The following is a 55207-nucleotide window of genomic DNA, read 5'->3' on the forward strand; positions in this document are numbered from 1 at the left end:
GGGCCGCAGCTCCGGGCGCAGCGTCAGGGCGTGCGCCGCGAACGCCACGAACCAGCAGATCGCCACGGTCGGCCGGATCACGTTGAGCAGCTCGACGGCGGCCACCCGCGGCGGCAGCAGGCGGCCGTCCGCCTCCCGGTGCCAGGCCATCGTGTCCACGGCCGTCGTGCCGCCCGGGTGCTCCCGCGCCCGCTCCACCAGCGCCGCGAACCGCCGCTCCAGCCGGCCCCGGGCCCGCCGGGCGCGCCAGTGCCGCGGCCCCGCCGTGGCGAAGCCGTCCACCAGCGACGTCAGGTCCCGCGCCAGGCCGGGGCCGTCCGGCACCCCCGTCCACGCGCACACCCCGCGGGTGACGACCCGCGCGGCCTCGTCGATCAGCACCGTCGGGCCGTCCCAGCCGGCGGCCGCGTCGTCCCATGCCGCGGTCACGTGCCGCACCAGGTCGCCGACGCCGTCGCCGGTCAGCAGCGACACGAACAGGTGCTTGCGCCGCCGGTGGTGCGCCCCGTCGAGGGAGTGCACCGAGTCCTTGCCGAACAGCGTCCCGCGGAGCGGCTCGGGCAGCGCGCCGGAGCGCCGCACGTGCGCCTCGTCGTAGAAGAAGCGCACCGCGTCCGGCCCGCACAGCGCCGTGGCGCGCAGGCCCGCCAGCCGCAGCGGCACCGGGCCGCCGCCGCGGGCGCGGCGCCGGTCCGGCAGGAACGCGTACCCGTTCAGGGCCAGGTCCAGGGCGTCGTCCATGGGCAGAGCGTTTCCCGCGCCCGGGCGCGCAAACCTGCTAGAGGATCGAGAGGTCGATCGCGTCCGCGATGGCCCGGTAGCCGGCGTCGCTCGGGTGCAGCCAGTCGCCCGTGTGCAGGCCGTCGCGCATCCGGCTCGGGTCGTCCGGGTCGCGCACGGCGGCGTCCGCGTCGACGAACCCGTCGAACAGCTCGCCCGCCCGGATCCGCTCGTTGACCTGCTCGCGCACCCGCTCCCGCTCCTCGGTCCACAGGTCGGTGCCGCCGATCGGCAGCAGCGTCGAGCCGATCACCCGCACGCCCTGGCCGTGCGCGGCGGCGACGATCCGCTCGTAGCCGGCCCACACGTCCGCGGCGTCCGGCTCGTCGGTGTGCCGGATGTCGTTGATGCCCAGCATCAGCACCACCGTGCGGGTCGCGGGCGGCTCGGCGATGTCGCGTTCGGCCCGGTCCACGCCCGGGCGGCCGCGCTTGTCGTCGCCCGCCGCGGCGCGGGCGCTCTCGGCGACGTCGCCGTCGCCGCTCTCGACGCGCTCCTCGCCGTCGCCCTCGCCCTCGCCGTCGCCCCAGTCGGCGTCGTCGGCGTCCGGCAGCAGCAGGTTGCCCGAGATGCCGCTGTTCACCACCGCCAGCCGCTGCGGCGCCGCCTCCAGCCGGTCCGCCAGCACGTCCGGCCAGCGCCGGTCCTTGCCGAACGTCGAGCCGTGCCCGTCGGTGATCGAGTCGCCGAACGCCACCACCGTGCCCGTCGCGCCCGAACCCGCCACGTCCACCCCGGTCAGGTACCACCACGACGTCGACGTGCGGTCGAACGCGTCCGACGACTCGTCCGCGGCGTGGTCGCCCTCCGCCGCGTACTGGGTGCGCAACGCCAGGATGTGCCGCGACGCCCGCGGCGGCGGGTCCGGCACGTGCACGCTGACGGCCAGCGTCGCCCCGTCCGCCACCTCGAACGGCACCGGGTCGCTCACCACCGAGCCGCCGTCCGGCACGTCCACCGTCAGGTTGCCGCCGAACGTCACCGGCGCCGCCGGTCCGCCCAGCCCGCCGGCGCCCTGCGGGTCGGCGAGCGCCACCGTCACCGGGCCGAACTCCGCCTCGTCGCCGCCGAACGCGTTCGACAGCCGCAGCCGCACCGCCGAACCGCCCACGCTGAGGCGCACCACGTTGCGCACCGTGTACGGGCCGTCGCCGAAGTCGCCGCGGTCGCCGTCCGACATCGGCGCAGCCCAGGCGCCCACCCACTGCGGCGGCGCGGGCACCGCCGCCGCCGACGGGGACGGCCCCGGCCGGTTGTACTGGGTCGCCACGGCGACCGCCCCGAGGAGCGCGGCGACCGTCATGACCACGACGCGCCGCAGACCCATCGCCTCCCCGGACCCATAGATTTCGCTTAAATCTTGCCGCGCCGCCACCGCCGGATCCAAGGCCGGATTCGCGCGGGCCCGACCCCCGCGCCGCGCCCGGCGGCGTGTCCGGGCAGCTCACGGCCGCCTCGTGGGCCGTCCGGCCGGGGTACGGGTTCACCCGGTCGGGCGGATGTTCCGGCCCGGGGCGGACTCTAGGGTGGGGTGGGTCTCGGGCGTCCGAGCCGGAGGGAGAGCGAGCGATGCCGACAGCCCTGCGGGGCCGGCTGGCGGTCCTGCTGCTCGCCGGGTCCTTCGTCGTGGCGGGCGCCGAGCTGCTCGTCGTCGTCGCCGTCGTGTTCGCCCTGCTCCAGTGGCTGCCCACCGGCCACGCCGTCGCCGTCGCGGTGCCGCTGTGCATCGCGCCCGTCGGCGCCCTCGCGTACGCGCTGCGCCGCGCCCTGCACGTCCGGCACGCCGCCGTCGCCGGGGTGCCCGTCACCCGCGCCGACGCCCCGCGGCTGTGGTCCGAGGTGGACGAACTGGCGGCCGGCGCGCAGGCCCGCACCCCCGACGCGCTCACCGTCGTCGCCGACGCCACCGTCACCGTCGTCGAACGCAGCCGCCTGCTCGGCCTGCTCGGCGGGCGCCGCGAACTCGTCGTCGGCCTGCCCGTCCTGCAGGCCCTGGACGTCGACCACCTGCGCGCCCTGCTCGCCCACGAGCTGGCCCACGACTCCCGCCTCGCCGGCCGCGCCCGCCCGGCCGTCTGGCGGGGCCGCCACGCCCTCGACCGCTCCGTCGCCCGCACCGGCCCGCGCAACGTGGCCGCCTGGCCCCTGCGCGGCTACGCCCGGCTCGTCCACACCGTCAGCGCCCCGGTCCTGCACGCCCACGAACTCGCCGCCGACCGCTACGCCGCCCGCGCCGCCGGCCCCCGCGCCGCCGCCGAGGCCCTACGCGACCTGCCCATGCTCGTCGCCGCCCAGCAGCTGTTCCACGCCGAATACCTGGGCCCCGGCTGGCAGGCGGGCCACGTCCCGGACGACGTGTTCGGCGGCCTCCTGCGCATGCTCGCGGCCCGCGCCGACGACCTCGCGGCGTGGCGCGCCACCATGCCCGACGACCCGGACACCACCCACCCACCCCTGACCGAACGCCTCGCCGCCCTCACCGCCACCCCACCGAACCCGGTCCCGCCGCAGCCCACCGCCCCGGCGGAGCAGCCGGTCCCGGCGCCGGCGCCCGCCTCCGCGCCCGCCGTTCCCGCGCCTGCCGGCTCCGCCGGCGCCTCCGCTCCCGCGGCCACCCCCGCCGCCGCGCCTGCTCCCGCCACCGCGCCCACTTCCGCGGCCGCCGCCGCGCCCGCTTCGGGCGGCTCCGCCGCCGCGCTCGGGCAGGAGGCAACGGCGCCCGCCTCGGCGCCCGCGCCAACCGGCCCCGCGGTCGCCGCCGGCACGGTCGCCGCTCAGGCCGCACACCCGACCGCCGGGGCCGCCCCCTCGACCGCCGGGGCCGCTCCCTCCACCCCATCCACCCCCGCCGCCGCGGGCGGCGGGAATCCCGACGGGCGGTGGCCGGCCGGGCAGCTCGTGCCCGACCTGCCCGGGCTCGGGCTCGCGGTGCAGGCCATCGCGTTCCCGCCGCACGGGCGGACCGCGCTGTCGTGGGACGAGTTCTTCGGCGCCGCCCGTACCGCCGAGATGGAGCGCGAGGCCGACGGCGCGTTGCAGGCGGTCGGGCGGGTGATCGGCGGGCCCGTCGCCGGGCTGGCCGGGGCGCTGGAGCTGGCCGAGGGTGACGCGCTCGTGCCGTCCGTCCGCAAGGTGTTCCCCGACCTCGACCCCGACGCGGCCACCGCGCGCGCCGCGGAGCTGGTCACCCTGCTGCTGGCGCTGGCCGCGCTGGGGTCCGGCGCGGCCCGGTGGCGGCACAGCTGGACCGGCGCGGCCGAGCTGGTCGCCGCGGACGGCGGGCCGCTGGACCTGGCCGAGCTGGCCGACCTGGCGGTGCGGCCGGACGGGGCGGACAAGCTGCGCCGGCGGCTCGCCGAGCTGGGCATCGACCCGGCGCCCGCGCCGGTCAGCCCGCCGGCGGGCGGCGCGGTCGTCGGCGGCCTGGTCAACCTGGCCGTGGACGGGGCGCGCGCCGACCTGCTGATCCTCGACACGGGCCTGGTGCTGGTGCCGGGGCTGCCGCGCACCCGGGCGGGCGAGGCGCGGCCGCGGCTGGCGCGGCTCGCGGCGGCGGGGGACGCGGCGCGGCTGGCCGAGGTCCCGGGCACCCGGTTCGTGCCGTGGGCGGAGCTGGCGGGCGGGCAGCGGACCCGGCGGACGCCGCGGGCGTACCGGCTGGACCTGCGGGCCGGCGGGGCGTTGCAGGTCAGGGCGGGCCTGGACGTGGCCGAGCTGGCCGCCGGGTGGGCCGCGCTGGAGGACGCGGTGGCGTTCGTGAATCGCCCGCGCTGAGCAGGTCACCGACAGGTGTCGATCCGGCCACGGCCGGCTGACCGCTGAACTGTTGGCGGCTCTCGTCCGTTCGTCTCTATTGAGGGTCTGATTCGTGACGAAGGGCAGAACGGGTCGTCACTTTCGGTCATGATGGGCGGGCGGAGCGTCGCTTACCTTCCTGTCTTCCGGGGTACGGGTAGGCCGACCGCAACGAGCGGGATCGACCACGTCGGGGGAGGTGGGGTCATGGAGCGAGGCCCCCTGGCGCTGTTCGCGGCCATCATCGCGGTGGGCCTGGGCCCGGCGCTGTGGGTCGGCGCCCAGCTCGGCACCATCCCGGCGAGCCCGCCGAGCCCGATCACCAGCGTCGTGGGCGACGAGGCGGCGCAGGCGCCCGGCGGCGGCGCGGCCGCGCCGGAGGAGGTGGTCCCGGCGGACCTGGGCCCGACCAGGCGCACCGCCGGCAACGGCGACGCGGAGATCCGGCCCCAGCGCAGCGCACCCCGGCCCACGACGCCCAGCGCGGTGAGCACGACCCCGCCGGTGGTCCCGACGCCGTCGTCGAAGCCGCCCACCACCCCGCCCGTCGAGGTGACGGACGACCCGGCGACCCCGGACCCCACGGGCAGCGCGGACGCCACGCCGGGCGCCCCGGCGACGGTGACGCCGGCCGTGGAGGGTTCGCCGCTGGTGCAGTCGAAGCCCACCCCGGGCGTCCTCGTCGAGGCGGCCCGCTAGCGGGTCAGCGCCACGACCGGGATGCGCCGGCCGGCCCTGGCCGCGTGGTCGGCGAAGAACGGGTGGCCGGCGACGATCCGCTCCCACGCCGCGTCGTGCTCGGCGCCCGTCAGCGGGGTGGCCGTCCCCGCCCACCGCTCGCCGTCCACCTCGACCGTCACGCGCGGGTCGGCGACCAGGTTGTGGTACCAGTCCGGGTGCCGCGGGGCGCCCGCGTTGGAGGCGATGACGAGCAGCCGGTCGCCGTCGCGCACGTACATCATCGGGGTGACCCGGTCCGCCCCGGTGCGGGCGCCGGTCGTCGTGAGCAGCAGCAGCGGCCGCTCGCCGAGGCGTCGCCCGGCGGCGCGGAACTCCTCGATCAACGCCGCGTTGTACGCGTGCTGGTCGGCGGGCAGGGTGCTCATGCGTCCTCCGTGGGGTAGAGCGCGGCCAGCTCGCGGGCCGTGCCGGCGAACATCGCGCGCAGCGACGCGGGCGCCAGGACCTCGACCTCGGCGCCCAGCTTGAGCAGTTCGATGTGGCCGTGCCGGTCCGACTCGATCGGCACCTCCGTCTCCAGCCAGCCGTCGGGCCCGGGCGGCCCGGCGGCGGCGCGCGCGCCGCGGCTCATCTCGGGCGGGAAGACGTAGCCCATCCGCTCCAGCGCCGCCGCGGTCATCCGCACCCGGGCGGTGCCGCGGTAGACGCTGCTCTCGTACCGGTCGGCCCACTCCCGCCAGAAGGCGGCCAGGTCGAACCCGGCGGGCCGGTCGGCGGGCGCGTCGAGCGGCTCGGCGTCGAGGACGGCGGCGACCCGGTACGCGGTGACGCGCTCGCGGGACACGGCCACCAGGTACCAGCGGCCCGCCTTGAGGACCACGCCGAGCGGGTGCAGGGTGCGGGTGACCTCGCGCGGGGTCTTCCACCGCCGGTAGCGCACCTGCAGCTGCCGCCCGGACCACACGGCGTCGGCCACGGTCGCCAGGTGCGGGGTGGGTTCGGCGGCCCGGAACCAGCCGGGGGCGTCCAGGTGGAACCGGTCGCGCAGCCGGCCGGCGCGGGCGCCCAGCTCGCCGGGCAGCGCCGCGCGCAGCTTCAGCTCGGCGGCGGCCAGCACGGACCCGAGGCCCAGCTCGGCGGCGGGGCCGGGCATGCCGGCCAGGAACAGGGTCTCGGCCTCGTCGGCGGTCAGGCCGGTCAGCCGGGTGCGGTAGCCGTCGAGCAGCTGGTAGCCGCCGGCCGGGCCGCGGTCCGCGTACACCGGGACGCCGGCGGCGCCGAGGGACTCGACGTCGCGGTAGACGGTGCGGACGGAGACCTCGAGCTCGTCGGCGAGCGCCTGCGCCGTCATACGCCCGCGGGTCTGCAACAGCAGCAGCAGCGAGACGAGCCGGGACGCGCGCACACCGGGCACGGTACCGGGAGATGCTGACAGCGACTGTCAGCATCTCCCGGCGGGGGTGTCACAGGGCGAGCAGGCGGTCCAGGAAGTCCCGGTAGCCGCGGATGCGCACCCGCAGCGCCTCGGTGTCGGAGGCCTCGGTGCCGCTCAGCTTCGACCGCTGCTCCTTCAGCGCCGCGGTCAGCGCGTCGACGGCCTCGTCGACCAGGGACGCGGCCTCGTCGGCGGCGGCCTTCGGGTCGTCGACGAAGCGCAGCTGCACATCGCGCCAGCGGTCCTTGAAGCTGCTCGGGTCGGCGAACAGCGGGCCGACCTCGGGGCCGCCGCCGGGCTTGGCGGCGTCGGTGGCGGCGAAGGTGCGCGCCTCACCGCCCGGCGCGACGACCACCGGGTCGGAGAACGTGCCGCCGTCCTCCAGGACGCCGTCGTCGGTGCCGGTGCCGGCGGGCCGGTCGGTGGTGGTGCCGCCGAAGGCGGCGGCGGTGGGGACCGGCTCGGCGAACGGCCGCCCGTCGGTGCGGTCGGCGTCGTCGGCGGTGTGGTCGTCGCCGCGGCGCTCGCCGAGGGCGGGCTCCTCGAAGCCGGACGGCCGGCCCTGGGCGGCGTCGCGGTCGGCCTCCCGGTCGGCTTCCCGGTCGGCTTCCCGGTCGCGGTCGGTGTCGATGCTCACCGGGCCGGGGGCGTCGGTGGCGTGGGCGCCCGCGACCGGCACGTCGAGCCGGTCGGTCTCCCGGTCGGTGTCCCGGTCGGGGTCCAGGGTGGGGTCGGTGGTGGTGTCGTGGTCGCGCAGGTCGCCGGGGTCGGCGGCGCCGGCGGTCGGCGGGGCGCCCGCCACCACCGGGTCGTCGAAGGTGCCGCGGTCGGTGAGGGCGTCACCGGGCTTCCGGTCGGAATCGTCCCGGTCGGCGGCGTCGCGGTCGGTGAGGGCGTCACGGTCGCGGTCGGTGTCGCGGTCGGCGTCCGGGCCCGGCGCGGCCGGGGTGCCGGTCAGGTCGCCGGCGCGGGCCTGCTCCTCGACGGCGTCCTCGCCGTGCCGGGGGCCCTGCGCCCACGGGGAGGCGGGCCGCTGCTGGGGGACGGGCACCGGGTCGGAGGCCACGTGCCCGGGGGCGTCCTCGGAGGTGCCGCGGTCGTCGCGGTCCCGGTCGTCGTCGCGGTCGGTGGTGTCGCGATCGTTCGTGAAGAAGCGCATCGGGGGGTCCTTCCTCACCGGCCGGCGGAGCCGGCGATGTCGGGGCGGGCGGGGTCGGGACGGGCGCCGTCGTCGGTCGACTGCTGGCGGGGAAGGTCCGTGGACTGCACCGGCTCCTCGCCGAGCAGGTCGGCGACCAGGGCGCGGTAGTGCACCAGGGCCTGGCGCAGGTCCTCGGTGGTGGCCTCACCGCGGTCGTTGCGCTCGCTGATCTCGTGCGCGTCACGGTAGTGGCCGAGCGTGCGGGCGTGCTCGACGGACAGTGTGGCGAGCTGGTCGTCGTACGAGCCGGTGGGGTAGCCGCGCTCGGCGATCAGGCGGGTGACGAGGGCGTCCGCGGTCCGGACGGCGTCGGCGGGCTCGTCGACGAAGCGGACCTGGACCTCCTCCCAGGCGGCGGAGTACCGCGCGCGGGACTCGGCGGACAGCGGCTTGAGCTCGAGCTCGGCGTGGCGGCTCTGCCGCTCGCGCAGCTCCTGCTCGGCGGCGCCGCGGTCTTCCTTCTCGGCGACCACCCGGTCGTATTCGGGGCCGAAGGTCTTCTGCAGCGATCGGCGCCGGGCGACGCGCGCCGCCACGGCCGCGATCAGCAGGACGGCGAGGATCACCACGATGAGGACGACGATCTGCGTGGATGTCATGGGTGCCTCCTTTCCCGTCTGTAATGCCACGCAACCGAGATCGTCAATCCGGACCCCCGGGCGAACTCGTTCCGGGCCGAAAGTCGACTGATTCCAGAAAACGCGGGGACGGGGCGTTTCGCCGACCGTGACCCGGGCCGCCGGCACGTCGTCGAGCGGCCGGCGGGTCCTCAGTGGACGAACCGCCGGGCCACCGTCCGGTTCGGACCGGGCATGTGATCGATCGGCTAGTGCCGATCGCCACGATTACGTATCCTGCTCCGAGCGCGCGCTCCCCGTGACGGACGAGGTCTGGATGCACACCCGAAACTGGTCGATCCGGTCGAAGATCCTCTCGCTGGTCGCGGCACCCCTGGCGGCCCTCGTCGCGCTCTGGGTCTTCGCCACCGTCCTGACCGTCGGGCCCGCGCTCAACCTGCTGTCCATCCAGACGCTGCTCGACACGGTCGGCCACCCCGGCGAGGTGCTCATCGCCGAGCTGCAGCGCGAGCGCCGGCTGTCGACCGTCTACCTGTCCGACGACGACCGCGACGGCGCCGACCTGGGCCGGCAGCGCGCGGGCACAGACCGGGCGGTCGCCGACTTCCGCCGCACCGCCGCCGGCGAGGACGCCCGCGACGCCGCCGAGCCGGTGCTGACCGGGCGCATCGACGCCGTGCTCACCGCGCTGGACGCGCTGCCCAGCGCCCGCGGCTACATCGACCGGCGCGAGGTCGACACCGCCGGTGCGCACAACCTCTACACCGCGTTCATCGAGTCGGCGTTCCGGATGTTCTACAGCGCGGCCACGTTCAACGAGCCGGCCATCGACCGCAACATCCGCGCCCTGACCACCATGGGCCGGGCCCGCGAGACGCTCAGCCAGGCCGACGCCGTGCTGGCCGGGGCGTTCACCACCGGGCGGCTGACCGCCGCCGACCACGCCCGGCTGGTGGAGATCCTCGGCGTCGCCGACTTCCTGTACGCCGAGGGCCAGGCCGACCTGCCCGACGTCGACCGCGCGACGTTCGACCGGCTCGCCGGGCAGGGCGCCTTCGCCCGCCTCGACCAGCTGCAGGCCACCATCGTCGCGGCCGGGTCCGGGCCGGTGCCCATCGGCCAGGCCGACTGGGACGCCGCGTACGGCACCGTCGTGCAGCAGGTTCGCGACTTCGAGCTGACCGCCACCGACTCCCTCGACAACCGGGCCATGCCGGTCGCCGTCGGCATCCTGCTGCGGCTGGCCGCCGCGGCGCTGCTCGGCCTGCTCGCCGTCGTCGTCTGCGCGCTGGTGTCGCTGCGGGTCGGCCGCTCGCTGATCGGCCGGCTCACCGGCCTGCGCGCCGCCGCCCTCGACCTGGCCGGCAACCGGCTGCCCGCCGTCGTCGGCCGGCTGCGCCGCGGCGAGACCGTCGACGTCGCCGCCGAGGCGCCGCCGCTGGAGTACGGCGCCGACGAGATCGGCCAGGTCGGCAGCGCGTTCACCGAGGTGCAGCGCACGGCGGTGCAGTCGGCGGTCGACGAGGCCGCCCTGCGCCGCGGCCTGAACGAGGTCTTCCTCAACATCGCCCGGCGCAGTCAGGCGCTGCTGCACCGGCAGCTCGCGGTGCTCGACACGATGGAGCGGCGCGCCACCGACCCGGCGGAGCTGGAGGACCTGTTCCGCATCGACCACCTCGCCACCCGCATGCGGCGGCACGCGGAGGACCTGGTCATCCTCGCCGGCGCCAAGCCGGGCCGCGGGTGGCGCAACCCCGTCCCGGTCGTGGACGTCGTCCGCGGCGCCATCAGCGAGGTCGAGGACTACAAGCGCATCGACATCACCGCCGTGCAGGACGCGGCGGTGGCCGGGCGCGCCGTCGGCGACGTCATCCACCTGCTGGCCGAGCTGCTGGAGAACGCCGCGTCGTTCTCGCCGCCGCACACCCGGGTGCACGTCGCCGGGCAGGCCGTGCCCAACGGGTACGCCATCGAGATCGAGGACCGCGGCCTGGGCATGCCCGCCGAGGCGCTGGAGGACGCGAACCGCGCGCTGCTGGAGCCGCCCGCCTTCGACCCGTCGGACAGCGCCCGGCTGGGCCTGTTCGTCGTGGCGCAGCTCGGCGCCCGGCACGGGGTGCGGGTGCAGCTGCGCTCGTCGCCGTACGGCGGGGTGACCGCGGTGGCCCTGCTGCCCCTGGCACTGGTCACCGTCGGCGGCGGCCGCACCGCCCTGACCGCCGCCCCGACGTCGGCGTCGCCCGCCTCACCGGCCTCGCCCGCGCCCGCGTCGGTGTCGCCGGCGTCGGCCCGGCCCGGCGACGTCATCGACCTGGCCGGGGTGCGGGTCCGCCCCGAGATCCCCGGCCCGCGCCCGCCCGCCGACGACGAACCCGCCGCGGACCTCCCGTCCCGGCGCCGCACCGCCCCCGCCGAACCCAACGCCGACGGGCTGCCGCAGCGCCGCCGCGTCGAGGCCGCCGCCGCGCCGGCCGAGCCGCCCGCCGCCGGCGCCGCGGCCCCGCGCACCCCGGACGAGGTCCGCTCGCTGATGAGCGGGTTGCAGGCCGGCACCCGCCGGGGCCGGCTCGACGCCACCGGCGACCTGGCCCCCGCGGCCGCCGCGCTGCGGCCGGCCGGGGCCGACGACGTGCCCGGCCACGAGCCGGGCGGGCCGGCGGACCCGCCACCGGCGGACCGGCAGGAGCAGGACACCCCCGGACCCGGCCCGCGGACAGGCGAGCCGGCCCCCGGGCCTTCACCCGGGGCCGCGCCCGGAGCCACATCCGGGGCCGAGCCCGGCGCCGCACCCGGGGCCGCAGCGGGGGAGCCGGACGGGCGGGACGCCGACTGGGCGGCCGCCTGGGCCGGGACGGGCTGGGCCGAGGCCGTCACGGCGCCGTACCCGGTCGCCGCCACCGCCGACCAGCCGGCCGCCGCGCACCCCGCGGCCCACCCGGCGGCCGCGCCCACCGTCCACATCGGCGAGATCCTGCCGGCCAGACCACACAGCAGCGACACGGAGAGGGACGGCTAGGTGCCCCAGACGACCAAGCAGACCGACAACCTGAACTGGCTTCTCGACGACCTGGTGGGGCGCGTCCCGGCGGTGCGGCAGGGCGTCGTCCTGTCGGCCGACGGGCTGCTCATGGGGCGCTCGGGCGGCCTCGACCGGGGCGACGCCGAGCACCTGTGCGCGATGGCGTCCGGCTTCCAGAGCCTCGCCAAGGGCGTCAGCCGGCACTTCCGCGCGGGCGACGTGCGGCAGACCGTGATCGAGATGGACGAGGCGTTCCTGCTCGTCACCGCCGCCGGCCAGGGCGCCTGCCTGGCGGTGCTCGCCGAGAGCGACGCCGACCTGGGGCTCGTCGCCTACGAGATGGCGATGCTCGTGGTGCGCGTCGGCCAGATCATGGACGCGCCGCCGCGCGCCCTGCCCGAGGCCGGCTGATGCGCTCCGACCGGCCGCCGGTGCGCGACCACGCCTGGCTGGACTCCGACGCCGGCCCCGTCGTCCGCCCGTACGCGGTGACACAGGGTCGGGTGTCGACGACGACCCGTATCGATGTGGTGGCGTACGTGGTGGCCACCGGCGGCAAGGCCTCCATGGCCCGGCTGCAGCCCGAGCACCACGCCATCGTCAAGGCGGCCCGCCGCCCCGTCCCCGTCGCCGAGCTCGCCGCCCGCATCGACCTGCCGCTCGGCGCGATCCGGGTACTCCTCGGTGATCTCACATCGGCGGGTCTGATATCCCTTTACGAACCTCCCGCGGCCACCCGGTCGCGCAACGACGTGCTGAAGGCGGTGGTCCATGGACTCCGGGGGCGCTGAGCGGGACCCTGGCGTGCGCGTGCCGCTCGCACTGAAGATCCTGATCGCCGGTGGGTTCGGGGCCGGCAAGACCACGTTCGTCGGCTCCGTGAGCGAGATCCGTCCCCTGCAGACGGAGGAGGTGCTCACCGCCACCGACGGCGCCGACGACACCTCCGGCGTGGAGGACAAGGCCACCACCACCGTCGTCATGGACTTCGGCCGCATCACGATCACCGAGGACCTGCTGGTCTACCTGTTCGGCACGCCCGGCCAGGAGCGGTTCCGGTTCCTGTGGGACGAGCTGGCCGACGGCGCCCTCGGCGCGGTGGTGCTGGCGGACACCCGGCGGCTCGCCGACTGCTTCCCGTCCGTGGACTACTTCGAGCGCCGCGGCACCCCGTTCGTCGTCGCGGTGAACTGCTTCGACGAGGAGATGCGCCACGGCGTCGACGCGGTGCGCCGCGCCCTCGACCTGGACCCGCACGTGCCCGTGGTGCTGTGCGACGCCCGCGACCGCCAGTCGGCCCGCGCCGTGCTCATCGAACTGGTCGAGTACGTGGCGGCGCGGCAGACCCCGGCCAACGCGTTCTGACCGGCCGCGTCTGCTTGGATCGCAGGTGTGGGCGTACACGGTGCTGAACTGATCTTTGTCGGCTGTTACACCGGCGATGCCGGCGACGGCGAGGGCGTCGTGCTGCTGCGGCGCGACCCGGCCACCGGCGCGCTGAGCCGCGCCGGGGTCGCGGCCCGCACCCCGTCGCCGTCGTTCCTGGCCCGGCACCCGCACCTGCCGGTGCTGTACGCGGTGAACGAGCTCACCGAGGGCACGGTCAGCGCGTGGACCGTCGACGCGGACGGCGGCCTCACGCCGCTCGCCGTGCAGCCCACCGGCGGCGCGCACCCGTGCCACCTGGCGGTCACCGCCGACGGCCGGCACCTCGTCGCCGCGAACTACGGCTCCGGCAGCGTGGCGGTCCTGCCCCTGGACGCCGCGGGCGCGCCCGGCGAGCGCACCGACCTGGTGCGCCACGAGGGCGCGGGCCCGGTGGCCGACCGTCAGGAGGGCCCGCACGCGCACATGGTGGCGCCGGACCCCGACGGCTCCGGCCTGCTCGCCGTCGACCTGGGGGCCGACCGTGTCTTCCGGTACGTGCTCGACCCGGTGTCCGGCCGGCTGACCGCGCCGCAGACCCCGCTCGCGGCCGAGCCCGGCAGCGGCCCGCGGCACCTGGCCCGGCACCCCGACGGCACCCTGTACGTCGTCGCCGAGCTGGCCGCCACGCTGACGGGCTGGCGCGTCGACCCGGCCACCGGCGCGCTCGCGGCCGGCGAGGCGCGCCCCACGAGCGACGGCCCCGGCCCGGTCTACCCGAGCGAGCTGGCCATCGGCCGGGACGGGCGGTTCACCTACGTCGCCAACCGCGGCCCGGACACGGTCGCCGTGTTCGACGACGAGCGCCGGGTGGCCGAGGTGCCGACCGGCGGGACGTGGCCCCGGCACCTCGCGCTCATGGGGGATCACCTCTACGTAGCGAACGAACGGTCACATTCCGTAGTCGCCTTCGCGCTGGGCGCCGAGGACGGCGTGCCCCGGGCCCTCGGTGAGCCGACGCCGCTGCCGAGCCCGACCTGCGTCCTGCCCTGGGTGCCGGCGGCCCGGTGAGGCTCCCCTCATATCGACGGTGAGAGATGGATCCATCACGGAACGTCGTGTGAGTGTGCCGGTTCGGGGATCTGAGTAACTTTCATCCGAACGTATATGGCGTCATCGACCATCGGTGCGCAGTATTGACGGGTGCCAGGCCGTCATCGCAGAAATCTCAACCTCCGGGGAGCCGGTGTTGTCGCAGCGGCGATGGCACTGGTCGTGGTCCTCGCGGGGTCATGGCTGGGCTACCAGCAGCTGAACAAGCCCGCGTGCACCGGCTCCGTGCGGCTCACCGTCGCCGCCGCCGCCGAGATCGTCCCGGCGATCCAGAGCACCGCGGCCTCCTGGGAGGCCGGCGGGGCCAACGTCGCCGGCACCTGCGTGAAGGTCGACGTCTCGTCGATCAACCCGGCCACCATGGCCGCGGCCATCGCCAGCCAGCACGGCGTCACCCTCACCGGCCTCGGCCAGGGCAGCGGCGCGATCCGGCCGCCCGACGTCTGGATCCCCGACTCGTCGACCTGGCTGCTGCGCCTGCGCCAGGAGGCGCCCGGCTTCGTGCCCACCGACGGCCGCTCCATCGCCAACAGCCCCGTCGTCGTCGCCATGCCCGAGCCCGTCGCCCAGCGCGTCGGCTGGCCCGACAAGAAGCTCGGCTGGACCGACCTGCTCCAGCAGATGAGCACCGGCACCGGCCTGCGCACCGGCATCGTCGACCCGACCCGCGACGCCGCCGGCCTCGCCGGCCTGCTCGCGCTCGGCCAGGCCACCGGCGGCTCCGCCGGCGGCGCCGCCGCGCAGAACGCCGCCACCGGCGCCCTGCGCACTCTCGCCCAGGCCAGCAGCGCCCTGCGCGACGACCTGCTGGAGAAGTTCCCCCGCTCCACCGACCCGGCCGACATCGCCTCGGCGCTCAACGCGGCGCCGCTGTCCGAAGAGGACGTCGTCGCGTACAACGCCGAGCAGCCGCCGATCAAGCTCGCGGCGCTCTACCTCGACCCGGCCCCGCCCGCGCTGAACTACCCGTTCGCCGTGCTGCCCGAGGCCGACGCGCCCCGCCAGGCCGCCGCCGACGGCCTGCACACCGCCCTGTCCTCCGCCGCGTTCCGCGACGCCCTCGCCGGCCGCGGCCTGCGCGCCGCCGACGGCTCCACCGGCGCCGGCTTCGCGGCTCCCGCCGGCGCCCCGGCCGCCAGCCCGTCCGTGGCCGCCTCCAGCGCCCCGCCGTCCGGCGGCGCCGCGGCCGGCGGCCCCGACGCGGGCGCCATCAGCCGTGCGCTGGGCAGCTGGGCGGCCATCACGCTGCCGGGCCGCGTCCTCGCCGTCTTCGACGTCTCCGGCTCGATGCTCACCACCGTCCCGAGCGCCCGCAACGCCACCCGCGCCCAGGTCACCCAGGCCGCGGCCCGCCAGGGCCTGTCCCTGTTCGACGACAAGTGGGCCGTCGGCGTGTGGCTGTTCTCCACCGAGCTCAGGGGCAAGCAGGACTGGCGCGAGATCGTCCCGATCAGCCCCCTGTCCGCCAAGCGCGCCGAACTGGAGGCGTCGGTCGCCCAGATCGTCCCCAAGCGGGGCGGTGCGACCGGCCTCTACGACACGCTGCTGGCGGCGTACAAGAACGTCCAGGAGACGTGGCAGGGCGGCCGCATCAACTCCGTCATCCTCTTCACCGACGGCAAGAACGAGGACGCCGACAGCATCTCCCGCGGCGCCCTCATCAGCGAACTGACGAAGATCAAGGACCCGAACCGCCCCGTCCGCGTCGTGATCATCGGCATCGGCGGCGAAGTCGACCGCAAGGAGCTCGAGGCCATCGCCGAGCCCACCGGCGGCGGCGTCTTCACCGTCGAGGACCCGGCCCGCATGGGCGAGATCTTCCTCGAGGCCATCTCGACCCGCAGCGGCGCCAGCCGCTAGCCCGCACCGGCACTGCCGGGGCCCGTCGCAACGTCCTGCGACGGGCCTCGCCATGTCCCGACCACTCCGCGTGCACGCCGTTCAGCGCCCTCCGCCGCGCCACCCACTGCCCGCGCCACCCACTGCCCGCGCCACCCACTGCCCGCGCCACCCACTGCCCGCGCCACCCACCGCCCGCGCCGTGCGCCGCGCTGCGCGCTGGCCGCGCCGCTGCGCCGTCGCCACATCCGCGCGTTCGCGCTTCGCTTGTGCGCTGCGGCCCCGAGCCGCGCCCTCGTGCGCCGGGCTGCCGCGCCCCTTGCCGCGCCTCGCGGCCCGGCGGCTGCGCGGACCCGCGGCCTCGCACTCCGCGCGTCGCAGCCCCCACGGCTGGCCCCTGGCCGCGGCCCCTTACGCACGTCCGCCGGCCGTGCACCCTGCCTTGCCCAGCGCCCGCCAGCCGTGCCGCGAAAGGGGTGGCCCGGCCTGGTCAGCGGCGGGAGAGCCAGGTGGCCGGGTCGTCGCGGATGGTGCGGATCACCGAGTCCCCGGCCCCCGTCACCGCCGCCGACGGCCCGAGGGTGGCGGCCTGGATGGTGACCGGGGTCCACGCCGCCGTCAAGACGCGACGGGCGATCTCCAGGTTGACGCCGTCGTGGAGCCAGGGGAGCAGCGGAGCGTAGCTGCCGCCCAGGATGACGGTGTCGACGTCGAGGAGGTTGACCACCGTGGACACCGCCGTGCCCAGGGCGGTGGCGGCGCCGGCGAGGGCGGTCAGGGTGGTGGCGTCGCCGGCCGCCGCCCAGGCGGCGAGGGTGGCGAGGGACTCGTCGGGGCGGCCGGTGAGGGGGACGCCGGCGGCGCGGAGGATGGCTTCCTGGCCCGCGTACTGCTCCAGGCAGCCGCGGGCGCCGCAGCGGCAGGCCGGGCCGTCGGGGTGGACGGGGATGTGGCCGATCTCGCCGCTGAAGCCGCGGACGCCGCGGAACAGGGCGCCGTCGACGACGATGCCGGCGCCGATGCCGATCTCGCCCGAAATGTAGACGAACGTCGGGGTGCCGGGGGTGGCGTGCAGTTCGCCGAGGGCGGCGAGGTTGGCCTCGTTGTCGACGGTGAGGGGGATGTCCTTGAAAGTGGTGGCGCGGCGCAGTAGGGCGATCGGGTCGACGTCGCGCCAGTCGAGGTTGGGGGCGACCTTGACGAGGTCGCCGGTGACGAGGCCGGGGACGGCCAGGGCGCCGCCGGCGATGGTGAGGCCGTCGGTCCCGGCGCGGGTGAGGGCTTCGCCGGCGAGGCGGCTGAGGTGTTGCAGGGTGCGGTCGGCGCCTGCCGGGCGCTGGTCGAGGTGGCGGACGACGCGGTGGCGGACGTGGCCGGTGAAGTCGACGACGGCGGCGGACAGGTAGTCGACGTTGACCTCGAGGCCGAGGCCGGCCGGGCCGTCGGGGGAGAGGGCGAGGCCGACGGCGGGGCGGCCGGCGCCGGCGCGGGGGGCCGGGGTGAGTTCGGTGAGCAGGGTGCCGGCGACCAGGTCGTCGACGAGGGCGGAGACGGTGGCGCGGGTGAGGCCGGTGGCGGCGGCGATGGCGGCGCGCGACGGCGGGGTGGCGGCGCCGGCGACGTGACGCAGGACCAGGGCGAGGTTGTGGGCCCGGACGCCGGCCTGGCGCACCGGCGCGCCGCGCGGGTTCAGGAGCCGGGCGTGCACCGGGTTGACAATGCCACACCACCTCCATTTAATTCAATCACTGAACAATTTCGTGGAGGTAACCCATGACGGTGCAGCCGACCCGCGCGGACAAGTTCTCCTTCGGGCTGTGGACGGTGGGCTGGACGGCGCGTGACCCGTTCGGCGACGCGACCCGCGCCCCGCTCGACCCGGCCGAGGCCGTGCACCGGCTCAGCGAGCTGGGCGCGTACGGCATCACGTTCCACGACGACGACGTCGTGCCGTTCGGCTCGGACGAGCACACCCGCGACGGCCACCTGGCGCGCTTCCGCAAGGCGCTCGACGAGACCGGGCTGGTGGTGCCGATGGTGACCACCAACCTGTTCACCCACCCGGTGTTCAAGGACGGCGGGTTCACCAGCAACGACCGCTCGGTGCGCCGGTTCGCGCTGCGCAAGGTGATGCGCAACCTCGACCTGGCCGCGGAGCTGGGCGCGCGGACGTTCGTCATGTGGGGCGGCCGGGAGGGCAGCGAGTACGACTCGGCCAAGGACGTGCAGGCCGCGCTGGACCGCTACCGCGAGGCCGTGGACACGCTCGCCCAGTACTCGGTCGACCGCGGGTACGGCATCCGGTTCGCCCTGGAGCCCAAGCCCAACGAGCCGCGCGGCGACATCCTGCTGCCGACCGTCGGGCACGCGCTGGCGTTCATCGCCCAGCTGCAGCACCACGAGCTGGTCGGCGTGAACCCGGAGGTCGGCCACGAGCAGATGTCGAACCTCAACTACACCCACGGCATCGCCCAGGCGCTGTGGCAGGGCAAGCTGTTCCACCTGGACCTCAACGGCCAGCACGGGCCGAAGTTCGACCAGGACCTGGTGTTCGGCCACGGCGACCTGCTCAACGCGTTCTCCCTGGTGGACCTGCTGGAGCACGGCGGGCCCGGCGGCGGGCCGGCCTACGACGGGCCGCGGCACTTCGACTACAAGCCGTCGCGCACCGAGGACTACGCCGGGGTGTGGGAATCGGCGAAGGCGAACATGCGGATGTACCTGCTGCTGAAGGAGCGGGCGCAGGCGTTCCGCGCCGACCCGGAGGTGCGGGAGGCGCTTGCCGCCAGCGGGGTGGCCGAGCTGGCCGAGCCGACGCTGGCCGAGGGCGAGACGATCACCGATTTCCTCGCCGACCGCGGTACGTTCGAGGAGTTCGACCCGGACGCCGCGGCGGAGCGCGGGTTCGGGTTCGTGCGGCTCAACCAGCTCGCGATCGACCACGTCCTGCGCGCACGCTGACGGAGGAACCATGACGCTCGTCGCCGGCATCGACTCCTCGACCCAGTCCTGCAAGGTCGTCGTCCGCGACGCGGAGTCGGGCGAGCTCGTCCGGCAGGGCCGCGCCGCGCACCCCGACGGCACCGAGGTCCACCCGGACGCCTGGTGGGCGGCGCTCGGCGAGGCGATCGACCAGGCGGGCGGCCTGGACGACGTGGCCGCCGCGTCCGTCGCCGGGCAGCAGCACGGCATGGTGACCCTGGACGAGGCCGGCGAGGTGGTCCGCCCGGCGCTGCTGTGGAACGACACGCGAAGCGCCGGCGCGGCCGCCGAGCTGATCGACGACCTCGGCGGCGGCGACGCGGGCCGGCAGGCGTGGGTGGACGCGGTCGGCATCGTGCCGGTCGCCAGCTTCACCCTGACCAAGCTGCGCTGGCTGGCCCGCACCGAGCCGGACAACGCGGCCCGGGCGGCGGCGGTGTGCCTGCCGCACGACTGGTTGACGTGGAAGCTGGCCGGCGCCCCCGGCATCGACGCGGTGAAGACCGACCGCAGCGACGCCAGCGGCACGCTGTACTGGTCGGCGGCGGCGGACGCGTACCGGCCGGACCTGCTGGAGCTGGGCTTCGGCCGCGCGTTGATCACGCCCGAGGTGCTCGGCCCGACGGGCCGGGCGGGCAGCCTGCCCAGCGGGGCGGCGCTCGGCCCGGGCGCGGGCGACAACGCGGCGGCCGGGCTCGGCGCGGGCGCGCTGCCCGGCGACGTCGTCATCTCGATCGGCACGTCCGGCACGGTGTTCGTGTCGGCCGACGTGGCGCCGAAGGACCCGAGCGGCACGGTCGCCGGGTTCGCCGACACCACCGGCCGGTTCCTGCCGATCGTCGTCACGCTGAACGCGGCCCGGGTCCTCGACGCGGCCGCGAAGCTGCTCGGCGTCGGCCACGACGAGCTGTCGGCGCTGGCGCTGTCCGCCCCGGCGGGCGCGGACGGCCTGGTGCTGGTGCCGTACCTGGAGGGCGAGCGCACTCCGAACCGCCCCGACGCCACGGGCGCGATCCACGGGCTCACCCTGCGCACGTCCGACCCGGCGCACCTGGCCCGGGCCGCCGTCGAGGGCATGCTGTGCGCGCTCGCCGACGGCCTCGACGCGCTCGTGCGGCACGGGGCGCAGGCCCGCCGGGTGGTGCTGGTCGGCGGCGGCGCCCGCAGCGAGGCGGTGCGCCGCATCGCCCCGGCGCTGTTCGGGCTGCCGGTGCTCGTCCCCCCGCCGGGGGAGTACGTCGCGGACGGGGCCGCCCGCCAGGCCGCCTGGGTCGCCCTGGGCTCGGACACGCCGCCCACGTGGGCCTCGGCCACCCCCGAGGTGTACGAGGACACGCCGGTGCCGCTGATCCGCGAGCAGTACGCCGCCGCCCGCGACGCGGTGATCGACCGGCGCCCCACCTGAGCCCGCGCACTCAGCCGGCTCCGGCCCGCGCGCGGCTAGAGTCCGTGACGTGAAGGGCGGCCGCGCGCACCGCGCGTACAGCGTGGTGGTGTTCGTGCTGCTGGCGTCGCTGGACAACGTGGCGATCGGGCTGGCGCCGCCGCTGTACGGCAGCATCGGCGCGGACTTCGGGGTGCCGGAGGCGGCCGTCGCCCTGGTCACCACGATCACGTTCCTGCTCAGCGCGGTGGCGGCCGTCGGCTGGGCGTACGCGGGCGACCGCGGCAACCGCAAGCCGGTGCTGGTCGCCGGCTCGGTGCTGTGGGCGGCAGGCACGGCCGCGTCGGGCTGGGCACCCGGCTACGGCTGGTTCCTGGCCGCGCAGGTGCTCGCCGCGATCGGCCTGGGCGCGGTCGGCTCGGTGGGCTTCGCGGTGGTCAGCGACCTCATCGCGCCGCGCCGCCGCGGGCTGGTGATGAGCTTCTGGGGGTTGTCGCAGGGCGTCGGCACGCTGGCCGGCACGCTGCTCGGCGGGGTGCTGGGCAGCGCCGACTGGCGGCGGCCGTTCGCGCTGGTGGCGATCGCCGGGCTGGTCGCGACGGTGGCGTACCTGTTCACGTTCGACATCCCGCGCGGCGACAGCGAGCCGGAGCTGGCCGGGGTCGACTACGACGTGCGGATCCGGCCCGACGACCTGCCGCGCATCCTGGGCCGCCGCACGAACGTGTGGCTGATCCTGCAGGGCCTGCCGGCGCAGGCCGCGTTCGGGTCGCTGGTGTGGCTGCCGGTGCTGTTCCGGGCGCGCGCCGAGGACCAGGGCTACTCGGGCGCGACCGCCATCGTGGTGGGCAGCGTGTTCGCCACCCTGTTCCAGCTGGGCGGGGCCCTGTCGATCCTGGGCGGGCTGGTCGGCGACCGGCTGCAGCGGCGTACCCCCCGGGGCCGGGCCCTGGTGGCGGCCGCCGGCGTGCTCGCGGCCGTGCCGCTGTACGTGGCCCTGTTCTTCGTGCCGATGCGCATCGACGTGCCGGACGGCGCCGGGTCGGGCGCCGTGATCGGCGGCGTGCTGCGCAGCGTGGTGACCGAGCCGACGGTCGGCCTGAGCCTGCTCACCGCGCTGCTGGCGCTGGCGCTGACCAGCGCGAACGCGCCGAACTGGTTCGCGCTGATCGGCGACGTGAACCCGCCCGAGCACCGCGGCGCCGTCTACAGCCTCGGCAACCTCGTCAACGGCGTCGGCCGGGCCGCCGGCAACTACCTGGTGGGCAGGGCGATCGGCACGCTGAACGCCGCGTTCCCGCCGCCGCTGAACTACGCCGTCGGGCTGGCCGCGTTCCAGCTGTTCTTCATCCCGACCGGGGTCATGTACTGGCTGGCGTCGCGGACCGCCCCGCGCGACATCGCCGCCGTGCACGAGCTGCTGCTGCGGCGGCGGTCGTCCAGCCGGACGGCCGAGGGCGCGCCCGAGGAGGATCTGGCACGGTGACCTGATGTCCGACGTGGAGTCCCCAGAGCGCGCCCCGTGGTGGGCCCGGGTGATCGGCTGGCTGGGGCTGGTGCTGCACCTGGCGCTGCTGTTCTGGTACGTGGCCAGTGGGCTCGTCGCCCCCGGCTGGGCGGTGCTGACGCTGCTGGTGATCTGGGCCGCGCTGCTGGTGGTGGCGGTGCGGCTGCGCCGGCGGCGACCGCTGCTCGTCCCCCTGGTGCCTGTGGTGGGCTTCCTGGTGTGGATCGGCGCGATCACCGCCGGCGAGACGTGGCTGGGCTGGACCCCCTAGATCCGCGCCCAGACCGTGACGTCCTGCGGCACGGCGCCGTCGGCGGTGAGCGGCTCGCTGGTCAGCAGCGGCTCGCAGCCGTCCGGCAGCGGCACCGGCTCGGCCCCGAAGTTGGTCAGCACCAGCACCCCGCCGTTGCGGAACTGCACGGTCTCCGCGGCCGGGCCGGCCCACTCCAGCCGGCCGCGGCCGAGGCCGTGCTCCGCGCGCAGCGCCAGGGCCGAGCGGTACAGCTCGTACGTCGACCCGGGCACCCCGCGCTGGCGGTCCAGGGCCAGCTCGGCGAACACCGGCGGCTGCGGCAGCCAGCTGGCGTCGGTCGGCCCGAACCCGTACGACGGCGCGTCGGCCTCCCACGGGATCGGCACCCGGCAGCCGTCCCGGCCGGCCGACTGGTGGTTCGAGCGGAACCAGGTGGGGTCCTGGCGCACCTCGCCCGGCAGCGTCGTGTGCTCCGGCAGGCCCAGCTCCTCGCCCTGGTAGAGGTACGCCGAGCCGGGCAGGGCCAGCATCAGCAGCGTGGCGGCGCGGGCGCGGCGCAGCCCCAGCACGGCGTCGGGCTGCGGGTCGTCCGGCCCGATGCCGTGCGGCCGGGGCGTGCCGACGGGCAGGCCCAGCCGGGACGCGTGGCGCACCACGTCGTGGTTCGACAGCACCCACGTCGTGGTGGCGCCGACGGCGTCGTTCGCGGCCGTCGACACGTCGATGACGTCGCGCTGGGCGCCCGCCGTCCACGGGGCCACCAGGTAGCTGAAGTTGAACGCCTGGTGCATCTCGTCGGGGCGCACGTACGCGGCCAGCCGCTCCAGCGGCTCCACCCACGCCTCGGCGACCAGCACCCGGCCGCCGGGGTACTCGTCGAGGACGGTGCGCCACTGCCGGTAGATCTCGTGCACGCCCTCCTGGTCCCACATCGGCGGGCGGGGGCCGTCCAGCGGGTTGCCGAGCAGCTGGCTGTGGCCCGTCCAGTCCGGCAGGTCGGCCTCCTTGATCAGGCCGTGCGCCACGTCGACCCGGAAGCCGTCGGCGCCGCGGTCGAGCCAGAACCGCAGGATGCCGACGAAGTCGGCTCGCACCTTCGGGTTGTCCCAGTTCAGGTCGGGCTGGGTGACGTCGAACAGGTGCAGGTACCACTGGCCGTCCGGCACCCGCTCCCACGCGGAGCCGCCGAAGACGCTCTGCCAGCTGTTCGGCGGCTCGGCGCCGTCGGGGCCGCGGCCGTCGCGGAACACGTACTGCTCGCGCTCGGGGCTGCCGGGGCCCGCCTCCAGCGCCGCCTGGAACCAGCGGTGCGCGCTGGACGTGTGGTTCGGCACCAGGTCGACGATGACCTTCAGGCCGCGCTCGTGTGCGCCGGCTATCAGGGCGTCCGCGTCGTCGAGCGTGCCGAACAGCGGGTCGACGGCCTCGTAGTCGGCCACGTCGTAGCCCGCGTCGGCCTGCGGCGACGGGTAGAACGGCGACAGCCACACGGCGTCGACGCCGAGCTCGACCAGGTGGTCGAGGCGGGCGGTGATGCCCGGCAGGTCGCCGACGCCGTCGCCGTCGGAGTCGGCGAACGAGCGCGGGTAGATCTGGTAGATCACGGCGTCGCGCCACCACCGCTGGTCGGCGTCGGTGGTCGCGGGGGACGCTGAGGTCTTCGGGTACGCGGTCACGCCGCCATTGTTGCCCGATATGGGCCGTCTCACCCGTCGAGGATCGCCGCGAACCGCCGTTCCGCGAGGTCCAGCTGGTCGTAGATGTGCTCCTTGGCGGTCTCCGACAGCGGCGTGTCCGCACGCCCGATGAGCTCGCGGAACGTGGGCACCAGCGGCCGGTACTTCGCGGCCGAGCTGCGCGCCTTGTCGCCGGTGGCGTGGATGACGCCGACGCCGTTGTCGGTGAAGTCGCTCACCTTGATGACCCGCGCCCACGGGTCCCGGTGGAGGCTCTCGGCGACGTGCTCGCGGTACTGCTCGTGCCGGTCGCGGCCCGGGTCGTACTCGGGGTTGGTGACCGACCGGACCAGCTCGCCGACGCGCGGGTTGAACCGGCGGGCCAGCTCGGCGACGGCCGCGTCGGTGGCCTCGGCGTGCGGGGTGCCCGCGGGCAGCCCGGCCAGCTCCTCCGGGTGGTCCTCGACGGCGTCGTGCAGCAGCGCGGCGACGATCACGTCGACGTCGCGCACCCCGTAGTAGCTGATGATCCGCACCGCGACCCGGAGCAGGTGGTTCAGGTACGGCTCGCGGGTGCGGCGGTCGGCGGCGTGCAGCTCGGCGGCCAGCTCGCGCGCGGACCGCAGCACGGGCTGCGCGTCGGCCGGGAAGGAGCGGATCTCCAGTTCCAGGCGGTCGCGCAGCCCGGGCTCGCCGTACGCCTCGGTGATCGCGTGCAGCGGCATGGTGAGCAGCGTCGTGGCGGCCATGCCGATCACATATACCCGATCGGCGTACCGGCCGGGTCACGGTCGGCTCAGTCCGCGGTCCGGCCCGCGGGGACGGCGTCCCGCGTGGCGGCGTCCTGCGGCGGGGCGACGGGCTCGGCGTGCTGGTCGGCGGCGCGGCCGGCCGGGCGGGGGGAGGGGCGTCCGCCGCGGCGGATGGCGCCCAGCGACGCGTGCCGCAGCGACCACGGCTCGGCGTGCGCCCCGCGGCGGGGGACGGCGGCGCCGTCGGTGAACTCCTCCTCCGTCATCGCCTGCAGCGCGCTGAACGCCACGCCGATGAGCACGGCGGCGGTGACGAGCGTGATGGGGACGATGAGCAGCAGCGGGCGGATGCCGTCCACGGCCATGTCGACCTCGTCGGCCATCTCGACGCTCATCGCGGCCATGCCGGTGTAGTGCATGCCGCACACCGCGACGCCCATCACGGCGGCCGCGCCGAGGATCGGCAGCCAGCCCTTCACGTAGACGGTGCACCACAGGGCGACGGTCGAGGCGACGACGGCGATCACGGCGGACGCGGCGACCAGCGCCGCGTCGTAGTGGATCTCCCCGCCGACGTGCATCGCGGCCATGCCGGTGTAGTGCATGGCGAGCACCCCGGTGCCGGTGAACGCGCCGCCGGCGAGCAGCTTCCAGGGGGTGCGGGGCCCGTGGCCGACGAAGACGAGTCCGATGCCGACGGTGACGACCGCCATGCCCATGCTGAACAGGGTGAGCGGCAGGTCGTAGCGGACGGGGCTGTCCGGGACGTCGAAGCCCAGCATGGCCGTGAAGTGCATGAGCCAGATGCCGGCGCCGCCGATGGCGAACGCGGCGATGATCAGCCAGCGGGTGCGGCGGTGCCGGGTCTGCGCGGCGCGGGCGCGCTGGGTGCACAGCAGGCCGAGCAGCGAGCCGAGGAACGCCAGCAGGTACGCGGCGACCGGGTTGAACGCACCGTACGTGAAATGGTGGACCTCGGCCACGTGGGGACACCTCGCGAACGTTGTTCTCTTCCGGCCCGATTGCTGCCGGTTCCGTCGCAAGCATCTAGCCACGTGCATGTCCGTCGGCATCGCACAACGTGTGCGTGCGGTCACGCATAAAGAAGCCGGGGTCGTCGTCGCGGATTCTTCCGTCGGGGAGGACGAAGAGATCGGCGAGGACGACCCCGGTGCCGGATCGGAGGCGGGCCGCTGGCCGCTCCGGGGGGACGGGTCTTGCGGGGGATTAGGGCGAGCCCTAGCTGAAGATGCTCACACCACCCGGGCCGACGAGCAGGCCCACGATGATGAGGACGACGCCCCACAGAATCTGACGACGGAACAGGGCGAGAACGCCGGCGACGACCAGGATGACTGCCAGGATCCAGAGAAGTGTGCTCATGACTGATCGAATACCCGCTCCCTCGAGAGTGGAAACCAGATCGACAGAGGCCCCTGTCCGCGCTGCGGACAGGGGCCTCGACGGTGCTCGATGCGGCCGGTCAGTGCCGGCCCACCAGCACCGACGCGTCCACCGGGTGGCTGTCGGCGGCCAGGTGGTAGACGTTGTACGCCTGCTTGATCACCGGGTGCGCGACGTTGCGCACGCGCACCCCGCCGGGCGTCATCCCGCGTTCCGTGCCGGCGTGCGCGTGCCCGTGCAGGGCCAGCGCCGTGGGCGCGGAGTCGATCGCCTGGCCGAGCTGGTAGCAGCCCAGGAACGGGTAGATCTCCAGCGGCTCGCCGACGAGCGTGTCCGGCACCGGCGCGTAGTGCGTCAGCGCGACCCGCACGTCGCAGTCCAGCGAGCGCAGTGCCGCACCGAGCCGCTCGGCGATGGCCTCGGTGTGCCCGACGAACGCCTTCATCTCCGGCTCGCCGAAGTTGCTGGCGCACCGGCCGGCGAACCCGCCGCCGAAACCCTTCACGCCCGCCACGCCCAGCCGGGTGCCGCCGATCGTCAGCACCGTCGACGTGCCCTCCAGCACCGTGATGCCGGCGCCCTCCAGCACCTCGACGACCTGTGGCGCCTGGTTGCACTGGTGGTCGTGGTTGCCGAGCACGGTCACCACGGGCACCCCGAGGTCACCGAACTCACTGGCCACGCACTTCGCCTCCTCGGCGGTGCCGTGCCGGGTCAGGTCCCCGGCCAGCAGCAGCACGTCGGCCACGTCGGGCAGCTGTTCGAGTGCGGGCCGGTACCGGCCCACCACGTCCTTGTCCACGTGGACGTCGCCCACGGCGGCGATCCTGATCACGACAGCTCCTCCACCTCGCTGGGCGCCTGGGCGCGGATGATCCCGATGTCGCAGGTGACCGGCACGCCGGGCACCAGTTCGCGGACCCGCCGCACGACCTCGTCGCGCCGGTGCTCGCTCTCCACCTCGCCGCACAGGATCAGCGCGTGCTCGCGCCGCACCACCGTGATGCCCTGCTCGGCGATGTCGACGTCCTCGGTCAGCACCCGTTGGATCTCGGCTTCGGTGTATTCGTCCACGGTCATGCGTCAACCACCTTCCGTTCGGCAGCGGCGACCCCCGTCAGGCCGCCACCTCGTGGTCCTTGTGGGTGCGGCCGTCGTCGGCGCCCTCGCCCTGCTGGTCCAGCGGGACCACGTCCAGCCGGTCGAGCAGGATCAGGAACGTCTCGGCGTACGGCGAGTGCGCGGTCTCCCGGCGCACCCGGGCCCAGTCGATCTGCTCCCGCAGGGAACGCGCCACCGGCAGCCCGCGGGCGAAGTCGCAGTAGTGCTGGGTGAAGCTGAGCAGCTTGTGCACCATCAGCTGGGTCGCGGACAGCACCGGCATGTGGATGGCCTCGACCGGCCGCATGACGGTGTCCTCGAACGTCTCGTCCGTCACGGGCGTCTCGACCGGGCGGTAGATCAGGTCCACCATCCGGCCGCTGTCGAACACCTTCACCAGCCAGTCCTCCGGCGGCTGCTCGGCCTCGAAGCCCACGGCTCCCAACTCCTCCAGGGCGCGTTCCTTGTCCTGCTCCCGGATGAGGAAGTCGACGTCGTGGTCGCTGGAGTGGCCACCGTGGGCGTACACGGCGAAGCTGCCGCCCAGCGCGAAGGGGATGTCGGCCTGCTTCAGCGTCGCGGCCACCCGCTTCAACGTGTTGACCAGGCCTTCGTCGACCCGATGCGGCATGTCAGAGCCTCCCGTGCGTCGGCGTGTCAGGCAGATGGGAGGCATACCCCCCGGCTCCCGGTCTCACACTCCGTCACAGCGGGCACATGCGCGCCCGCGCTACCGTCGACAGGTATGTCGTCCGTGCCGGTCGTCCAGCCGTCCCCCCGTCGCCTCCGCACCGTCGCCCTGATCGGGATCGACGGGTCCGGCAAGACCACCCAGGCCCGCCTGCTCGCCGCTGAGCTGAGCCGCTCGGGACTGCCCGCCACGTACCACCAGAACGCCGGCGGCCGCCGCTGGTTCGGCCGGCTCGCCGAGCGCTTCGGCCGCGACGACGCCCAGGACCTGCTGGGCCGCCGCCTGATGCTGCTGGTCGAGTCGGTGCTGCGCTGGCTGGCCATCGCCCGCGCCCTGCTGCGCCGGGTCCGCTCCGGCGACGTCGCCGTCATGGACCGCTACGCGGCGTGCCAATACGCCAGCCTGCGCGCCCGTGGCCGCGGCCGGGCGGGCGAGCGGCTGGCCCGGGTGGCGTACAGCGTCTTCCCCCGCCCCGACGTGACGTTCCTGCTGGCCGTCCGCCCCGAGGTGGCGTGGCAGCGGGTCGAGACGCGCGGCTACGACCACGAGGACCTCGGCGACCTGCGCGCCGCCGACGCCGCCTACCGCGACCTGCCCGAACACGCCCACGTGGTCGTGGTGGACGCGAACGGCACCCTGGACGAGGTCGCGGCCGCGATCCGCGGCCACCTGGCGGCGTACCTGCCCGCCGCCCAGCCGCTGCCCCGCCAGCGCCCCGCCGTGAGCGGCGTCCTGGCGGCCCCGGCCCTGGCCGACTACGCCTCGGCCGTCACCCCACTCGCCCAGGCGGCCGCCTGAGCGCGTTCCAGCACGCGGATGTGCCGCAGCGCCACCAGCAGCGGCACGACTCCCAGCACGCCGAACGAGATGTCGATGAGCTGCCACCCGAACGGGATGCCGCGCACCGGCCCGGCGACGAGCGCGAGCGGCACGACGGCGGCGCAGGCGATGACGCCGAACTGCACCACCCACACGTTGCGCACCGGGTCGCGCAGCGGGCCCCAGAAGGCGACGGCGATGACCAGGTGGGCGAACGCCAGCCAGTCGGTGCCGTAGGCGATGAACGGGTACGCCTCGCCGGTCGCGGCGAGCCCGGCGTGCACCCGGTCGACCCAGGCGACCAGCCCGCCCGGGGCGGGCAGGTCGTGCAGCACGGCGGCCAGCAGCCGGGTCTCGGCCACGAGCGGGAAGGCGGTGACGCCGCTGACCACCAGGCCGGCGACGACGATCAGCAGGCAGCCCCGGACGATGCGGAGCCGGCGGTCGGCGTTCATGATCAGCACGCTAGGCGCGCGCGGTGGGCGGCCGCTGCCCCGCACACCGCATCTGCACGGGATCTACACCGGGACGCGGGCGCCCGTCACGGAGGTGGCCGCGTCGCTCACCAGGAATGCGATGACGTCGGCGATGCGGGCCGGGTCGGTCCACCGGGACGGGTCGGCGCCGGGCTGGGCGGCCCGGTTGGCGGGGGTGTCGATGGTGCCGGGGACGACGGTGTTGCAGCGCACGCCCGAGGCGCGGTACTCGACGGCGACGGCGTCGGCGAACGCCAGCAGTGCCGCCTTGGCCGTCACGTACCCGGCGGCGCCGGCGAACGGGTGCAGCGCGGCCCGCGACGAGACGCACACCACGGCGCCACCGCCGGCCGCCGTCAGGTGCGGCAGGGCCGCGGCCGTGACCAGGTACGTCGGGCGCAGGTTGAGCCGCAGCATCGCCTCGAAGTCGGCGACCGGCGTCTCGTGGACCAGCCCGCCCATGGCGAACCCGCCGACGAGGTTGACGGCGGCGCGCAGCGGCGCGGCCGGGTCGGCGGCGGCCGTGGCGACCGCCGCTGTGACGGCCGTCTCGTCGGTGAGGTCGGTCTCCGACCGGGTGGGCGCGACCACCCGCCAGCCGCCGGCGGTGAGGGCGGCGGAGACGGCCGGGCCGAGGCCGCCGGAGCCGCCGGTGAGGAAGACCGTTCGCCCTGTCATGCGGATCACGCTAGCGGAGTGACCGTTCTCACCGTTGGGCGGAGGACTTCAGGGCAATAACAACCTGTCGATGCTGCGAGTGAACCCCGGACGCCACGGACCCGTAGTGGGTAGTGACGCGCATCGCAGGAATGGGACGGGGTCGCGTCGCCGTTGACGACGAGGGGTCGAGCGTTGGCATCGAATCGCCTGGAAGTGCAATCGCCGCATGGGACATCCGACCAGGGGTACGACTCCGAATCCCCGTACGAGGGAGCGGTTCAGGAAGTACCCACTCCGCTCTCAGCCGGCACTCAGGCAATCGTGACACTTTCGACCCACCAGCCGGAATCAGTGCGAGCCGCCATCTGTTGTGCAGATGTCGGCGGTGCGAGGCAGAGGCTGCGGACGGCACGGGGAGGGCTGATGAACTCAGGGACGGCCCGGAGCAAGGTGAAGAAGGGCAACAACGAGGGGATCGTGGGCAACGTGGAGACCAACATGGTGATGCGCACCGACGAGGTCGCCGAGGAGCGTGACCTGGTCGGCGTCTACCTGCACGAGATCTCCCGGACGCCGTTGCTGGACGCCGCCAAGGAGGTCGATCTCTCCAAGGCGATCGAGGCCGGGCTGTACGCGGAGCACCTCCTCGACACGGGTGAGGCGCGGCGCGGGGTGAGCCGGGAGGAGCTGGAGCGGCTGGTCGTCGAGGGCGAGCGGGCCAAGGACCTGTTCATCCGGGCGAACCTGCGGCTGGTGGTGTCGATCGCGCGGCGGTACGTGCGGTCCGGCATGCCGATGCTCGACCTGATCCAGGAGGGCAACACCGGCCTGGTGCGCGCCGTCGAGAAGTTCGACTACGAGCGTGGCTACAAGTTCTCGACGTACGCGACGTGGTGGATCCGCCAGGCGATCAGCCGGGCGATCGCGCAGCAGGAGCGCACCGTGCGCCTGCCCGTGCACCTCGTCGAGGACGTCAACCGGATGCGCAACGTCACCCGTCAGCTGGTGCGCGAGCTCGGCACGGACCCGGAGCCGGCGCAGATCGCCGCCGCGCTCGGCGTGACCGTGGAGCGCGTCACCGAGCTGGTGCGCTGGTCGCAGGACACCGTGTCGCTGGACACGCCGGTCGGCGACGACGGCGACACCAACCTGGGTGACCTGGTCGCCGACAGCGACGCCCCCTCGCCGGAGGAGATCGTCCTCACGGCGCTGGAGCGGCAGCGCATCGAGGGCCTGCTGAACCACCTGGACGACCGGTCGGCCGGCATCATGCGTGCCCGGTACGGCCTGGAGGACGGCCGCGAGCACTCCCTCACGGAGGTCGCCTCGCGGTTCTCGCTCTCGCGTGAGCGGATCCGGCAGCTGGAGATCCAGGCGCTGGGCCGGCTGCGGGAGCTGGCGCGGGCCGAGGGGATGCAGGCCGCGTAACGAGGGGATACAGGGAAGGGGCCGCCCGGCTGGGCGGCCCCTTCCTTTCGTGCGTGCGGGTCAGCGCACCCGGCCGTAGCCCATCGGCGCCATGATGTTGATGGACCGCTTCGCCACCCGGGTGCCGGTGCGGGGGGCGTCGATGACCATGTTGTCGCCGACGTAGATGCCGACGTGCCCGAGGGAGCGGTAGAAGACCAGGTCGCCCGGCTTGAGCTGCGAGCGGCTGATCCGCGCTGTCGCGTTGTACTGCATGGCCGCGTTGTGCGGCAGAGACTTCCCGGCCGCCGCCCAGGCTTTCATCATCAGCCCGGAGCAGTCGTAGCCCGAGGAGCTGGCGCCACCCCACTTGTACGGGGTGCCGATCGCGTTGTAAGCGAACCGCACCGCGACGCCGGCCTTGCCGGAGATGTTGGGGATCTTGCCGGTGTAGCCGCCGGTGTCGGGCTCCTCCGCGGAGCCGTACAGCTGGCGGCGCAGCTCCAGCAGCTTCTTGACGTCCGCCTCGATGACCTTCCTGCGGGCGTCCAGTTCCTTCTTCTGCGCGTCCTGCCGCTGGCGGGCGGTGTGCAGCTTCGCCTGTTCGTCGAGGAACTTGGCGTTGGTGACGTTGAACGCCTCGACCGTGCGCTGCCGGTTGCGCGACAGCTGCTGCAGGTAGGCCAGCCGGTCGATGACGTCGCCGCCGCCGTTGAGCAGGGCGGTCGCGGCGCTGATGTTGCCCTGCTTGTACGCCTGGGCGGCGAGGACGCCGACCTCGACGCCGGCGGCGTCGAGCTGCGCACGGACAGGGGCGAGGGCCTTGTCGACCTTGGCCTCGGCGGCCTTGGTCGCCTTGATCTCCTCGTTGAGCTTGTTGTAGGACTCGGTGAGGTCCTCGAGCTGCTCGGAGTCCTTCTCGATCTTCTTGGTGAGCTCGGCCTTGGAGGGCTCGGCGTACGCCGCGGTCGTGGTCGTGCCCGTGACCGCGAGGGCCACGAGGGCGACCAGCAGGACGCGCAGACGTGTCCTGGCAGGGGACAACGGGGTGCCTTTCTCCCGTGGAGCCGCCTACCGGGTTAGCTGACGGGTTCGGACGGGAGAGCGTCCTACCGCGTGGTTCCGCGGATTCACCCCGGTGTCGCGGGTGGGTCCCCGGTTCATGCTCCTGGCCCGATCACGCGTGACCGGGCCGGGTTGGTCGTGCCGCGGGGGAGCGGCAGCGGCCGGCGATTCGGCGGCGCCGCCCCGGCACCACTGTCGGGGAAGTGGCTGTCGACCGGACCGGCCAGGACAACTTAGACCGACCGATCTCGATCCGGCAACGGACCCCCGGGTCCTTGTTATGCGGCCGGCACCGGCTCCATCGCCGTGCGTGCCCAGCGCGTCACGACGCGCTCACAGTAGAAGGACAAAAAGGGAATAGTGCCCGCGAGCATGACGAGCAGCATCCGCTGCAACGGCCAGCCCGCGCGGCGGCTCAGGTCCCACGACGCCACCAGGTAGAGCATGTACAGGAAGCCGTGGCCGGGGCCGATCGTGGCGACCACGACGTCGTTGTCGCCCAGGTACTTCATCGGCATGCCGACGACCACGAGGGCGATGAGCACGACGCCGACGATCCAGGCGATCACGCGGTAACGGGTCAGGGCTCCCTGCACGGTGCTTCTCTCTCCTCGGTCACGCCGGCCGGGGGCCGGGGTAGTCGCCGGGCCGGGCGCCCGGGTGGGCGTTCAGCCACGCCAGGTAGTCGTTGTACGCGGCCAGCTCGGGGTCGTCGTCCGCCGGACGCGCCGGGGCGGCCGGCACGCGCACCGGGCGGCCGAAGCCGGCCGCCGACTGCGGCGGCGCCTCCGGTTCCGGGGCCGGGCCCGCGCCGCGGCGGCGCTCCTGCTGGACCTCGCGGAACCACAGGAAGACGACGAAGAGGGCGAAGACCGGCCACTCGAACGCGTACGCCCAGCTCAGCGAGTTGCCGCCGGCCGCCCGGCCGATCTGCCACCAGCCCAGCGCCAGGAACGCGGCCACGAGCGTCAGCGCGACCAGGTGGCGGACGATCCACGCCCGGGTCAGCAGCGCCCTCATGCCCCGGGAGCGTACCGGCGCTTCCTGGGAGACGTTTCGGGCAGGTCCGGCCGGGCAACCCAACAGCCGAGGAAGGGAGCGACGACCATGTCCCAGACCCCGCACGCGCTCACCGAGGACGAGCCGGGCATCGACCCGGCCACGCTCAGCGACGACGACCTGATCCGCGAGCTGCACAGCCTGCACCGCACGCGGCTCGACACGCTGCGCCACGGCCCGGACGCCGCGCTCAACAACCACCTGCGGCGCACCGCCGAGCTGGAGAGCGAGTACCTGACCCGGCACCCCGGGCGCGAGGTCGACCAGGGCCGCCTCACCCAGGGTTCCTGAGGTGTCGCGCCAGGCCGTGCGCGGGATGTCCGCGCCGCCCGAGGTGGTGTTCAGCACGGCCACCGACCCGGACCGCACCGCGGCCTGGCTGCCGGGCGGCGTCGACACGGCGCCCGAGCCCGGCAACCTCACGGTGCGGCTCACCGGCGCGGCCGACGGCCTGCTGTCCGTGCGCCCCGGCGACGCCGGCGGGTCCTCCGTCGAGCTGGAGGTGGGCGGGCCCGACCCGGACGACCTGCTGCGCGCCCTCGCGCGCGAGGTCGAGGACAACTTCAACGCCGGCTGACCGGCGGTAAGGAGACAGGTTCCGTGATCCGTGACCGACTGGCCCGGCTGCGCCGCGCCTACGCCCCGCACGAGCACCGGCCGCTCGACGGCTACCTCGTCGCGATGGGCGGGTTCGGCGCGCTCGCCACGGCGCTGACCGCTGCGGCGAAGGTGACCGGCAAGCCGGTGCCGGAGCGGCCGGCGGTGACCGACGTGGTGCTGGTGTCGCTGGCGACCCACAAGCTGAGCCGGCTGATCAGCAAGGACGCGGTGACCAGCCCGCTGCGGGCGCCGTTCACCCGCTACTCCGAGCCCGGCGGCGCCGCCGAGGTCAACGAGGAGGTCCGGGACACGACGCACTCGCTGAAGCACTCGGTCGGCGAGCTGGTCAGCTGCCCGTTCTGCCTGGCGGTGTGGGTGGCGACGGCGTTCACCGGCGGGCTGGTGCTGGCGCCCCGGTTCACCCGGTACGCGGCCACGGCGCTCACCGCCGTCGCCGCGTCGGACTTCCTCCAGCTGGCGTACAGCATGGCCAAGGAGGCGGCCGAGGGTGGCGGCGAGGAGCAGGAACCGCGCAAGCCGCGCGCCGTCGCGGCCTGAGCTTCGACGACGAGAGGCCCCCACCGGACGTCCGGTGGGGGCCTCGTCGCGCGCCGGGTCAGGCGGTGTCGTCGTGATCCATGCCGGACCAGCCCCGGGGGCTCTCCGACTCGCCGTCGGCGTCGCCGTCCAGCACGTCCTTGTCGACCACCGTCGCGTCGTGCTCGCCGGCGAAGTCGTGCTCCCCCTCGGGGGACGGCTCCTCGACGGGCTGGCCGAGTGCCTCGAGTTTCTCGCTCATCGGGGTTCTCCTGTCACAGGGACTGCAGCGCCTCGGCGGCCTCGTCCTGGGCGTACTCGCCCTCGGGGAGGGCGTCGACACGGGTCAGCAGGTCGGCGGGAAGGTCGGCGCTGATCGCGCTGCGCTGGATGTCGCCGCTGGTCAGCCGTTCATGACCGCGGTAGAGCTCGTCGAGGAACGCATCGAGTGGATTCGGCTCGGTCACGCCGTCGGTCTACCCGGGGCTGGCGGCCGCAAACGGTGTGACCTGGGTCACAAGCGCTGCCGGAACACTGTCCGGGGGCCGACGGTTGAGATGGATGTCGGTGCGATCAGTGTCCCCGGGCCTCACCTATAACTGCCTTCGCGGAATACCGTTCGGCTGGAGCCGCGTCGCGCCACTCGCCGAGAGGCGACCTGCGCACCGACACCCACCCGCCGCCCCCGGTCCGCCGGGGGCGGCGTCGTGTGTTCCCGGGGCTTTTGATCGCCCCCCGCGGGGTATCCCGCGATCATGACTGACGACCGAGTGGACCAGCGCGCCGCCGACCTGCTGCCCGAGGAGCTCGCCGCGGGCAGCGACGACCCGCACGCCCAGGCCGAGGCGATCCTCGCCGACTCCGACGTGCGGGAGGCCGACCCCCACGCCGCGCCCGACACCGTCCTGGAGCGGCGTACCTCGTCCGATACCGTCGATCCCGCGGATCAGACGGATTGACCGAGCCGCCGTGGCACAGTGGTCCGGTGCTGCCCGCCGATCAGGTCGACCGGCGTGACCCGGGCCCGCCGCCGGCCCGCCGGCCCGCCAACGGCGGCCCCCGGTCACCCCGGCCACCCCGCCGCCACTCCGCCGCCGACGAGGGCCCGCACCCCGTGGAGCTCGCCGGCCTGCTGCACGAGCTGACCGCCGAGCTGCTCGCCGCGGCCGACGTGCCGGACGCCCTCGACCGCCTGGCCCGGTTCGCCCACCAGGCGCTGCCCGGCGCCGACCGGTGCGTGGCCACCCTCGTCGGCGACGGCCTGCCGCCGCTGGCCGCGGCCGCCGGCGCCGACCTGCCGGGGGTGCCCGGCCCGCACGACGAGGGCCCGGGCGCGGCGGCCACCCGCGGCCGGGAACTGGTCACCACCGCCGACCTGGCCGCCGACGAGCGCTGGGCCGGCCCGTTCCCGGCCGGGATCGCCGTCGCGGCCGTCCCGCTGGACGTGCGCCGCCAGTCCGTCGGGGCACTGACCGTGTACGCGGCCCGCGATGCCCTGGAGCCCGGCGTGCTGCTCACCGCGATGGCGCTGGCGGGCCAGGCCGAGGTGCTGCTCGCGGAGCTGCTGCGCCGGTCCGCCCAGGCCGAGCTGACCGCCGACCTCGTCGCGACCCTGCGCACCGGCGCCGTCGACCACGCGGTCGGCGTCATCGTCGCCCAGCGCGGCTGCGACCTGCCCGCCGCGTACACCTTCCTGCACGAGACCGCCGAGCGGCTCGGGCTGACGCCGGCGGCGCTGGCCGAGAAGATCGTCGCCTCGGCCGCCCGCCGGTAGCGCTGACGGGTCAGGTGCGCTCGCCGCGCATCGCCGCCGTCACCGACGCGGCCGGTGCGCCGGGGCCCGCGGCGTCCGCCTCCGCCGCCGCCTCGTCGGCGCGGGCCGCGGCGGCGGACCGGTCCGACAGGGCCAGCTCGGGCAGGAACAGGACCACGATCAGGCCCAGCACCATGACGGCGGCGGCGATGACGAACACGACCGACATGCTGTCGGCGAAGCCCACCTTGAACGGGTGCGAGACCACGTCGGTGAGCCGGGTCAGGAACGACGTGTCGTCGAGCGCGTTGCCGCCCTGCGCCTGCTGCAGCAGCGCCGCCTGGCCGGGGTCGGCGGCGAGGGCCTGCTGGAACTCCGGGGTGGCCTGGGCGGTGCGGAACGCGCTGCTGATGTTGCCCGGCAGCACGTTGAACAGCACGGACAGGAACACGGCGGTGCCGAGCGTGCCGCCCATCGAGCGGAAGAACGTGACGCTGGAGGTGGCGACGCCGATCTCGCGCGGCGACACCGCGTTCTGCACGGCGGTGATCATCGGCTGCATGTTGCCGCCGAGGCCCAGGCCCATGACGACCATGTAGATCATCGTGATGCCGAGCGGGGTGTCGGCGTCGATCGTGGCGAACAGCACGAGCGCCACCAGCATCAGCGAGCTGCCGATGATCGGGAAGATCCGGTACCGGCCGGTGCGGGCGATGAGCTGGCCGGAGGTGATGGAGCCGGCCATGATGCCGACCACGAACGGGATCATCTGCAGGCCCGCCTCGGTGGGGGAGGCGCCTTTGACGATCTGCAGGTACAGCGGCACGGTCATCAGCCCGCCGAACATCGCCATGCCGAGGATGGCGCTCGACGCGGCGCCCACGCTGACGGTCCGGTTGCGGAACAGCCGCATCGGCAGCAGGGCCTCGTCGCCGTACGCGCGCTCGGCCAGCAGGAACAGCACGATGCCGACGGCGCCGACGACGTAGCAGAGGATCGACCGGCCGGAGCCCCAGCCCCAGTCGCGGCCCTGCTCGGCCACGGTCAGCAGCGGCACCAGGCCGACGATCAGGGCGAGCGCGCCGGGCCAGTCGATGCGGTGGTCGCGCCGGGTGTGCGGGATGTGCAGCACCTTCGCCACGACCGCCATGGCGACCAGGCCGATCGGCACGTTGATGTAGAACACCCAGCGCCAGCCGTCGGTGCCGAGCAGGGTCTCGGCGTCGGCGAAGAAGCCGCCGAGGATCGGGCCGATGACGCTGGCGCTGCCGAACACGGCCAGGAACAGGCCCTGGTACTTGGCGCGCTCGCGGGGCGGCACGATGTCGCCGATGATCGCCAGCGCCAGCGACATGAGGCCGCCGGCGCCGATGCCCTGGACCGCCCGGTACGCGGCCAGCTGGTACATCGTCTCGGCGAGCCCGCACAGCACGGAGCCGACGATGAACACGGCGATCGCGAACAGGAAGAACGGCCGGCGGCCGTAGATGTCGCTGAGCTTGCCGTACAGCGGCGTGGAGATCGTCGAGGTGATGAGGAACGCCGTGGTGGCCCACGCCTGCAGCTCGAAGCCCTGCAGGTCGTCGGCGATGGTGCGGGTGGCGGTCGCCATGATCGTCTGGTCGAGGGCGGCGAGGAACATGCCGACCATGAGGCCGCCGAGGATCGTGAGGATCTGCCGGTGGGTCAGCTCGGTCCCGCCCCGGTGGGGCTGGGCCGCGGCGTCGGCGGCGCCGGTGGTCTGCTCGGTCACGGGTTCTCCCTGTCGTCCGCGGGGGGCGTCGGGCCGCCCGTCCGCAGGAGCTGTTCCATGGCGGTGTTGAACTGCTCGAACTGGGCGGCGAAGGCGGCGACCGCCTCGGCCGGCCAGTCGGCGAGCGCGGCGCCGATCAGGGCGCGGCGCCGGCCCACGAGGCGGGCGCAGGCGGCCTCGCCGGCGGGCGTGGCGGCGAGCCGGGAGGCCCGCCCGTCGGCCGGGTCGGGCTCCCGGCGGGCCAGGCCGGCCTTCACCAGCTGGGCGGCCTGCCGGCTCACGGTCGACGGGTCGGCCTGCTTGAGCTCGGCCAGGTCGGTGACGCGCAGCGGGCCGGTGTGCACCAGCGGCGGCAGCAGGAGCAGCGCCGACGGGTCGGCGGAGCCCGGCTCGGCCCCGATCAGCGCCGCCTTGGCGCGGGTGGTCAGCCGCAGGTGCCGGATCAGCTCGGTGGTCAGTCGCTCGACCGCGTCGTCCACGTGCCCTCCCTCCGTCGCCGATGAATGTTTGTAGCCTACAAACAATTACACCGCGACCGGTTTACCGCCGGGGCGACCTGCGTCACGCCCGCCAGACGGCGGTGCGCAGCGAGCGCGTCTCCTCCAGCGCGGGCGGCACCGGCACGTCGTAGCGCGCCACCTCCGTGAACAGCCCCGCCGGGAAGAACCCCCGGCCCGGGTCCCCCACCAGCACGATCGCACCGGCACGGGCGGCGCCGCGTAGGAACACCCGCATCCGGTCGGCGGTGGTCCGGTCGTAGAACACGTCGCCGGCCAGCACCACGTCCTCGGCGACGGTCAGGTCGCCCACGTCCGCGGCCGCCGCCGTCACGGCCACGCCGTTGGCCGCCGCGTTGCGGCCGATCGCCGCCACCGCCGCCGGGTCGCGGTCCACCGCGCGCACCGCCGCCGCCCCGGCCCGCGCCGCCGCGATCGCGGCCACGCCGCCGCCGGCCGCCACGTCCAGCACGGTGCGCCCCGCGACCAGCTCCGGGTGGTCCAGCACGTGCCGGGCCAGGGCGCGCCCGCCCGCCCACGCGAACGCCCAGAACGGCGGCGGCACGTCGGTGGAGTAGGTGCCGCCGGTGCCGTCGAACAGCCCGGCGCCGTCGGGCGCCAGGTGCAGGGACAGTTCCGGCACCAGGGGTACGGGCGTCAGCCGCAGGTTCACGGCCCGATTGTTCAGGCCGCCGGCACCGTCACGACCAGCCGGGTGCCGTCCGGCGCCACCGTCAGGGTGCCGCCGGCCGCCGCCACGTCCCGCGCGAGCAGGGCAGGGCCCTCGCCCACCGGGTCGGCCTGGGCGCCGGTCACCGTCAGCGTCACCGCGCCGGGGGTCCGCTCCGCCGTCAGCTCGACCGCGGCCGAACCCGCCGCGACCGCCACCGGCCGCAGCGCCTCGCGGGCCGCCACCAGCGCCTCGCCGCGCTCGCGCAGCGCCTCGCGGGCCGCCCGGTGCAGCAGGCCCGCCCCGGCGGGGGTGACCGGCAGGCCGGCCGGCACCCGCACCACGCACCGCACCCCGGCCATCCGCAGGCCCGCCGTCAGGTCGTCCAGGGCCGTCGCGAGCGTGTCGCCGGTCAGCGCCGGCGGCTGCACGTCCAGCAGCACCTGGCGCAGCGTCCGGATCGTCTCCTGCACCACCGCGGCCAGCCGCTCCTGGTCGGCGCCCGGGTGGCCCAGCGCGTACCCGACGCCCGCGAGGTCCTCCAGCACCCGGTCGCGCAGCTGCGCGGCCACCCGGCGCTGGGCGAGCCCGGCCACGTCGGCCGCGCGCCGCTCCTCGACCCGGCGGTCCACGGCGGGCGCGCCCGTCGTGCCGCGGTCGCGGGCGGCGAGCAGCAGCGCCGCGGCGAGGGCGGCGGTGGCGGCCGCCCCGGCGAGGACGAGCGCGCGCGGTCCCGCCGCTGCGGCGGCGAGCGTGGCGAGCGCGGCGGCCGCGACGGCGGCCGGAAGCAGACGGGTCATCGAGGCACGAACTCCGCGGCAGAAGGGGCTACGCCTACAGTGCACGGCCGATGCAGCCTGCGGCAGCGGACGACCAGATCTCCGCGTAAACGATCACGCGGAAGCGGTCGGCGACACGGCCGACCGGGGTCGGCCGAACCGGGGGCCGGCGCATCCGGTCGGCGGCATCCGCCCGGCACCCGGGCAGCCCGCCCCGGGCCGCGCCGCAGGCGGCTCGACCCCTTCGGTGGGCCGGGCGAAACCGCAGCTCACCATAGACTTTCCGCATCACCGCCGGACGATCGGAGATCGATGACCGACACCGCCATCCGGGTGCTCGTCGTCGACGACCACCCTCGCTTCGCGGAGCTGCTCGCCGTGGCGCTGCGCGCCCAGAGCGGCCTGTGTTACCTCGGCCACGCCCGCACCGGCGCCGAGGCCGAACGCCTCGTGGCCGAGCTGCGGCCCGACGTGGTGCTCATGGAGGTGGCGCTGCCCGACGCCGACGGCATCGCCGTGGCGGCCCGGCTCGGCCACACCCACCCCGGCACCCGCGTGGTCATGCTGACCGGCCGCACCGAGCCCGCGCTCGTCGCCCGGGCCACCGCCGCCGGCACCGCCGGGTTCCTCACCAAGACCGGCGCGTTCGGTGACGTGCTGAACGCCGTCCGCACCGCCCACGCCGGCGGCATGACCGTCTCCGCGCACGTGCTGGCCGGCCTGCTGCGCACCCACGAGACCGCTCAGTCCGGGTCGAACAGCCGGTAGTGCCGCCCCGCGCACCGGCCCCGGCACCGCCCGGGTCTGCGCGCCCCGCACCAGCCGCACCCCGTGCCGGTCCAGCTCCACGGCCGGCGCCTCGGCGTGGGCCGTCCCCGCCAGCAGCAGCCCGGCGAGCGCCCCCACCCCGGCCGCCACCGCCACCGTCGGCGTGCGGGGCAGCTCGGCCGCCCGCGCGATCAGGCCGGGCAGCGGCAGCCGGTCGTGCCCGGCCAGCCACCCGGCCGACCGGGCGAGCAGCCAGCCCAGCCCGGCCCCGGCCAGCGGGAACCCGGCCCAGAACAGCGCGTACAGCCAGCGCGGGTGGCGCACCACGATGGGGAGATGGGTCACCGGGGCAGTCTGCGGCGCGGCGGCCGCCCGCGGCGTCGGCGGACGGTCGCGCGGGCGTCGACTTTGGTCGACGCGTCCTGGACCCCGGTCGACGGCGCTGCGGGCGGGCGCTCGGTACGGTCGGCTCGTGCGGTGGACGTGGCGGGACGCGGGCTGGGCGCTGGCCGGCGCGGTCGCCGGCGTGCTCTGGTACCTGCTGGCCGCCTCCGAGGGCGACGAGGGCCTGCCGCCGCGCCCCGTCGTGCTGGCCGCCACGGCGCTCGCCGCCCTCGCCGTGCTCGCCTGGCGGCGCCGGCGCCCGGTGCTGCTGGCGGCGCTGACCGTCACCGGCGGGGTGTTCCTCGTCGGGCCGGCCGGGGCGGCGCCGGTCGCCCTGTACGCCGTCGGCCGCTACCGCTCGCGCCGGGTCACCGTCGCGGTGAGCGGCCTCGCCGCCGTCCTCGTCACCGCCGTGTACGCCGTGTTCGTCCCCGGCGACCGGCTGCTGTTCGGCTTCCTCGTCGCGGTGCACGTGCTGCCGTCCGTCATCGCCGCCGAGCTCGGCATGCTGGCCCGGTCCCGGCGCGAGCTGCTCGCCGCGCTGGAGGAGCGGGCCCGGCTGGCCGAGGAGGGGCAGCGCCGGCACGCCGAGGAGGCCCGGCAGGCCGAGCGGGAGCGCATCGCCCGCGAGATGCACGACGTGCTCGCCCACCGGCTGTCGCTGCTCGCCGTGCACGCCGGGGCGCTGGAGTTCGGCGAGGGCCTCGGCCCGCGCGAGCGGCAGGCCGTCGGCGTCGTCCGGCAGGGCGCGTACGAGGCCCTGGAGGACCTGCGCGAGGTGCTCGGCCTGCTGCGCGCCGACGGCGGCGACGCCGACCGGCCCCAGCCCACCCTCGCCGACCTGCCCGCCCTCGTCGCGGAGTCCCGGCTCGCGGGCGCGCGGGTCGAGCTGGACCGCCGGGTGGACGGCGACGTGCCCGGGTCGGTGGGCCGGCACGCGTACCGGGTCGTGCAGGAGGGCCTCACCAACGCCCGCAAGCACGCCGGCGGGGCGCCGGTGCGCGTGTCGGTGGCCGGCGACGCCGCCGCCGGGCTGACCGTCGAGGTTGTCAACCCCGCCGGGGCTGCCGGGGCGTCCGGGGCGGCCGGTGCGGCGCCCGCCGTGCCGGGCGGCGGCGCCGGGCTCATCGGGCTCGCCGAGCGGGTGCGGCTGCTCGGCGGCCGGCTCGACCACGGCCGCGCCGGCGGCGACTTCCGGCTGGTGGCGTGGCTGCCGTGGCGCCCGTGATCCGGGTCCTGCTCGTCGACGACGACGCCCTCGTCCGCGCCGGGCTGGAACTCATGCTGGCCGGCTTCGACGGCATCGAGGTGGTCGGCGCGGTCGACGACGGGGCCGCCGTCGCCGCCGCCGTCAACACCCACCGCCCCGACGTCGTGCTCATGGACATCCGGATGCCCGCCGTCGACGGCCTGACCGCCACCGAGGCGCTGCGCGCCCGCCGGGACCCGCCCGAGGTGATCGTGCTGACGACGTTCGACACCGACGCGCACGTGCTGCGGGCGCTGCGCGCCGGGGCGAGCGGTTTCCTGCTCAAGCACACCCCGCCGCCCGACATCGCCGCCGCCGTCCGGCGCGTCGCCGCGGGCGAGCCGATCCTGTCGCCGGAGGTGCTGCGCCGCCTGCTGGGCCGGGTGGCCGCCGCCGGGCCCGACACCCGCCGCGCCGACGCCGCCCGCCGCCTCGACCGGCTCAGCCCCGGCGAGCGGGACGTGGCGCGGCTCGTCGGCGCCGGGCGCACCAACGCCGAGATCGGCCGCGAGCTGCACATGAGCACCGCCACGGTGAAGGCGTACATGACCCGGATCCTGGCCAAGCTGGACGTCGGCAACCGGGTCCAGGTGGCGCTGATCGTGAACGACGCTGCCTGACGTTCATCCGGGGACGCCGTTTCTCCGTATCAGACGGTGGGGCGCGGCCGGGGGAACCGGGCGCGTGGGGCGATCTGAGGAGGTAGGCGTGGACCGTTCGGCGGACGACACCACGGCCTGGGACAGCGACGGGCGGCACCGCACCGCGGTGGCCGAGGCGCCGCCGGCGACCGCGGCACCCGCGGCGCCCGGGCGCGGCGGTGGCTCGCCGTCGGCGCACTGGGCCGACCGGGACAGCCTGTACAAGCGGCCCGACCGGCCGTTCCGCCGCCCGCCGGCGGAGAACTCCTTCCCCGACCCGTCCGACACCGCCTCCGGGCTGCCGCGCCAGGTGTCGCCGGACGACACGTCCGGCCGGCACTGGACGGGCGTCGGCGAGCCCACCCGCCGCCCCCGCACCAGCGACCGCGGCGAGACCACCAGCCCCGCGCCGCGTCCCCGCAAGGGCTTCGGGGCGCGGGGCGCCACCCCGGCGCCGGCCGCGGAACCGCCCGCCGCCGGGCGGGAGGCCGCCGCCCGGCGGGACTTCGCCCGCGCCGAGCGGCGCAGCGGCGGCCGCGCCGCCCGTCCGGCGCCCGGCACGCCCGCCGCCCCGGCCGACGACCCGGTCCAGCGCGTCGGCGCCGCGCGCCGCAAGGCCGCCGCCGCGTCGTCGCCGCCGGCCGCCGTCACCGAATCCGCCGCCGAGGGCTCCTTCTTCGGCCCCAACCCGCCGGACGCCCCGGGGGCGGCCGCCGCGTCCGCCGCCGTCGGCGACCTGACCGGCGAGGGGCGGGAGATCCGCCCGCACCGCGCCGCCCGCAGGGACGCCCCTCCCGGGCCCGCCGCGGAGCCGGCCCCGGTCCGCGGCCGGCGGCTCGCGGTGGTCGGCCTGATCGTCTCCGGCCTGCTCGCCGGCGGCGCCGGCGCCCTGTACGCCGTCGGCCACACCGGCACCGGCGGCCTCGCCACCATCCTGCGCAGCGACGCGACGGCCACCGGCGAGCGCACCGTCGCCGCCCCGCTCGCGGGCCGCGCCGCCGCCACCTTCGACGTGACCGGCGTGACGGAGCTCGTCACCCTGCGCACCGAGGACCTCGGCAACGACCTCTACCGGATCACCGCCGCCGAGGACAGCGGCGTGCTGCCCGCGCCGGTGGTCGCGGCCGACACCGTCCGGCTGGGGCTGACCCCGCAGGGCGACGCCGCGGGCGGCCCGGTGGAGATCGTGCTCAGCAACCAGGTCGAGTGGGCGCTGCGCCTGACCGGCGCCGTGCAGGAGTCCCGCATCGACTTCTCGGCCGGCCGGCTCAGCGGCGTGGAGCTGCGTAGCGCCGCCCGGCGCGTCGAGCTGGGGATGGGCGCCGCCACCAAGACGGTCGGCGTCACCGTGACCGGCACGATCGACGAGCTGGTGCTGCGCGCCCCCGCCGACAACCCGGTCCGGCTCAAGCTGCCCAGCGGCGCCAAGACCGTCGCCGCCGGCCAGAAGACGCTGCGCGACGTGGAGCCGGGCGCCACCTTCACCCCGAAGGGCTGGAACACGGACGGCCGCTACGACGTGACCGTCCCGGCCCGGCCGACCCTGGTGTCGGTCGAGGCGAAGTAGGGCAATCAGACCCGGGAGGGCCGGTGCCGGCAGCCCACGGTGCCGGCCCTCCCGTTCGATCCGGCGGCGCGACCTAGGGGCGGGTGCGCACCGCGACCGCGGCCAGGGCCGGCACGACGGCCAGCGCCGCCCAGCCCCACGGCAGGCCCGCCGCCGCGGCGACGGCGCCGAGCAGCAGCGGGCCGCCCGCGTCGCCCAGCTCCCGGCCCAGCTCCGCCGAGCCCATCGTCGCGCCGAGGCGTTCCGGCGGGGCGGACGCCGCCAGCGCCGCGAAGCCCAGCGGCGTGACCAGGCCCGCCCCCGCCCCGACCAGGACGGCGGCGGCGACCACGGCGCCCGGGCCCGGTGCGGCGGCGACGGCCAGCCCGGCGGCGGCGGCCAGCAGACCGGCGGTCAGGCCGGTGCGGGTGCTCAGCCGTCCCGCGTCGAGGGCCCGCCCGGCCAGCGGCTGCACCACGGCGGTCGTCAGCGCCAGCACCGAGACGGCCGCGCCGGTGACGATCGGGCCCAGCCCCGCCGCCCGGCCCGCCACCGGCAGGAAGCCGACGCCCGCCGCCAGGGCCGCGGTCGCGGCGGCGAGGGCGGCCGTCGGCTGCCAGAACGCCGGGGCCGACAGCCGGCGCGCCAGGTCGGCCAGGGTCTGCCGGCGGCGCGGCAGCGGCGGCGTCGCCGGGACGGCCAGCACCGCCCACACCGCGACGACGGCCGCCAGCGCGGCCAGCACCCCGAACAGCAGGCGCAGCCCGCCGAAGTGGATGATCACGCCGCCGAGCAGCGGGCCCAGCGTCCAGCCGAGGCTCTTCCACAGGCCGTAGCCGCCGAACGCACGGCCCCGCCCGGTCGCCGGCGCGAGCCGCGCCACCAGCGCCGACGCGGCGGGGGAGAAGGCGGCCGCCGCCGCGCCCTGACCGAGCCGGGCCGCCCACAGCGTGGCGGGGGCGTCGGCGGCCACGTACAGCAGCGACGCCGCCGCGAACGCGACCAGGCCGCCGAGCAGCACCGCCCGGGCGCCGACCCGGTCGGCGAGCGCCCCGAAGGCGGGCTTCAGCACCACCTCGGCCAGGTCGTACACGGCCAGCAGCGCGCCCAGCGCCACCAGCGAGCCGATCTCCCCGCCGAGGCTCGCGGCGATGCCGTGCGCGCCGAAGGCGCTGGTGAAGCCCGCCGCGTAGAGCGGGAGGCGGCCGCTCAGCGGAGCAGGACCCCCGGGTTGAGCAGGCCCGCCGGGTCCAGTGCGGCCTTGACCCGGCGCATCACGTCGATCTCGGCGGCCGACCGGGACAGGCCCAGCCACTCCGCCTTGGCCCGGCCCACGCCGTGCTCCGACGAGATCGACCCGCGCAGCGACGCCACCAGCCGCAGCACCGCGTCGGTGACCTGCTCGGCCGCGTCGCCCGCGTCGAGGACGTTCACGTGCAGGTTGCCCTCGCCCAGGTGGCCGAAGACGATGGGCCGGGCGGCGGGCGCGACCGCGGCCACCGTGTCCGGCAGGGCCGCCACCAGCGCCGGCAGCTCGCGCAGCGGCACGCTCACATCCAGCTTGACGGGCACGCCGGCGGCGCTGATCGCCTCGGTGTGGGTCTCCCGGTACGCCCACAGCCGCGCCACCCCGGTGACGTCGGACGCGACGGTGGCGTCGAGCACGGCCTCGCACTCGCCGAGCACCTCGAGCACCTCGTCGGTGGCGTCGGCGCGCCCGGCGCTCTCCAGCACCAGGTACGCCGGGTGCGGCGCGTCGAACGGGTCGGGCAACCGCCCGTACGCGCGCACCAGCTCCAGCCCGGCGGGCAGGAACAGCTCGGCGGCGCTCAGCCCGGGCAGCCCGGCGCGGGCGGCGGTGAGCAGGGCGAGCGCGCCCTCGACGCCGTCGACGGCGACCAGCGCGACGGTACGCGCCGGCAGCAGCGGGACCAGCCGCAGCCGCACCCGCGTGATGACGGCCAGGGTGCCCTCGCTGCCGGCGAGCAGCTGGGTGAGGTCGTAGCCCGTGTTGTCCTTGGTCAGGCCGGACAGCCGGCTGACGACCGTGCCGTCGGCCAGCACCGCCTCCACGCCGGTGAGCTGCTCGCGCATGCTGCCGTAGCGGACCACCCGGATGCCGCCCGCGTTGGTGGCGACGAGCCCGCCGACGGTGGCGGCCGAGCGCGCCGCCAGGTCGACGCCCACGTCGAGGCCGTGCGGCCGGGCGTGCTGCTGCAGCTTCTCCAGGGTGACGCCGGCGCCTGCGGTGACCTGCGCCTCCAGCGGGTCCACGTCCTCGATCGCGGTGAGCCGCGACAGGCTCAGCAGCACCTCGCCGCCGCCGGGGACGCCGCCGCCGACCAGGCCGGTGTTGCCGCCCTGCACGACGATCGGCGCGCCCGCCTCGGCGCAGGCCCGCACGACGGCGGCGACCTGGGCGGTGTCGGCGGGGCGCACCACGCAGCGCGCCTCGCCGGTGAACCGGCGGGTCCAGTCCGTCTCGTACTGTGCCCGCAGGTCGGCGTCGACGAGCACGTGCGCGTCGCCGACGATCTCCGTCAGGTGCTTCTCGAGCTCGTTCACGACAGCACCCGCAGGCGGACGGTGGCGTCCATGGCGCGCAGCTGCTCCAGCACGTCCTCGGCGTAGTTGGCGCCGATGTCGGTGAGCAGGTAGCCCAGCTCGCCGCGGGTGCTCAGCAGCTGGCCCTCGATGTTGACCTGGTGCTCGGCGAGGATGCTGTTGACCTGCGCCAGCACGCCGGGCACGTTGCGGTGAACGTGGGCGATGCGCGACGTACGGGCGCCCTGCGGCAGCGCCACCGACGGCAGGTTGACGCTCAGCGTGGTGTTGCCCTCGCGCACGTAGTGGGCCAGCTTGTTCGCCACGAAGTCGCCGATGTCGGACTGCGCCTCCTCCGTCGACCCGCCGATGTGCGGGGTGAGGATGACGTTCGGCAGGCCGCGCAGCTCGGAGACGAACTCGTCGCCGCGGCCCTTCGGCTCCTTCGGGAACACGTCGACGGCGGCGCCGGCGAGGTGGCCGCTGACCAGCTGCTCGCGCAGCGCGCCGTGGTCGACGACGATGCCGCGGGACAGGTTGAGGAACAGCGCGCCCGGCTTCATCCGGGCGAACTGCTCGGCGCCGAAGAAGCCGCTGTTGCCGGGGCGGCCGTCGACGTGCAGGGTCACCACGTCGGATGTCTCCAGCAGCTCGTCCAGCGTCGAGCAGCGCTGCGCGTTGCCCAGCGCGAGCTTGTCGGCGGTGTCGTAGAACGACACGTGCATGCCCAGGTTCTCGGCCAGCACCGACAGCTGGGTGCCGATGTTGCCGTACCCGACGATGCCGAGGCGGCGCCCGCGGACCTCGTGGCTGCCCTCGGCGGCCTTGTCCCACACGCCGGCGTGCATGCCGGCGTTCTTCTCGGTGAGCCGGCGGGTCATCGCGATGATCTCGGCGAGGGCCAGCTCGACAACGGACCGCGTGTTGGAGAACGGCGCGTTGAACACGGCCACGCCGCGCCGCGACGCCGAGCCCAGGTCGATCTGGTCGGTGCCGATGCAGAACGCGCCGATGCCGACCAGGGACGTCGCGGCGGCCAGCACCCGGTCGGTGACCTGCGTCTTCGACCGGATGCCGAGCAGGTGGACGCCCGCGATCCGCTCGATCAGCTCGGCCTCGTCGAGCGCGTTGCGCAGCGACTCCACCCCGAAGCCCTCGGCCTCGAAGCGGGCCACCGCGTCCGGGTGGATGCTCTCGAGGAGCAGGACGCGGACCTTCTCGTGGTCGATCATCTGTGTCCGTTTCGTTGCGGTTGACCTGTCCGGCCGGGGGCTTGCCCGGCCCGGACCCGCCGACCAGCCTAGCGACCGCCCCGCCCGGCCCGTGGCGTGAGGCGCTCCGCGACCCACGGCCGCAGCGCCGCGGCCTGCGCCCGCTGGAACGCCCGCAGCGTCGGCAGCGTGGGCGGGTCCGGCCGCCGCCCCATCTCGGTGAAGAACCCCAGGTACCCGGCGAGCAGGTCGGTGACGGCCCCCGGCGGGGCGTCCACCGGCGCCGGCTCGCCCCCGTACAGCAGCACGTTGACGGTGAGCATCGCCCGGTCCAGCCAGGCCGCGCCGCGGCACGCGTGCGGCCAGTCGACGACGACCACCGACCCGTCGGCGCGGATCAGCAGGTTGTCGGCCCGCACGTCGGCGTGCACCAGCGCGTCGCCCTCGACGGCCGCGGCGGCCCGCTCCGCGGCCGCCAGCAGCTCCGGCAGGTGCGCCGTCACCCACGGGTCGGCGTCCGCGGGCGGGTCGGCCGCCCACCGCGCCCAACCCTGCAGGTCGTGGCCGCAGACCTCGGCCGCGGGCCGCAGCCCCGGCGCGGCGACCCGCCCCAGCTCCGCGAGGGCCCGCACGACCGCGTCCAGTTCCTCCGCCACCCAGGGGGTACGGGGGTGCCGGCCGTCGACGTCCTCCAGCACCAGCGCGATCCAGTCGCCGTCGTCGTGCACCCCCAGCAGCCGCGGCACCGGCGCGGACGCGGGCAGCTGCGCGGCGACGGCGGCCTCCCGCCGGTGCAGGGCGAGGCAGAACGGGTCGACGGGCGCCCCGACCGCCTTGACGAACGCCCGCCGCCCGCCCGCGGTGACGACCCGGTCGGCGGTGCCGGGGGAGAACCCGCCGGCCTGCGACCGCGCCTCGACCACCGCCCCGCCGAGGATGCCGGCGACGGCGTCGTGGACGGTCGCGGGAAGGTCGGACCAGCCGATGCGGACGCCCGAGGCCTGGATCATCGGCTGATCGTGCCAGGCGGCCGGCCCCCGTGTCGCCGTGTTTCCGCCCCGCGATGGGGCACTCTGGCATCCATGGTCGCCGTCATCTCCCACACCACCGTCGACTGCCGCGACGCCTACGCCCTGTCGTCGTGGTGGGGCACCGTCCTCGCCTACGAGCAGGACCCGGAGGACCCGAACGAGCCGGGCCACGAGGAGTGCCTGATCATGTCCGCCGACCGGCGCCACCGCCTGCTGTTCGTCGAGGTCCCCGAGGACAAGCGGGGGAAGAACCGGCTCCACCTCGACCTGCGCCCCCGCGAGGGCACCCGCGACGAGGAACTGGCCCGGCTGCTCGCCCTCGGCGCCGTCCAGGTGGACGACCGCCGCACCACCGACGGCCGCGGCTGGGTGGTGCTGGCCGACCCGGAGGGCAACGAGTTCTGCATCCTGCGCGGGGAGGCGGAGATCGCCCGCACGACGAGCTGACTCTGGCGGCCCGCGGCTATCGTCGGGGACGGCGTACGCACAACTGTCGGAGGTGATCACGGTGCACCCGGTCTCATGACGGCCCCATCCCGGGGCGTCACGGAGCCGAAAGGTGCCCGTATGAGCCGCACCGACAAGACCCGCCCCTGGTGGGTCCGCATGGCCGAAACCCCGATGGTGACGTGCGTGCCGCTGCACGACCACCGCTTCGGGCCCTGCACCCTGCCAGCCGAGATCACCGCCGACGGCGCCGCGTCGCCGGGCCGCTGCCGCTGGGTCGGCACGACGGTCCTCGTCCTGCACCACGCCCCGCGCACCCGCGAGTGGACCTTCCAGCGCCGCGACGACCGCCGCCGCGACCGCCACGAGACGCGCCGCGACCTGCGCACCTGGCACGATGAGGACTGACCCGGTGCGCCACCCTGCCGGGGCGCGGTCAGGCCGCCGGCAGGGGGCGCCGGGTGGCCCGCCGCAGCAGCGGCCCGGCGACCAGCACCGCGGCTCCGGCGGCCAGCGCGACGACGGCGTAGCCGCTGGCCGCGCCGACCGCGGGGGCGGCGGCCATGGCGGGCAGCGCCCGCACGGCCAGGGCGCTGCCCATGGCCCGCACGGCGGAGCTGTAGGCCAGGACGGTCGTCACCGCCGACGCCGGCGCCTTCTCGGCGACGCGGGCGTCCATGTCGCCCTCCAGCGCCGTCATGGCCAGACCGGACAGGAACTGGGCGGCCAGCACGGCCGCGGGCACGACCGGCGCGACGATCCAGCCGGCCAGCATCGTGACGCCCCACAGCGGCCAGCTCAGCGCCGTGGGCAGCCGCAGCCGGCCGACCGCCTCGACGGCGACCGGCGACAGCAGGCAGCCCAGGCTGAACGCCACGGCCGCGGCGGCCACCCAGGCGCGGCCGTGCAGCTCGGTCGTGAGCGGCACGGCCAGCAGCGTCGGTCCGGACGCCAGCAGCATGACGCCGCCGCCCAGGGCGAGCGTCCTGGCCGACACGGGCAGGCGCCCGGACCGGGCGGTGACGCGCCGGCGCGCGATGGTGACGCGGGCGCGGCGGGCGCTGAGGATGGTCGGCAGCAGGCTGCCGCCGTACACGGCCATGACCGCGGCCAGCAGCCAGCCCGTCGGGTGTCCCGCCGGGCCGACCGGCATCAGGGCCGCCGCGCCGATGCCGGCGGCCTCCACGGCGGCGGTCGCCAGGGCGTACCGCGTCATGGCCCGCGGCCGCGGGTCCACGGCCGACACCTCGGCGCGCATGGCGGCGAACCCGGCCCACGCCGCGACGTGCATGACCGTCACGCCGACGGCGACCAGCGGCGTCGGCAGGCCCCACACGACCCCGGCGAGCATGCCGACGCGCAACACCAGCTCCACGACCCCGGCGCCGCGCAGCAGCGTGCGGCCCGCGAAGCGGCGGGCCAGCCAGCCCGTGACGGGCGCCGACAGCACGACGCCCAGCAGCATGGCGGCGTTGTACAGGGCCGCCTCGGCGACGCCCCCGCGGTGGGCGGCGGCCAGCACCAGGACGGTCCAGCCGAGGGACAGGCCGAACGAGTCGACCAGGCCCGTGCCGACGAGTTCGCGCAGCCGACCGGCCCGCCGCAGGCCGCCCGGACCGGCCCGCCGCCGGCCCGCGTTGCCGGACCTGCGTGCCCCCACGTACGGCTGCAGGCCGCGGGCGGGCGCCCGGTGCCGCAGCGGACGATCCTGAACCGGGTCGGTGGCGCGCGGCTCAGCGGGCGCCGGCACCGGGTTCACCGACGAACAGCGGGGTCGGCGGCGCGAAGCCGTTGAACGCCGACGCGTAGCTGAGCGTGTACGCCCCCGCGGAGCCGATGTAGAGCTTGTCGCCCACCTCCAGCGAGTCCGGCAGCGACACCCCGTAGAACATCGTGTCGGACGAGTCGCAGCTGGGGCCGGTGACGGTGAAGGGCACGCAGGGTTCGTCGGCGTGGTGCGGCAGCGACGTCCACAGCGGGAAACGCCAGCCGCTGACCGTCTGCTGGGTCTCCATCAGGCCGTTGTAGGCGCCGACGTCGACGTACAGCCAGTTCTCGCCGGCCCGCACCTCCCGGCCCAGGACCGTGGTGGCCATGACGGCCGTCTCGGCCACCAGGTGCCGGCCGGGCTCGGCGGCGAGCACCTCCGGCCGGTACGGCAGCAGCTCGTCCAGGGCGCCGACGATGACGCCGGCGATGTCCTCGATCGACGGCACCGGGCTGACGTAGCGGGCCGGGAACCCGCCGCCCAGGTTCAGCATGGACAGCCGGATGCCGGCCGTGGCCAGCCGCCGCATCAGCGTGCCGGCGGCCGCGATGGCCTGCCGCCAGGCGCTCGGGTTGGCGCACTGGGAACCGACGTGGAACGTCACCCCGTACGGGCGCAGGCCCAGGCGGCGGGCCAGCAGCATGAGGTCGTAGGCGCCGCTCAGTTCCGCGCCGAACTTGCGCGACAGCGGGAACACGCTGGTGCTGTCGTCCACCCGCAGCCGCAGGTACACGGCGCTGCCCGGCGCGTACTCGGCGATCTTGCGCAGCTCGCCGGGGGAGTCGAAGCCGAAGCGCCACAGGCCGGCGGCGTGGGCGGCGGCGACGTGCGCCGGCGGCTTGATCGGGTTGCTGTAGAGCGCCTCGGCGGGGTCCACGCCCAGGGCCTGCAACGCGTTCAGCTCACCGATCGACGCCACCTCGAAGCCGGCGCCGTGCCGGTGCAGGGTTTGCACGATCTCGGCGGTGGAGTTGCACTTCATCGCGTAGAACGTGGACACACCGGGCAGTGCGGCACTGAACCGGGTGTACCGGGAGACCAGCGTGTCCAGGTCGGTCACGAGGTACGGCGTCGGGACGTCGATGAGGGCGAGGTACTCGGGGGACAGCGCGGCCGGCCAGTGTCCGGGCAGCCGCGGCTGCGCGCGGTGGCCGTCGAGTGCGATGGTCATGGCAGTCAGCTCCTTCGGCGTGATCGGTGGCTCAGGCGGCCAGGGCGGCGGGCTCGTCGGTCATCGGGGCGGCCTCGCGGAGCAGGCGGCCGGCGACGTCCGCGGGCACGGGACGGGAGAAGAAGAAGCCCTGCGCGAGATCGCATCCCATCCGGCGCAGTGCGGTGAGCTGGCCCTGCTGTTCGATGCCCTCGGCCACCGTGGACATCCCGAGGCTCTGGCCGAGCTGGACGATGGTGCGGGCCAGGGTCGAGTCGTCGGCGGCGCCGCCGAGCTGCTCCACGAACGACCGATCGATCTTGATGATGTCGACCGGGAACCGGCGCAGGTACGCCAGTGACGAGTAGCCCGTGCCGAAGTCGTCGATGGCGAGCTGGACGCCGAGCGCCTTGAGCCGGATCAGCTGGGCGAGGTTCTCCTCGGTGTCGTTCATGATGACGCTCTCCGTCATCTCCAGGCACAGCTGGGACGCCGGCATGCCCGTCTCCATCAGCACGTCCGCCACCACGTTGGGCAGGTTGGCGCGGTCGAACTGCCGGACCGAGACGTTGACCGACATCTTCAGCGGGCGGCCACCCGACTCGGTGCTCCACGCGACGGCCTGCCGGCACGCCTCCGTGAGCACCCACCGGCCGAGCGGGATGATGAGCCCGGTCGCCTCGGCCGCCGGGATGAAGTCGCCCGGGTTGACCAGGCCGCGCGTCGGGTGGTGCCACCGGACGAGCGCCTCGAACCCGACGATGCTGCCGTCGGCGAGGTCGATGGTGGGCTGGTAGTGCAGGCTGATCTCCCGCCGCTGCAGGGCCCGGCGCAGGTCGCCCTCCAGTTCGAGCCGGTCCACCACGCGGGCGTGCATCTGCGGGTCGTACACGGCCCAGCCGCCGCCGCCCGTCGCCTTGGCCCGGTACATCGCCAGGTCGGCGTCGCGCATCAGCTGCTCGGCGTCGCCGGCGGCGGCCTCGTCGACGCAGGCCAGGCCGACGCTCGCGCCGATGTGCAGCTCGCGCTCGTCGAGCATGAACGGCTCGTCCATGGCGGCGACCACCCGCTCGGCGACGCCCTCGGCGTAGCGGCGGTTCGGCGCGTGGACCAGCAGCGCGAACTCGTCGCCGCCGAACCGCGCCACCGTGTCGCCGCGGCGCACCGTGGCGCGCAGCCGGTCGGCGACCTGCATCAGGACCAGGTCGCCGGCGGCGTGCCCGAGGCTGTCGTTGACCTCCTTGAAGCCGTCCAGGTCGAGGAACAGCACCGTCACGGTGGTGGCCTCGTCGTCCTCCCGCCGCAGCGCCTCCGCGACCTGCTCGTGGAACAGCGCGCGGTTGGCCAGCTGGGTGAGGGTGTCGTGGAACGCCTCGTGCATGAGCTGCTGCTGCAGCTCCTTGCGCTCGCTGATGTCCCGGGTGTTCAGCACGAGCCCGCCGACGCTGGGGTCGTCGAGCAGGTTCGTCACGGTCATCTCGGCCTGCCGCGGCCGCTTGTCGCGGTGCGGGACGGTGAGTTCCAGCACGGTCGTCGCGTACGGCCGGCCCGCCACGGTGCGCAGCGCCTCCACCAGCCGCGCGGCGGAGTCGGGGTGCAGCAGGTGGATCAGGGCCCGGCCGGTGAGCGTCCGCGCCGAGTAGCCGAACACCCGCCGCACGGACTCGCTCTGGTACAGCACCACCCCGTTCGCGTCGACGACCGTCACCACGTCGGAGCTGTGCTGCACGAGGGCGTGGAACCGCTGCTCGCTGGCGGAGACCTCGGCCACCCGCGCCTGCAGGTGCCGGGTGAGCCCCCGGTTCTCCAGCAGGGTGAGCAGCTGGCGGCCCACCATGAGCAGGATCAGCGCCGAACGGGTCCACGAGACGAAGGGGGAGCCGCCGGCGTTCGTCGCGAACCAGAACATGCTGGTGAGCAGCGCGGCGAGCACCGCGACGTACGGCAGCAGCATGGCCAGCGGCATCTCGCCGTCCTCGGCCGCCTCCTGCGCCACCGGCCCGGCCTGGGCCCGCACCGGCATGAGGGCGGCGAGCAGGATGAACGCGAAACCGAGGAACCAGAACGAGTCGATCATCCCGCCCGAGGCGTACGAGCCGGTCAGGTTGAGGTAGGCGAAGCCGATGTCGGCGACGCAGAAGATGCCGATGCCGATGCCGACGAGCAGCAGCGGGCGGCTCATCGGGTTGCCCCGGTGCCGCAGCAGGGCCAGCTGGAACAGCACCACCGTGACGACGACGACGTCGCCCAGCGGGTACCAGAGGCTGATGTAGAGCGCGAGCGGGTCGCCGCCGGCCTCGATCGTCGGCGCCACGACCAGGATCCAGCTGATCATCAGCGCCGAGGCGCCGATCATCAGGCCGTCCAGCACACTGCGGATGCGGTTCGCGAGGGTCTGCGCGGCGACGGGCAGGAACAGCAGGCCGGCGACCGCCAGCGGCGGCAGCCCCATGTACCCGATGTCGGCGCCGGACGGGAACGGCACCTCCTCGCCGCGCACCGACTCGAGGTAGACCCAGGCCATCTGGCCGGCGCCCCACGACAGGATGCCGAGGCCGATCAGGCCCCAGGAGAGCCGCAGCCGGCCGGTGGTGCCGCGGGCCCGCACCAGGCAGGCGACGGCGGCGGACAGGGCGGCCACGCACAGGCCGACGTTGGAGATCGTCTGCGAGACCAGCGCACCGCCGACGTTCGACAGCAGCAGGCCCCCGAACACGACCACCGCGGCACCCACGGCGACGCACAGCCGCGTCCACCGGGTCGCGCCGGGCGACCGGTTCACGGCCGGGCCTGCCGCGACGGGCTTCTCGCCCGTGTTCGACTTCGACGCCATCTCA

57 protein-coding genes, 1 pseudogene and 1 riboswitch (1 of these 59 cut by a window edge) are annotated in these 55207 nt (G+C 75.5%); of the genes and pseudogenes, 25 read left to right on the plus strand and 33 right to left on the minus strand.

Going from position 1 to position 55207, the window contains the following annotated elements:
* Together Sya03_RS25960 and Sya03_RS25965 are read right to left on the minus strand one after the other, a co-directional pair.
* Window positions 1-741, minus strand: the 5' portion of a protein-coding gene (locus tag Sya03_RS25960; RefSeq protein ID WP_203941020.1) for a cytochrome P450. The gene continues 483 nt to the left of window position 1, outside the view; 741 of the gene's 1224 nt are visible here — the first part of the coding sequence; the start codon lies at window positions 739-741; its stop codon lies off the left edge, out of view.
* Window positions 742-778: 37 nt separating this feature from the next.
* On the minus strand, window positions 779-2107 hold the full coding sequence (locus tag Sya03_RS25965; RefSeq protein WP_203941021.1) for a GDSL-type esterase/lipase family protein: 1329 nt from the start codon (window positions 2105-2107) through the stop codon (window positions 779-781).
* A gap of 242 nt (window positions 2108-2349) precedes the next feature.
* On the opposite strand from Sya03_RS25965, the gene Sya03_RS25970 reads away from it, so the two are divergent.
* Both Sya03_RS25970 and Sya03_RS25975 read left to right on the plus strand, forming a co-directional pair.
* Window positions 2350-4554, plus strand: a complete 2205-nt coding sequence (locus tag Sya03_RS25970; RefSeq protein ID WP_203941022.1) for a M48 family metalloprotease — start codon at window positions 2350-2352, stop codon at window positions 4552-4554.
* Window positions 4555-4782: 228 nt separating this feature from the next.
* Window positions 4783-5274 (plus strand): hypothetical protein, encoded by a 492-nt coding sequence (locus tag Sya03_RS25975; RefSeq protein ID WP_203941023.1) that lies wholly within the window; start codon window positions 4783-4785, stop codon window positions 5272-5274.
* On the opposite strand, the gene Sya03_RS25980 is transcribed toward Sya03_RS25975, so the two are convergent.
* From Sya03_RS25980 to Sya03_RS25995, 4 genes are read right to left on the minus strand one after another with little or no spacing between them, the layout of a single operon-like run.
* Complete coding sequence (locus tag Sya03_RS25980) at window positions 5271-5681, minus strand: nitroreductase family deazaflavin-dependent oxidoreductase (protein WP_203941024.1); 411 nt, start codon at window positions 5679-5681, stop codon at window positions 5271-5273. The two genes, Sya03_RS25975 and Sya03_RS25980, sit on opposite strands and share 4 nt — an antisense overlap.
* The gene (locus tag Sya03_RS25985; RefSeq protein ID WP_203941025.1) at window positions 5678-6661 is read right to left on the minus strand and encodes a helix-turn-helix transcriptional regulator; all 984 of its coding nucleotides are present in this window, start codon (window positions 6659-6661) and stop codon (window positions 5678-5680) included. The genes Sya03_RS25980 and Sya03_RS25985 overlap by 4 nt, the downstream gene beginning before the upstream one ends.
* Window positions 6662-6719: 58 nt before the next feature.
* Window positions 6720-7850, minus strand: a complete 1131-nt coding sequence (locus Sya03_RS25990; protein WP_203941026.1) for a hypothetical protein — start codon at window positions 7848-7850, stop codon at window positions 6720-6722.
* Window positions 7851-7864: 14 nt separating this feature from the next.
* Entirely contained in the window at window positions 7865-8491 is a 627-nt protein-coding gene (locus Sya03_RS25995; RefSeq protein ID WP_239107845.1) for a hypothetical protein, read from the minus strand.
* Between the two features lie 295 nt (window positions 8492-8786).
* Between Sya03_RS25995 and Sya03_RS26000 the strand changes: the two genes are divergently transcribed.
* The 6 genes from Sya03_RS26000 (at window position 8787) to Sya03_RS26025 (ending at window position 15827) form a co-directional block, all read left to right on the plus strand.
* Window positions 8787-11486, plus strand: a complete 2700-nt coding sequence (locus Sya03_RS26000; protein WP_203941027.1) for a sensor histidine kinase — start codon at window positions 8787-8789, stop codon at window positions 11484-11486.
* Complete coding sequence (locus Sya03_RS26005; RefSeq protein WP_203941028.1) at window positions 11487-11900, plus strand: roadblock/LC7 domain-containing protein; 414 nt, start codon at window positions 11487-11489, stop codon at window positions 11898-11900.
* On the plus strand, window positions 11900-12280 hold the full coding sequence (locus tag Sya03_RS26010; protein WP_203941029.1) for a DUF742 domain-containing protein: 381 nt from the start codon (window positions 11900-11902) through the stop codon (window positions 12278-12280). Before Sya03_RS26005 ends, Sya03_RS26010 begins: the two co-directional genes overlap by 1 nt.
* Window positions 12261-12854, plus strand: a complete 594-nt coding sequence (locus tag Sya03_RS26015) for a GTP-binding protein (RefSeq protein ID WP_203941030.1) — start codon at window positions 12261-12263, stop codon at window positions 12852-12854. Before Sya03_RS26010 ends, Sya03_RS26015 begins: the two co-directional genes overlap by 20 nt.
* An 18-nt stretch (window positions 12855-12872) precedes the next feature.
* Window positions 12873-13925 (plus strand): lactonase family protein, encoded by a 1053-nt coding sequence (locus Sya03_RS26020; RefSeq protein ID WP_370872145.1) that lies wholly within the window; start codon window positions 12873-12875, stop codon window positions 13923-13925.
* 192 nt (window positions 13926-14117) lie between these two features.
* The gene (locus tag Sya03_RS26025; protein ID WP_203941032.1) at window positions 14118-15827 is read left to right on the plus strand and encodes a VWA domain-containing protein; all 1710 of its coding nucleotides are present in this window, start codon (window positions 14118-14120) and stop codon (window positions 15825-15827) included.
* A gap of 469 nt (window positions 15828-16296) precedes the next feature.
* On the opposite strand, the gene Sya03_RS26030 is transcribed toward Sya03_RS26025, so the two are convergent.
* Window positions 16297-17514, minus strand: a complete 1218-nt coding sequence (locus Sya03_RS26030; protein WP_203941033.1) for an ROK family protein — start codon at window positions 17512-17514, stop codon at window positions 16297-16299.
* A gap of 65 nt (window positions 17515-17579) precedes the next feature.
* Between Sya03_RS26030 and xylA the strand changes: the two genes are divergently transcribed.
* Genes xylA through Sya03_RS26050 form a run of 4 tightly spaced genes read left to right on the plus strand, consistent with a single transcriptional unit; the run spans window position 17580 to window position 21950 of the window.
* Window positions 17580-18767 carry a xylose isomerase gene (xylA, locus tag Sya03_RS26035; protein ID WP_203941034.1) on the plus strand — a complete coding sequence of 396 codons (1188 nt, stop codon included), beginning with the start codon at window positions 17580-17582 and terminating at the stop codon, window positions 18765-18767.
* 10 nt (window positions 18768-18777) lie between these two features.
* A complete protein-coding gene (gene xylB, locus Sya03_RS26040; RefSeq protein WP_203941035.1) occupies window positions 18778-20193 on the plus strand; it encodes a xylulokinase in 1416 nt (471 codons plus the stop codon).
* A gap of 49 nt (window positions 20194-20242) precedes the next feature.
* Complete coding sequence (locus tag Sya03_RS26045; protein WP_203941036.1) at window positions 20243-21658, plus strand: MFS transporter; 1416 nt, start codon at window positions 20243-20245, stop codon at window positions 21656-21658.
* Window positions 21659-21662: 4 nt separating this feature from the next.
* Window positions 21663-21950, plus strand: coding sequence for a hypothetical protein (locus Sya03_RS26050; RefSeq protein ID WP_203941037.1), 288 nt, complete (start codon window positions 21663-21665; stop codon window positions 21948-21950).
* Here Sya03_RS26050 and Sya03_RS26055 read toward each other — a convergent pair.
* The 7 genes from Sya03_RS26055 to Sya03_RS26085 all read right to left on the minus strand — a co-directional run bounded on the left by Sya03_RS26055 (window position 21947) and on the right by Sya03_RS26085 (window position 27496).
* Complete coding sequence (locus Sya03_RS26055) at window positions 21947-23608, minus strand: glycoside hydrolase family 13 protein (protein WP_203941038.1); 1662 nt, start codon at window positions 23606-23608, stop codon at window positions 21947-21949. The genes Sya03_RS26050 and Sya03_RS26055 overlap by 4 nt on opposite strands.
* A 29-nt stretch (window positions 23609-23637) precedes the next feature.
* Window positions 23638-24357: an HD domain-containing protein gene (locus Sya03_RS26060; protein ID WP_203941039.1), complete on the minus strand. Its 720-nt coding sequence runs from the start codon at window positions 24355-24357 to the stop codon at window positions 23638-23640.
* A 47-nt stretch (window positions 24358-24404) separates the two neighbouring features.
* Window positions 24405-25343: an MHYT domain-containing protein gene (locus Sya03_RS26065; RefSeq protein WP_203941040.1), complete on the minus strand. Its 939-nt coding sequence runs from the start codon at window positions 25341-25343 to the stop codon at window positions 24405-24407.
* A 256-nt stretch (window positions 25344-25599) separates the two neighbouring features.
* On the minus strand, window positions 25600-25743 hold the full coding sequence (locus Sya03_RS26070) for a GPGG-motif small membrane protein (protein WP_203941041.1): 144 nt from the start codon (window positions 25741-25743) through the stop codon (window positions 25600-25602).
* 100 nt (window positions 25744-25843) lie between these two features.
* Window positions 25844-26599: a metallophosphoesterase family protein gene (locus Sya03_RS26075; protein ID WP_203941042.1), complete on the minus strand. Its 756-nt coding sequence runs from the start codon at window positions 26597-26599 to the stop codon at window positions 25844-25846.
* Window positions 26596-26844, minus strand: coding sequence for a hypothetical protein (locus Sya03_RS26080; RefSeq protein WP_203941043.1), 249 nt, complete (start codon window positions 26842-26844; stop codon window positions 26596-26598). Before Sya03_RS26080 ends, Sya03_RS26075 begins: the two co-directional genes overlap by 4 nt.
* Before the next feature lie 37 nt (window positions 26845-26881).
* A complete protein-coding gene (locus Sya03_RS26085) occupies window positions 26882-27496 on the minus strand; it encodes a nucleotidyltransferase family protein (RefSeq protein WP_203941044.1) in 615 nt (204 codons plus the stop codon).
* 114 nt (window positions 27497-27610) lie between these two features.
* On the opposite strand from Sya03_RS26085, the gene Sya03_RS26090 reads away from it, so the two are divergent.
* Window positions 27611-28354: a dTMP kinase gene (locus tag Sya03_RS26090; RefSeq protein ID WP_203941045.1), complete on the plus strand. Its 744-nt coding sequence runs from the start codon at window positions 27611-27613 to the stop codon at window positions 28352-28354.
* Here Sya03_RS26090 and Sya03_RS26095 read toward each other — a convergent pair.
* Both Sya03_RS26095 and Sya03_RS26100 read right to left on the minus strand, forming a co-directional pair.
* Window positions 28312-28830 carry a hypothetical protein gene (locus Sya03_RS26095; RefSeq protein WP_203941046.1) on the minus strand — a complete coding sequence of 173 codons (519 nt, stop codon included), beginning with the start codon at window positions 28828-28830 and terminating at the stop codon, window positions 28312-28314. The two genes, Sya03_RS26090 and Sya03_RS26095, sit on opposite strands and share 43 nt — an antisense overlap.
* Window positions 28831-28893: 63 nt before the next feature.
* Complete coding sequence (locus Sya03_RS26100; RefSeq protein WP_203941047.1) at window positions 28894-29529, minus strand: SDR family NAD(P)-dependent oxidoreductase; 636 nt, start codon at window positions 29527-29529, stop codon at window positions 28894-28896.
* Window positions 29530-29934: 405 nt separating this feature from the next.
* Between Sya03_RS26100 and Sya03_RS26105 the strand changes: the two genes are divergently transcribed.
* On the plus strand, window positions 29935-30939 hold the full coding sequence (locus Sya03_RS26105) for a sigma-70 family RNA polymerase sigma factor (RefSeq protein WP_203941048.1): 1005 nt from the start codon (window positions 29935-29937) through the stop codon (window positions 30937-30939).
* Window positions 30940-30999: 60 nt separating this feature from the next.
* Here the strand turns inward: Sya03_RS26105 and Sya03_RS26110 are convergent, their stop codons facing one another.
* The 3 genes from Sya03_RS26110 to Sya03_RS26120 all read right to left on the minus strand — a co-directional run bounded on the left by Sya03_RS26110 (window position 31000) and on the right by Sya03_RS26120 (window position 33003).
* Window positions 31000-31962 (minus strand): C40 family peptidase, encoded by a 963-nt coding sequence (locus Sya03_RS26110; RefSeq protein ID WP_239107846.1) that lies wholly within the window; start codon window positions 31960-31962, stop codon window positions 31000-31002.
* 9 nt (window positions 31963-31971) lie between these two features.
* A riboswitch (cyclic di-AMP (ydaO/yuaA leader) is annotated at window positions 31972-32112 on the minus strand.
* Between the two features lie 149 nt (window positions 32113-32261).
* Window positions 32262-32579, minus strand: coding sequence for a DUF3817 domain-containing protein (locus tag Sya03_RS26115; protein WP_203941049.1), 318 nt, complete (start codon window positions 32577-32579; stop codon window positions 32262-32264).
* A gap of 19 nt (window positions 32580-32598) precedes the next feature.
* The gene (locus tag Sya03_RS26120) at window positions 32599-33003 is read right to left on the minus strand and encodes a hypothetical protein (RefSeq protein WP_203941050.1); all 405 of its coding nucleotides are present in this window, start codon (window positions 33001-33003) and stop codon (window positions 32599-32601) included.
* An 87-nt stretch (window positions 33004-33090) separates the two neighbouring features.
* On the opposite strand from Sya03_RS26120, the gene Sya03_RS26125 reads away from it, so the two are divergent.
* The 3 genes from Sya03_RS26125 to Sya03_RS26135 are packed head-to-tail and all read left to right on the plus strand — an operon-like array spanning window position 33091 to window position 34200.
* Window positions 33091-33333, plus strand: a complete 243-nt coding sequence (locus Sya03_RS26125) for a DUF6158 family protein (protein WP_203941051.1) — start codon at window positions 33091-33093, stop codon at window positions 33331-33333.
* A 25-nt stretch (window positions 33334-33358) separates the two neighbouring features.
* Window positions 33359-33619, plus strand: coding sequence for an SRPBCC family protein (locus Sya03_RS26130; protein WP_203941155.1), 261 nt, complete (start codon window positions 33359-33361; stop codon window positions 33617-33619).
* Window positions 33620-33645: 26 nt separating this feature from the next.
* Window positions 33646-34200: a DUF1360 domain-containing protein gene (locus Sya03_RS26135; RefSeq protein ID WP_239107871.1), complete on the plus strand. Its 555-nt coding sequence runs from the start codon at window positions 33646-33648 to the stop codon at window positions 34198-34200.
* 58 nt (window positions 34201-34258) lie between these two features.
* Here Sya03_RS26135 and Sya03_RS26140 read toward each other — a convergent pair whose 3' ends face one another.
* On the minus strand, window positions 34259-34441 hold the full coding sequence (locus tag Sya03_RS26140; RefSeq protein ID WP_203941052.1) for a hypothetical protein: 183 nt from the start codon (window positions 34439-34441) through the stop codon (window positions 34259-34261).
* Window positions 34442-34454: 13 nt separating this feature from the next.
* Window positions 34455-34646 carry a hypothetical protein gene (locus tag Sya03_RS26145; protein ID WP_203941053.1) on the minus strand — a complete coding sequence of 64 codons (192 nt, stop codon included), beginning with the start codon at window positions 34644-34646 and terminating at the stop codon, window positions 34455-34457.
* A 288-nt stretch (window positions 34647-34934) separates the two neighbouring features.
* Here Sya03_RS26145 and Sya03_RS26150 point away from each other — a divergent pair, with 288 nt between their 5' ends.
* Together Sya03_RS26150 and Sya03_RS26155 are read left to right on the plus strand one after the other, a co-directional pair.
* The gene (locus Sya03_RS26150; protein WP_203941054.1) at window positions 34935-35138 is read left to right on the plus strand and encodes a hypothetical protein; all 204 of its coding nucleotides are present in this window, start codon (window positions 34935-34937) and stop codon (window positions 35136-35138) included.
* A gap of 26 nt (window positions 35139-35164) precedes the next feature.
* The gene (locus tag Sya03_RS26155) at window positions 35165-35953 is read left to right on the plus strand and encodes a GAF and ANTAR domain-containing protein (protein ID WP_239107848.1); all 789 of its coding nucleotides are present in this window, start codon (window positions 35165-35167) and stop codon (window positions 35951-35953) included.
* Window positions 35954-35963: 10 nt separating this feature from the next.
* On the opposite strand, the gene Sya03_RS26160 is transcribed toward Sya03_RS26155, so the two are convergent.
* From Sya03_RS26160 to Sya03_RS26175, 4 genes are all read right to left on the minus strand, one after another.
* Window positions 35964-37685 (minus strand): MDR family MFS transporter, encoded by a 1722-nt coding sequence (locus Sya03_RS26160; RefSeq protein ID WP_370871975.1) that lies wholly within the window; start codon window positions 37683-37685, stop codon window positions 35964-35966.
* Complete coding sequence (locus Sya03_RS26165; RefSeq protein WP_203941055.1) at window positions 37682-38164, minus strand: MarR family winged helix-turn-helix transcriptional regulator; 483 nt, start codon at window positions 38162-38164, stop codon at window positions 37682-37684. The genes Sya03_RS26160 and Sya03_RS26165 overlap by 4 nt, the downstream gene beginning before the upstream one ends.
* 82 nt (window positions 38165-38246) lie before the next feature.
* Window positions 38247-38855 carry a class I SAM-dependent methyltransferase gene (locus tag Sya03_RS26170; RefSeq protein WP_203941056.1) on the minus strand — a complete coding sequence of 203 codons (609 nt, stop codon included), beginning with the start codon at window positions 38853-38855 and terminating at the stop codon, window positions 38247-38249.
* Between the two features lie 11 nt (window positions 38856-38866).
* Window positions 38867-39652: a sensor histidine kinase gene (locus Sya03_RS26175; protein ID WP_203941057.1), complete on the minus strand. Its 786-nt coding sequence runs from the start codon at window positions 39650-39652 to the stop codon at window positions 38867-38869.
* A 291-nt stretch (window positions 39653-39943) separates the two neighbouring features.
* Here Sya03_RS26175 and Sya03_RS26180 point away from each other — a divergent pair, with 291 nt between their 5' ends.
* A complete protein-coding gene (locus Sya03_RS26180; protein ID WP_203941058.1) occupies window positions 39944-40399 on the plus strand; it encodes a response regulator in 456 nt (151 codons plus the stop codon).
* A 33-nt stretch (window positions 40400-40432) separates the two neighbouring features.
* On the opposite strand, the pseudogene Sya03_RS31965 reads toward Sya03_RS26180, so the two are convergent.
* Window positions 40433-40744: pseudogene (locus tag Sya03_RS31965) on the minus strand (YqeB family protein); the annotation flags it as partial.
* Between the two features lie 127 nt (window positions 40745-40871).
* Here Sya03_RS31965 and Sya03_RS26185 point away from each other — a divergent pair.
* The 3 genes from Sya03_RS26185 to Sya03_RS26195 all read left to right on the plus strand — a co-directional run bounded on the left by Sya03_RS26185 (window position 40872) and on the right by Sya03_RS26195 (window position 44240).
* Window positions 40872-42011 (plus strand): histidine kinase, encoded by a 1140-nt coding sequence (locus tag Sya03_RS26185; RefSeq protein ID WP_203941059.1) that lies wholly within the window; start codon window positions 40872-40874, stop codon window positions 42009-42011.
* Window positions 41999-42652, plus strand: coding sequence for a response regulator transcription factor (locus Sya03_RS26190; RefSeq protein ID WP_203941060.1), 654 nt, complete (start codon window positions 41999-42001; stop codon window positions 42650-42652). Before Sya03_RS26185 ends, Sya03_RS26190 begins: the two co-directional genes overlap by 13 nt.
* 88 nt (window positions 42653-42740) lie before the next feature.
* On the plus strand, window positions 42741-44240 hold the full coding sequence (locus tag Sya03_RS26195; RefSeq protein WP_203941061.1) for a hypothetical protein: 1500 nt from the start codon (window positions 42741-42743) through the stop codon (window positions 44238-44240).
* A 73-nt stretch (window positions 44241-44313) separates the two neighbouring features.
* On the opposite strand, the gene Sya03_RS26200 is transcribed toward Sya03_RS26195, so the two are convergent.
* The 4 genes from Sya03_RS26200 to Sya03_RS26215 all read right to left on the minus strand — a co-directional run bounded on the left by Sya03_RS26200 (window position 44314) and on the right by Sya03_RS26215 (window position 48984).
* A complete protein-coding gene (locus tag Sya03_RS26200) occupies window positions 44314-45432 on the minus strand; it encodes an MFS transporter (protein WP_203941159.1) in 1119 nt (372 codons plus the stop codon).
* Window positions 45429-46784 carry an FAD-binding oxidoreductase gene (locus Sya03_RS26205; protein WP_203941062.1) on the minus strand — a complete coding sequence of 452 codons (1356 nt, stop codon included), beginning with the start codon at window positions 46782-46784 and terminating at the stop codon, window positions 45429-45431. Before Sya03_RS26205 ends, Sya03_RS26200 begins: the two co-directional genes overlap by 4 nt.
* Window positions 46781-47995: a phosphoglycerate dehydrogenase gene (serA, locus tag Sya03_RS26210; RefSeq protein WP_203941063.1), complete on the minus strand. Its 1215-nt coding sequence runs from the start codon at window positions 47993-47995 to the stop codon at window positions 46781-46783. The genes Sya03_RS26205 and serA overlap by 4 nt, the downstream gene beginning before the upstream one ends.
* 68 nt (window positions 47996-48063) lie before the next feature.
* Window positions 48064-48984 (minus strand): phosphotransferase, encoded by a 921-nt coding sequence (locus Sya03_RS26215; RefSeq protein WP_203941064.1) that lies wholly within the window; start codon window positions 48982-48984, stop codon window positions 48064-48066.
* Between the two features lie 72 nt (window positions 48985-49056).
* Here Sya03_RS26215 and Sya03_RS26220 point away from each other — a divergent pair, with 72 nt between their 5' ends.
* Both Sya03_RS26220 and Sya03_RS26225 read left to right on the plus strand, forming a co-directional pair.
* Window positions 49057-49452: a VOC family protein gene (locus Sya03_RS26220; protein WP_203941065.1), complete on the plus strand. Its 396-nt coding sequence runs from the start codon at window positions 49057-49059 to the stop codon at window positions 49450-49452.
* Window positions 49453-49572: 120 nt separating this feature from the next.
* Complete coding sequence (locus Sya03_RS26225) at window positions 49573-49860, plus strand: hypothetical protein (protein ID WP_203941066.1); 288 nt, start codon at window positions 49573-49575, stop codon at window positions 49858-49860.
* Window positions 49861-49888: 28 nt separating this feature from the next.
* On the opposite strand, the gene Sya03_RS26230 is transcribed toward Sya03_RS26225, so the two are convergent.
* The 3 genes from Sya03_RS26230 to Sya03_RS26240 are packed head-to-tail and all read right to left on the minus strand — an operon-like array spanning window position 49889 to window position 55203.
* Entirely contained in the window at window positions 49889-51202 is a 1314-nt protein-coding gene (locus Sya03_RS26230) for an MFS transporter (RefSeq protein WP_239107850.1), read from the minus strand.
* Window positions 51186-52391, minus strand: coding sequence for a type III PLP-dependent enzyme (locus Sya03_RS26235; RefSeq protein WP_203941067.1), 1206 nt, complete (start codon window positions 52389-52391; stop codon window positions 51186-51188). Before Sya03_RS26235 ends, Sya03_RS26230 begins: the two co-directional genes overlap by 17 nt.
* 31 nt (window positions 52392-52422) lie before the next feature.
* Entirely contained in the window at window positions 52423-55203 is a 2781-nt protein-coding gene (locus Sya03_RS26240) for a putative bifunctional diguanylate cyclase/phosphodiesterase (protein ID WP_203941068.1), read from the minus strand.
* Between the last annotated feature and the right edge of the window lie 4 nt (window positions 55204-55207).

The organism is Spirilliplanes yamanashiensis (genome assembly GCF_016863475.1).
Lineage (GTDB): Bacteria > Actinomycetota > Actinomycetes > Mycobacteriales > Micromonosporaceae > Spirilliplanes > Spirilliplanes yamanashiensis.

Excerpts from the sequence above, each read along its gene's own strand:
- Sya03_RS26070 (WP_203941041.1), bottom strand. The coding sequence starts at position 25,743 with ATGAGCACACTTCTCTGGATCCTGGCAGTCATCCTGGTCGTCGCCGGC.
- Sya03_RS25970 (WP_203941022.1), top strand. The coding sequence starts at position 2,350 with ATGCCGACAGCCCTGCGGGGCCGGCTGGCGGTCCTGCTGCTCGCCGGG.
- Sya03_RS25975 (WP_203941023.1), top strand. The coding sequence starts at position 4,783 with ATGGAGCGAGGCCCCCTGGCGCTGTTCGCGGCCATCATCGCGGTGGGC.
- Sya03_RS25980 (WP_203941024.1), bottom strand. The coding sequence starts at position 5,681 with ATGAGCACCCTGCCCGCCGACCAGCACGCGTACAACGCGGCGTTGATC.
- xylA (WP_203941034.1), top strand. The coding sequence starts at position 17,580 with ATGACGGTGCAGCCGACCCGCGCGGACAAGTTCTCCTTCGGGCTGTGG.
- Sya03_RS26015 (WP_203941030.1), top strand. The coding sequence starts at position 12,261 with ATGGACTCCGGGGGCGCTGAGCGGGACCCTGGCGTGCGCGTGCCGCTC.
- Sya03_RS26225 (WP_203941066.1), top strand. The coding sequence starts at position 49,573 with ATGAGCCGCACCGACAAGACCCGCCCCTGGTGGGTCCGCATGGCCGAA.
- Sya03_RS26175 (WP_203941057.1), bottom strand. The coding sequence starts at position 39,652 with ATGACCCGTCTGCTTCCGGCCGCCGTCGCGGCCGCCGCGCTCGCCACG.
- Sya03_RS26000 (WP_203941027.1), top strand. The coding sequence starts at position 8,787 with ATGCACACCCGAAACTGGTCGATCCGGTCGAAGATCCTCTCGCTGGTC.
- xylB (WP_203941035.1), top strand. The coding sequence starts at position 18,778 with ATGACGCTCGTCGCCGGCATCGACTCCTCGACCCAGTCCTGCAAGGTC.
- serA (WP_203941063.1), bottom strand. The coding sequence starts at position 47,995 with ATGATCGACCACGAGAAGGTCCGCGTCCTGCTCCTCGAGAGCATCCAC.
- Sya03_RS26125 (WP_203941051.1), top strand. The coding sequence starts at position 33,091 with ATGTCCCAGACCCCGCACGCGCTCACCGAGGACGAGCCGGGCATCGAC.
- Sya03_RS26050 (WP_203941037.1), top strand. The coding sequence starts at position 21,663 with ATGTCCGACGTGGAGTCCCCAGAGCGCGCCCCGTGGTGGGCCCGGGTG.
- Sya03_RS26100 (WP_203941047.1), bottom strand. The coding sequence starts at position 29,529 with ATGACAGGGCGAACGGTCTTCCTCACCGGCGGCTCCGGCGGCCTCGGC.
- Sya03_RS26060 (WP_203941039.1), bottom strand. The coding sequence starts at position 24,357 with ATGGCCGCCACGACGCTGCTCACCATGCCGCTGCACGCGATCACCGAG.
- Sya03_RS26080 (WP_203941043.1), bottom strand. The coding sequence starts at position 26,844 with ATGACCGTGGACGAATACACCGAAGCCGAGATCCAACGGGTGCTGACC.
- Sya03_RS26180 (WP_203941058.1), top strand. The coding sequence starts at position 39,944 with ATGACCGACACCGCCATCCGGGTGCTCGTCGTCGACGACCACCCTCGC.
- Sya03_RS26130 (WP_203941155.1), top strand. The coding sequence starts at position 33,359 with ATGTCCGCGCCGCCCGAGGTGGTGTTCAGCACGGCCACCGACCCGGAC.
- Sya03_RS26090 (WP_203941045.1), top strand. The coding sequence starts at position 27,611 with ATGTCGTCCGTGCCGGTCGTCCAGCCGTCCCCCCGTCGCCTCCGCACC.
- Sya03_RS25995 (WP_239107845.1), bottom strand. The coding sequence starts at position 8,491 with ATGACATCCACGCAGATCGTCGTCCTCATCGTGGTGATCCTCGCCGTC.
- Sya03_RS26240 (WP_203941068.1), bottom strand. The coding sequence starts at position 55,203 with ATGGCGTCGAAGTCGAACACGGGCGAGAAGCCCGTCGCGGCAGGCCCG.
- Sya03_RS26150 (WP_203941054.1), top strand. The coding sequence starts at position 34,935 with ATGACTGACGACCGAGTGGACCAGCGCGCCGCCGACCTGCTGCCCGAG.
- Sya03_RS26095 (WP_203941046.1), bottom strand. The coding sequence starts at position 28,830 with ATGAACGCCGACCGCCGGCTCCGCATCGTCCGGGGCTGCCTGCTGATC.
- Sya03_RS26215 (WP_203941064.1), bottom strand. The coding sequence starts at position 48,984 with ATGATCCAGGCCTCGGGCGTCCGCATCGGCTGGTCCGACCTTCCCGCG.
- Sya03_RS26220 (WP_203941065.1), top strand. The coding sequence starts at position 49,057 with ATGGTCGCCGTCATCTCCCACACCACCGTCGACTGCCGCGACGCCTAC.
- Sya03_RS26120 (WP_203941050.1), bottom strand. The coding sequence starts at position 33,003 with ATGAGGGCGCTGCTGACCCGGGCGTGGATCGTCCGCCACCTGGTCGCG.
- Sya03_RS25965 (WP_203941021.1), bottom strand. The coding sequence starts at position 2,107 with ATGGGTCTGCGGCGCGTCGTGGTCATGACGGTCGCCGCGCTCCTCGGG.
- Sya03_RS26105 (WP_203941048.1), top strand. The coding sequence starts at position 29,935 with ATGAACTCAGGGACGGCCCGGAGCAAGGTGAAGAAGGGCAACAACGAG.
- Sya03_RS26010 (WP_203941029.1), top strand. The coding sequence starts at position 11,900 with ATGCGCTCCGACCGGCCGCCGGTGCGCGACCACGCCTGGCTGGACTCC.
- Sya03_RS26085 (WP_203941044.1), bottom strand. The coding sequence starts at position 27,496 with ATGCCGCATCGGGTCGACGAAGGCCTGGTCAACACGTTGAAGCGGGTG.
- Sya03_RS25990 (WP_203941026.1), bottom strand. The coding sequence starts at position 7,850 with ATGCGCTTCTTCACGAACGATCGCGACACCACCGACCGCGACGACGAC.
- Sya03_RS26025 (WP_203941032.1), top strand. The coding sequence starts at position 14,118 with ATGGCACTGGTCGTGGTCCTCGCGGGGTCATGGCTGGGCTACCAGCAG.
- Sya03_RS26235 (WP_203941067.1), bottom strand. The coding sequence starts at position 52,391 with ATGACCATCGCACTCGACGGCCACCGCGCGCAGCCGCGGCTGCCCGGA.
- Sya03_RS26140 (WP_203941052.1), bottom strand. The coding sequence starts at position 34,441 with ATGAGCGAGAAACTCGAGGCACTCGGCCAGCCCGTCGAGGAGCCGTCC.